The 57,671-nt window shown below is 65.7% G+C and carries 50 protein-coding genes and 1 tRNA gene (1 of these 51 only partly in view); 25 read left to right on the forward strand and 26 right to left on the reverse strand.

Annotated elements, in window-relative coordinates:
- Positions 1-66: the final stretch of a glycosyltransferase gene (locus M9921_12630; GenBank protein ID MCO5297694.1), read on the forward strand. 1,170 nt of this gene lie to the left of the window's left edge; 66 of the gene's 1,236 nt are visible here — the last part of the coding sequence; its start codon lies beyond the left edge, outside the window; its stop codon occupies positions 64-66.
- A 568-nt stretch (positions 67-634) separates the two neighbouring features.
- Positions 635-2,353 (forward strand): protein kinase, encoded by a 1,719-nt coding sequence (locus tag M9921_12635; GenBank protein MCO5297695.1) that lies wholly within the window; start codon positions 635-637, stop codon positions 2,351-2,353.
- 14 nt (positions 2,354-2,367) lie between these two features.
- On the opposite strand, the gene M9921_12640 is transcribed toward M9921_12635, so the two are convergent.
- Positions 2,368-3,147, reverse strand: a complete 780-nt coding sequence (locus M9921_12640) for an SDR family oxidoreductase (GenBank protein ID MCO5297696.1) — start codon at positions 3,145-3,147, stop codon at positions 2,368-2,370.
- Between the two features lie 105 nt (positions 3,148-3,252).
- Between M9921_12640 and M9921_12645 the strand changes: the two genes are divergently transcribed.
- Positions 3,253-4,701 carry an adenylate/guanylate cyclase domain-containing protein gene (locus M9921_12645; protein MCO5297697.1) on the forward strand — a complete coding sequence of 483 codons (1,449 nt, stop codon included), beginning with the start codon at positions 3,253-3,255 and terminating at the stop codon, positions 4,699-4,701.
- Between the two features lie 148 nt (positions 4,702-4,849).
- Here M9921_12645 and M9921_12650 read toward each other — a convergent pair whose 3' ends face one another.
- From M9921_12650 to M9921_12665, 4 genes are read right to left on the reverse strand one after another with little or no spacing between them, the layout of a single operon-like run.
- On the reverse strand, positions 4,850-6,418 hold the full coding sequence (locus tag M9921_12650; protein MCO5297698.1) for an aldehyde dehydrogenase (NADP(+)): 1,569 nt from the start codon (positions 6,416-6,418) through the stop codon (positions 4,850-4,852).
- A gap of 25 nt (positions 6,419-6,443) precedes the next feature.
- Positions 6,444-7,694, reverse strand: a complete 1,251-nt coding sequence (locus M9921_12655; GenBank protein MCO5297699.1) for an FAD-dependent oxidoreductase — start codon at positions 7,692-7,694, stop codon at positions 6,444-6,446.
- Positions 7,695-7,716: 22 nt separating this feature from the next.
- Positions 7,717-8,667 (reverse strand): proline racemase family protein, encoded by a 951-nt coding sequence (locus M9921_12660; GenBank protein MCO5297700.1) that lies wholly within the window; start codon positions 8,665-8,667, stop codon positions 7,717-7,719.
- The gene (locus tag M9921_12665) at positions 8,660-9,562 is read right to left on the reverse strand and encodes a dihydrodipicolinate synthase family protein (GenBank protein MCO5297701.1); all 903 of its coding nucleotides are present in this window, start codon (positions 9,560-9,562) and stop codon (positions 8,660-8,662) included. The genes M9921_12660 and M9921_12665 overlap by 8 nt, the downstream gene beginning before the upstream one ends.
- Positions 9,563-9,619: 57 nt before the next feature.
- On the opposite strand from M9921_12665, the gene M9921_12670 reads away from it, so the two are divergent.
- The 4 genes from M9921_12670 (at position 9,620) to M9921_12685 (ending at position 13,162) form a co-directional block, all read left to right on the forward strand.
- Positions 9,620-9,707: transfer RNA gene (locus tag M9921_12670), tRNA-Ser, on the forward strand.
- Positions 9,708-9,826: 119 nt separating this feature from the next.
- On the forward strand, positions 9,827-10,429 hold the full coding sequence (gene hcp, locus M9921_12675) for a type VI secretion system tube protein Hcp (GenBank protein MCO5297702.1): 603 nt from the start codon (positions 9,827-9,829) through the stop codon (positions 10,427-10,429).
- Complete coding sequence (locus tag M9921_12680) at positions 10,426-11,577, forward strand: alpha/beta fold hydrolase (GenBank protein MCO5297703.1); 1,152 nt, start codon at positions 10,426-10,428, stop codon at positions 11,575-11,577. Before hcp ends, M9921_12680 begins: the two co-directional genes overlap by 4 nt.
- A 358-nt stretch (positions 11,578-11,935) precedes the next feature.
- Positions 11,936-13,162, forward strand: a complete 1,227-nt coding sequence (locus M9921_12685) for a PQQ-dependent sugar dehydrogenase (GenBank protein ID MCO5297704.1) — start codon at positions 11,936-11,938, stop codon at positions 13,160-13,162.
- Here M9921_12685 and M9921_12690 read toward each other — a convergent pair.
- From M9921_12690 to M9921_12720, 7 genes are all read right to left on the reverse strand, one after another.
- Positions 13,159-14,418: a 6-phosphofructokinase gene (locus M9921_12690; protein ID MCO5297705.1), complete on the reverse strand. Its 1,260-nt coding sequence runs from the start codon at positions 14,416-14,418 to the stop codon at positions 13,159-13,161. The genes M9921_12685 and M9921_12690 overlap by 4 nt on opposite strands.
- A 33-nt stretch (positions 14,419-14,451) precedes the next feature.
- On the reverse strand, positions 14,452-16,035 hold the full coding sequence (gene lnt, locus M9921_12695) for an apolipoprotein N-acyltransferase (GenBank protein ID MCO5297706.1): 1,584 nt from the start codon (positions 16,033-16,035) through the stop codon (positions 14,452-14,454).
- Complete coding sequence (locus M9921_12700) at positions 16,019-16,654, reverse strand: histidine phosphatase family protein (protein MCO5297707.1); 636 nt, start codon at positions 16,652-16,654, stop codon at positions 16,019-16,021. Before M9921_12700 ends, lnt begins: the two co-directional genes overlap by 17 nt.
- 7 nt (positions 16,655-16,661) lie before the next feature.
- The gene (locus M9921_12705; GenBank protein ID MCO5297708.1) at positions 16,662-17,576 is read right to left on the reverse strand and encodes a hypothetical protein; all 915 of its coding nucleotides are present in this window, start codon (positions 17,574-17,576) and stop codon (positions 16,662-16,664) included.
- A gap of 159 nt (positions 17,577-17,735) precedes the next feature.
- Positions 17,736-18,608 carry a peptidyl-prolyl cis-trans isomerase gene (locus tag M9921_12710; GenBank protein MCO5297709.1) on the reverse strand — a complete coding sequence of 291 codons (873 nt, stop codon included), beginning with the start codon at positions 18,606-18,608 and terminating at the stop codon, positions 17,736-17,738.
- A complete protein-coding gene (locus tag M9921_12715) occupies positions 18,605-19,615 on the reverse strand; it encodes a glycosyltransferase family 4 protein (GenBank protein ID MCO5297710.1) in 1,011 nt (336 codons plus the stop codon). The genes M9921_12710 and M9921_12715 overlap by 4 nt, the downstream gene beginning before the upstream one ends.
- On the reverse strand, positions 19,612-20,559 hold the full coding sequence (locus M9921_12720; protein MCO5297711.1) for a MoxR family ATPase: 948 nt from the start codon (positions 20,557-20,559) through the stop codon (positions 19,612-19,614). The genes M9921_12715 and M9921_12720 overlap by 4 nt, the downstream gene beginning before the upstream one ends.
- Before the next feature lie 61 nt (positions 20,560-20,620).
- Between M9921_12720 and M9921_12725 the strand changes: the two genes are divergently transcribed.
- The 11 genes from M9921_12725 (at position 20,621) to M9921_12775 (ending at position 34,044) form a co-directional block, all read left to right on the forward strand.
- Positions 20,621-21,373: an ABC transporter ATP-binding protein gene (locus M9921_12725; GenBank protein ID MCO5297712.1), complete on the forward strand. Its 753-nt coding sequence runs from the start codon at positions 20,621-20,623 to the stop codon at positions 21,371-21,373.
- Complete coding sequence (locus M9921_12730) at positions 21,345-23,030, forward strand: putative ABC exporter domain-containing protein (GenBank protein ID MCO5297713.1); 1,686 nt, start codon at positions 21,345-21,347, stop codon at positions 23,028-23,030. The genes M9921_12725 and M9921_12730 overlap by 29 nt, the downstream gene beginning before the upstream one ends.
- Before the next feature lie 34 nt (positions 23,031-23,064).
- The gene (locus M9921_12735) at positions 23,065-24,246 is read left to right on the forward strand and encodes a hypothetical protein (protein MCO5297714.1); all 1,182 of its coding nucleotides are present in this window, start codon (positions 23,065-23,067) and stop codon (positions 24,244-24,246) included.
- Positions 24,243-24,968 (forward strand): hypothetical protein, encoded by a 726-nt coding sequence (locus M9921_12740; protein ID MCO5297715.1) that lies wholly within the window; start codon positions 24,243-24,245, stop codon positions 24,966-24,968. The genes M9921_12735 and M9921_12740 overlap by 4 nt, the downstream gene beginning before the upstream one ends.
- Positions 24,969-24,973: 5 nt before the next feature.
- A complete protein-coding gene (locus M9921_12745; protein MCO5297716.1) occupies positions 24,974-25,720 on the forward strand; it encodes a hypothetical protein in 747 nt (248 codons plus the stop codon).
- Between the two features lie 8 nt (positions 25,721-25,728).
- Positions 25,729-26,337 (forward strand): hypothetical protein, encoded by a 609-nt coding sequence (locus tag M9921_12750; GenBank protein MCO5297717.1) that lies wholly within the window; start codon positions 25,729-25,731, stop codon positions 26,335-26,337.
- Positions 26,334-26,924 (forward strand): hypothetical protein, encoded by a 591-nt coding sequence (locus M9921_12755; protein MCO5297718.1) that lies wholly within the window; start codon positions 26,334-26,336, stop codon positions 26,922-26,924. Before M9921_12750 ends, M9921_12755 begins: the two co-directional genes overlap by 4 nt.
- 7 nt (positions 26,925-26,931) lie before the next feature.
- The gene (locus tag M9921_12760; protein MCO5297719.1) at positions 26,932-28,065 is read left to right on the forward strand and encodes a rod shape-determining protein RodA; all 1,134 of its coding nucleotides are present in this window, start codon (positions 26,932-26,934) and stop codon (positions 28,063-28,065) included.
- A gap of 108 nt (positions 28,066-28,173) precedes the next feature.
- Positions 28,174-30,369 carry a DNA translocase FtsK gene (locus tag M9921_12765; protein MCO5297720.1) on the forward strand — a complete coding sequence of 732 codons (2,196 nt, stop codon included), beginning with the start codon at positions 28,174-28,176 and terminating at the stop codon, positions 30,367-30,369.
- Positions 30,370-30,535: 166 nt separating this feature from the next.
- On the forward strand, positions 30,536-31,705 hold the full coding sequence (locus tag M9921_12770; GenBank protein MCO5297721.1) for a M20/M25/M40 family metallo-hydrolase: 1,170 nt from the start codon (positions 30,536-30,538) through the stop codon (positions 31,703-31,705).
- A gap of 155 nt (positions 31,706-31,860) precedes the next feature.
- The gene (locus M9921_12775) at positions 31,861-34,044 is read left to right on the forward strand and encodes a family 20 glycosylhydrolase (protein ID MCO5297722.1); all 2,184 of its coding nucleotides are present in this window, start codon (positions 31,861-31,863) and stop codon (positions 34,042-34,044) included.
- Here M9921_12775 and M9921_12780 read toward each other — a convergent pair.
- The 3 genes from M9921_12780 to M9921_12790 form a co-directional block, all read right to left on the reverse strand.
- Positions 34,041-34,463, reverse strand: a complete 423-nt coding sequence (locus tag M9921_12780) for a ferritin-like domain-containing protein (GenBank protein ID MCO5297723.1) — start codon at positions 34,461-34,463, stop codon at positions 34,041-34,043. The two genes, M9921_12775 and M9921_12780, sit on opposite strands and share 4 nt — an antisense overlap.
- Before the next feature lie 27 nt (positions 34,464-34,490).
- The gene (locus tag M9921_12785) at positions 34,491-36,332 is read right to left on the reverse strand and encodes a family 10 glycosylhydrolase (GenBank protein ID MCO5297724.1); all 1,842 of its coding nucleotides are present in this window, start codon (positions 36,330-36,332) and stop codon (positions 34,491-34,493) included.
- Positions 36,333-36,529: 197 nt separating this feature from the next.
- Positions 36,530-38,038, reverse strand: a complete 1,509-nt coding sequence (locus M9921_12790; GenBank protein ID MCO5297725.1) for a hypothetical protein — start codon at positions 38,036-38,038, stop codon at positions 36,530-36,532.
- A 51-nt stretch (positions 38,039-38,089) separates the two neighbouring features.
- On the opposite strand from M9921_12790, the gene proS reads away from it, so the two are divergent.
- Positions 38,090-39,562 carry a proline--tRNA ligase gene (gene proS / locus M9921_12795; GenBank protein MCO5297726.1) on the forward strand — a complete coding sequence of 491 codons (1,473 nt, stop codon included), beginning with the start codon at positions 38,090-38,092 and terminating at the stop codon, positions 39,560-39,562.
- A gap of 9 nt (positions 39,563-39,571) precedes the next feature.
- On the opposite strand, the gene M9921_12800 is transcribed toward proS, so the two are convergent.
- Both M9921_12800 and M9921_12805 read right to left on the reverse strand, forming a co-directional pair.
- The gene (locus M9921_12800; protein ID MCO5297727.1) at positions 39,572-40,078 is read right to left on the reverse strand and encodes a hypothetical protein; all 507 of its coding nucleotides are present in this window, start codon (positions 40,076-40,078) and stop codon (positions 39,572-39,574) included.
- An 83-nt stretch (positions 40,079-40,161) separates the two neighbouring features.
- Positions 40,162-40,725 carry an NAD(P)H-dependent oxidoreductase gene (locus tag M9921_12805; protein ID MCO5297728.1) on the reverse strand — a complete coding sequence of 188 codons (564 nt, stop codon included), beginning with the start codon at positions 40,723-40,725 and terminating at the stop codon, positions 40,162-40,164.
- A 120-nt stretch (positions 40,726-40,845) separates the two neighbouring features.
- Here M9921_12805 and nhaD point away from each other — a divergent pair, with 120 nt between their 5' ends.
- Positions 40,846-42,183, forward strand: coding sequence for a sodium:proton antiporter NhaD (gene nhaD / locus M9921_12810; GenBank protein ID MCO5297729.1), 1,338 nt, complete (start codon positions 40,846-40,848; stop codon positions 42,181-42,183).
- Positions 42,184-42,186: 3 nt separating this feature from the next.
- Here nhaD and M9921_12815 read toward each other — a convergent pair whose 3' ends face one another.
- From M9921_12815 to M9921_12835, 5 genes are all read right to left on the reverse strand, one after another.
- Positions 42,187-43,614 carry a hemolysin family protein gene (locus M9921_12815; protein MCO5297730.1) on the reverse strand — a complete coding sequence of 476 codons (1,428 nt, stop codon included), beginning with the start codon at positions 43,612-43,614 and terminating at the stop codon, positions 42,187-42,189.
- Positions 43,615-43,697: 83 nt separating this feature from the next.
- Complete coding sequence (locus M9921_12820; protein MCO5297731.1) at positions 43,698-44,417, reverse strand: diacylglycerol kinase; 720 nt, start codon at positions 44,415-44,417, stop codon at positions 43,698-43,700.
- Positions 44,414-44,812 carry an rRNA maturation RNase YbeY gene (ybeY, locus tag M9921_12825; protein MCO5297732.1) on the reverse strand — a complete coding sequence of 133 codons (399 nt, stop codon included), beginning with the start codon at positions 44,810-44,812 and terminating at the stop codon, positions 44,414-44,416. Before ybeY ends, M9921_12820 begins: the two co-directional genes overlap by 4 nt.
- 206 nt (positions 44,813-45,018) lie before the next feature.
- Entirely contained in the window at positions 45,019-45,189 is a 171-nt protein-coding gene (gene rpsU / locus M9921_12830; protein MCO5297733.1) for a 30S ribosomal protein S21, read from the reverse strand.
- A gap of 24 nt (positions 45,190-45,213) precedes the next feature.
- Positions 45,214-46,119 carry a ChaN family lipoprotein gene (locus M9921_12835; protein MCO5297734.1) on the reverse strand — a complete coding sequence of 302 codons (906 nt, stop codon included), beginning with the start codon at positions 46,117-46,119 and terminating at the stop codon, positions 45,214-45,216.
- Between the two features lie 51 nt (positions 46,120-46,170).
- On the opposite strand from M9921_12835, the gene M9921_12840 reads away from it, so the two are divergent.
- Complete coding sequence (locus M9921_12840; GenBank protein ID MCO5297735.1) at positions 46,171-46,719, forward strand: hypothetical protein; 549 nt, start codon at positions 46,171-46,173, stop codon at positions 46,717-46,719.
- A gap of 5 nt (positions 46,720-46,724) precedes the next feature.
- Entirely contained in the window at positions 46,725-48,698 is a 1,974-nt protein-coding gene (locus tag M9921_12845; GenBank protein MCO5297736.1) for a hypothetical protein, read from the forward strand.
- A gap of 11 nt (positions 48,699-48,709) precedes the next feature.
- On the opposite strand, the gene M9921_12850 is transcribed toward M9921_12845, so the two are convergent.
- Both M9921_12850 and M9921_12855 read right to left on the reverse strand, forming a co-directional pair.
- Positions 48,710-49,582 carry a hypothetical protein gene (locus M9921_12850; GenBank protein ID MCO5297737.1) on the reverse strand — a complete coding sequence of 291 codons (873 nt, stop codon included), beginning with the start codon at positions 49,580-49,582 and terminating at the stop codon, positions 48,710-48,712.
- A 1,081-nt stretch (positions 49,583-50,663) separates the two neighbouring features.
- Positions 50,664-52,232 (reverse strand): hypothetical protein, encoded by a 1,569-nt coding sequence (locus M9921_12855; protein MCO5297738.1) that lies wholly within the window; start codon positions 52,230-52,232, stop codon positions 50,664-50,666.
- 156 nt (positions 52,233-52,388) lie between these two features.
- Here M9921_12855 and M9921_12860 point away from each other — a divergent pair, with 156 nt between their 5' ends.
- Positions 52,389-53,369, forward strand: coding sequence for a HEAT repeat domain-containing protein (locus tag M9921_12860; protein ID MCO5297739.1), 981 nt, complete (start codon positions 52,389-52,391; stop codon positions 53,367-53,369).
- Positions 53,370-53,437: 68 nt separating this feature from the next.
- Positions 53,438-54,676 (forward strand): NlpC/P60 family protein, encoded by a 1,239-nt coding sequence (locus M9921_12865; protein MCO5297740.1) that lies wholly within the window; start codon positions 53,438-53,440, stop codon positions 54,674-54,676.
- 79 nt (positions 54,677-54,755) lie between these two features.
- On the opposite strand, the gene M9921_12870 is transcribed toward M9921_12865, so the two are convergent.
- Positions 54,756-56,228: a DUF4139 domain-containing protein gene (locus tag M9921_12870; protein ID MCO5297741.1), complete on the reverse strand. Its 1,473-nt coding sequence runs from the start codon at positions 56,226-56,228 to the stop codon at positions 54,756-54,758.
- 237 nt (positions 56,229-56,465) lie between these two features.
- On the opposite strand from M9921_12870, the gene M9921_12875 reads away from it, so the two are divergent.
- The gene (locus M9921_12875) at positions 56,466-56,924 is read left to right on the forward strand and encodes a hypothetical protein (GenBank protein ID MCO5297742.1); all 459 of its coding nucleotides are present in this window, start codon (positions 56,466-56,468) and stop codon (positions 56,922-56,924) included.
- 39 nt (positions 56,925-56,963) lie between these two features.
- On the opposite strand, the gene M9921_12880 is transcribed toward M9921_12875, so the two are convergent.
- Positions 56,964-57,533, reverse strand: a complete 570-nt coding sequence (locus M9921_12880; GenBank protein MCO5297743.1) for a hypothetical protein — start codon at positions 57,531-57,533, stop codon at positions 56,964-56,966.
- Positions 57,534-57,671: the final 138 nt, after the last annotated feature.

Consider the following 57,671-nt stretch of genomic DNA (forward strand, 5'->3'; position numbering starts at 1 on the left):
ACCGTGGACGCGCACATCGACGAGCTGCTCGCGGCGTACGCGCAGATCATGGCCCGCGCAAAATGAAACCGCGCCGGAGGAGGGACGAGCCTTCCTCGCGGCGCGAGTTCGTTTTGGTCTCCTGGGGGGCTCGGGGATGTACACCTTCCGAACCCTTTCTCATCGCACGGTCGTCACAGGGCGACAAGAGAGCAGGGGACCGTCCTCTCGATGCTGACCCGAAGATGCACTTGGTCTCCGGCGCTACGCTGACGGCACTCGATTCCAAGAAGGCGCCGCCTGGTTGCGAAAGGCTTTTGCGCGCTTCGGGCGTTCTTGATACGGCCCTCCGAACCCTTGCGGGTCAGCGCGGACGTCCTCCGCGCTCACACGTTTTGTACACTTTCCTCTGAAGGGAGTAACGACTTCAGAGCCCGTCGCCCCGTTTCCGGGGTCCCGGAGTGGCGACTCTCCGTCGCCCCTCGTGTAGAAACACTTTACGACAGGGCGGGGCGCGGGCCAAGGGCGAAGTTCTCCACTTTTCCACCCATCCGGTGGGGGAAACAAAGGTGTCTCGCTCGGGAACGGTCGGGTTTCAACCCACAATGCGATCATTGGCGCGGTTTCGCGCGTCTAAGAAATCAACGCCGGCCCGATGAGCAGCACGCCTCCCCAAACCCTGGGCAAGTACCAGATCATCCGCGAAATCGCGCGTTCGAACGACATCGTTTACGAAGCGTACGATCCGCTGATGAACCGTCGTGTTGCCCTCAAGGAGCTGGCGATGCCGGGCGGCAGCACCAACCCTCAGCGCGAGGAACGGGTGAAGCGTTTTCTTCGAGAGGCGCGCGCGGCCGGTTCGCTCACGCACCCCAACATCATGACGGTGTTCGAGGTGGGCGAGGAGAACGGCCGCTACTTCATCGCGATGGAGTACCTCGACGGGCACACGCTCCGCAACGAACTCGATACCCACGGGTTCCTGCCCGTGGACCGTGCCGTGGAGATCGCGCGCGACGTGCTCGACGGGCTCGTCTACATGCACCAGTCCGGCGTCATTCACCGGGACATCAAGCCCGAGAACATCCAACTGCTGTCCGACGGACGGGTGAAGCTGACCGACTTCGGCATCGCGCGCCTGACGTTCGAGCCGAACCTCACGATGGACGGCCAGGTCTTCGGCACGCCGAGCTACATGTCGCCCGAACAGGTGGTCGGCCGCGAGATCGACGCGCGCAGCGACCTGTTCAGCCTCGGGGTCGTGCTGTACGAGATGATCGCCGGCCAGAAGCCGTTCCCCGGGGACTCCGTCGTCGCCATCACCTACGCGATCACGAACAAGCAGCCGGAGGCGCCCGCGCAGGCGCCTTACGCCTTGTGGCAGGTGATCGAACGCGCCCTCGATAAGAGCCCCGCGATGCGGCCCGGCTCGGCCAAGGCGATGCTGGACTCTCTCGACGAGGCCATGCGCTCGCTGCAGAGCGGACAAATGGGGATGGCCCCCACGGTCATGCCGAACCCGACCTATCCGCCCCAAGGCAACCCCTACCCGATGTTCCAAACGCCGTCCGGCATGCCGGTGCCTCCTCCGTTGCCGCAGGGCTACAACCCTTACGCTCCTCCATCCCAGGGGCAGACCACCGTCCACGGCCAGATCCCGGTGTACTACCCGCCGCCCCCGCGCCGGCCGCTGTTCAAACCCGAAACGAAGGCGTTCTTCGCACGGTTGGTGGCGACCCTCTCGATTCTCGGAACCCTGTTCGCTTTGATCGTCGTGGGCATCAACGCGATCAGCACCGTCCTCGATCGCCAACGGCAGCAGGAGCAGGACCGATCCATCCGCGGTCAGCTCCGCAACGTCGACCCCTCCCTACCCTTGGACCAGCAGATCCGGGCCCGCGAGGATCGTATCCAAAGCCTTCAAAGCCCCGTTGCGGTCCAGGACGAAAACAAGGCTTTGGCGGTCCTCTACGAGCAGCAGGGCAAGAAGGAGTTGGACGCGCGGGACCTCACTGCGGCACTCGCCTCGTTCCAGCGGGCGAGCGAGCTGGACCCCGAGAACCCGCTCTTCTACGACGACATGGGCGCGCTCTACGCCCAGGCCGCGCAGACCCTGCCCACGGCCGACCAGCGGATGGAGAGCTGGCAGAGCGCCGCCCAGGAGTGGATGACCGCCCACCGCCTCGACGCGGGACCGCGCAAGCCTATGTTCGGCGAACGCGCGGCCACCGCCCTTTACAACGCGGCCGCGGCCCTCGCCCCCACGGACTCCATGCAGGCCCGCAACCTGCTCTACGATGCGCGCCGATACGCCCCCACGGGCTCCGAAGTGGCGGCGGCCGTCGAGCAGCTGCTGCAACGCCTGAGCGGCTGACCGATGACCAACCCCTACCCTGGCGCGTGCGTTGCGCCTCCGTCGACGAGCAGGCTGACGCCCGTGATGTAGGAGGCCCGCTCCGAGCAGAGGAAGGCGATCGCGTCGGCGATCTCGCGGGGATCGGCGATGCGGCGCATGGGGATGCTCTCCGCCTGCCGCGCCAGGGCCTCGTCCTCCGTCCCTCCCTCCCGCTCGGCCCGAAGCTGCGCCAGGTGCCGTTGCCGATCGGTCAGCGTATGCCCGGGCAGCACCGCGTTGACCGTCACGCCGCGGGGCGCCAGCTCCGATGCTTGGAGCCGGGTGAGATTCTGCAGGCCCATGCGAAGGGTCGAGGAGATGGGCAGGACGCTCGACGGCTCCCGCGCCACCAGGGAGGAGACGTGCACGATGCGGCCCCACCCGCGTTCGGCCATTCCAGGCCCCACGAGCCGCACGAGGCGGACGACGTTGAGCAAGGTGCTCTCGAACCCCTCTTGCCACCGGCTGTCGTCCATCGCATCCAAGGTTCCCGCTGGCGGCCCCCCGGTGTTGGTCACCAAGATGTCGGGGGCGCCCAGTTCGCTGCTGGTGTGGGCCACCCAGCGCTCCAGGTCCTCGCGGGAACGCACGTCGGCGACATAGCCGCGCACCGTGCCCCCGATCCGTTCGCAGGCTTCCCCCAGGGTGGACTCCGTGCGGCCGCAGATCGACACGCGACACCCCTCGCCCGCCAGCGCGCGCGCCGTCGCCAAACCGATGCCCTTGCTTGCCGCGGCCACCATAGCCACCCGTCCTTCGATTTTCAGATCCACTCTGCAATCTTGGCAGGACCTTCAGGAACCACGGGACCCACGAGCCTCGCATAATGGTTGAATCCTCACGGAAACCTCATGCAAGAGGTTCAGGGTGAAGACGCAGTGAACGAAACACCTTCAGCACCTGATCGGACAGTCCTTGCGGCCATCCTCTTTACGGACGCCGTCGGCTTCAGCGCGTTCGCCCGCGAAGACGAGGCGGGTGCGCTCGAAGCGATCGCGGCCGACCACCGCGCGATGCGCACGCTGTGCGGCCAACACGACGGCAAGGTCGTCAAGTCCACCGGGGACGGGCTGATGATGATGTTCGACTCCGCGGTGTCGGCGTTCCAGTGCGCGTTGGCGATCCTGCGCGACGTTCCCCACTCCCGCATCAAACACCGGCTCGGACTTCACTTGGGCGATGTGACCGTATCCGAAGACGACGTGATGGGCGACGGCGTGAACGTCGCTTCCCGCCTTCAGGAGCTGGCCCAACCCGGCGAGATCTGCGCGTCTCAGACCGTCGTCGACGTCGTCCAGAGCCGCCTGAAGTTCGCGATGCGACCGATGGGCGTCCAGACGCTCAAGAACATTCCGCAACCGTTGCGGGTGTATGCCGTGGACCCCTTTGGTTCGGAAACCAGGAAGCCCCACCCGCCGCGCTTGAACGCCCGAGTGGTGGGCTTCGTGTTCGGCGCCATCGCCCTGCTCGCAATCGGCATCCCGCTTTGGATGCTCGCCCTGCGTCCACCTCCCCAGACCGTGGCGCAAAACGAGAGTGGCCCTGTGACCTTGAGCCCGGAGCTCGCCCGCTACCTCGAGAACGGCAAACCGGTCGACGGGACCACGGAAGCCCCCGCGGCACAAACGCCGGAAGAGAAGGCGCTCGCCAAGAAGGTCTCGGATCTCGAGAGCATGCAGAAGTGGTTCGACGAACAGATGAAGGCCTATCCCAAGGAGAAACCACTCACCTTGCCCGCGACAAACGGATCGAAACCCACGCAGGTCTGGAAGGACGAAACGTCGGGAGTGGTTGCCAAATCGTCCGACGACTCGCGCCCCGACGGCGTCAAGGCCGGCACGTTCGTCGAGGCGACGCGCAAGCTCATCGGTCGGATGCCGGAGGGCCCTCAGAAGGAATCGATGCTTCGCAAGCTCGAATCGCTCGCGGTCCCCCGCAAACCTCCGACCTCGACGCCCGGCGACTCGGCCCCACCGGCGCCGATGAGGCCGGGGTTTGTGCGGAACGTTCCGCTTCCCAAGGAAGTTCAGGCGCGTATCGAGGAGCTGGACAACCTGAACGTGGTGCTCGGCGACGCGCTGAAAGGGTTCAGCCCCACGCGTCCGTTTTCATTGGAGTCTCCGGGGCGGCAACCGCTCTCGCTCTGGATCGACGCCGACGGCGACCTCGTGGGCGACACCGGAGACGGCTCCGCCGCGCCCGTCGAGATGGCGACCTATATCCGGGTCGCGCGCGAGCTCTCCAAATCCCTCCCCGACGGTCCGGAGAAGGAAGCGCTCAAGGCCGCGCTGGAGAAATTCGGGCACCGGGACGGCCCGGGAAACTAGTCTGGGAGTGCGCGAGCTTGCTCGTCGCCTTGTTCCCGAGCGGCTCGCCGCGAGGACGGGGAGCCGAACAAGTTCGGCCGATTCAGGGCGTCGCGCAAGCGCGCGCACTCCCAGGTGAGGGCGTCGCGCAAGCGCGCGCACTCCCACGCTAGATCCTTCGGTTGTCTTCCAGCCTCGAAATCCCCAAGGGGTTTCCGTCTTGCAACTCCGGTGGCAGGAGCGCGTCGGGGACGCCCTGGTACGCGACGGGCCTCACGAACCGCTCGATCGCGGCCGTGCCGACCGAGGTGAAACGGGGGTCCGTCGTCGCGGGATACGGGCCTCCGTGCTGCATCGAGGGGCACACCTCCACCCCTGTGGGGAAGCCGCCCCAGAGCACCCTTCCCACCTTATTCATAAGGATGCCTAATAATTCGGCACCCTGAGGATCGGTCGCGGCGCAGTGGATCGTGGCCGTAAGCTGCCCCTCCAGCGATCGGGCGACGTCCCGCACCTCCTCCGTGTCCCGGCACGCAACGGCCAGCCCTGCGGGACCGAACACCTCGTGCGCGAGGTCGGGGTTGGCGAGGAACGTTTCCCCATCGACTTCGAACAGCGCGCCGGTCGCCCGCGTCGCCTCTTGGACCCCGCCGGAAGCGGTCCGACGCACCACGGCCTCGAACTCGGACATGCGCTCGAGGCCCCGAGCGTAGTTCGTGCAGATGCCCTCGGTCAACATCGTCCCTTCGGGGGCTTGGTCGAGCCGCGCCGCCACGGCCGCCAGCAAGGACTCGAAACGGGGCCCGGCGCAGCCGATCAAAATGCCCGGATTCGTGCAGAACTGTCCGACTCCCAGCGTCAGCGATTGCGCGTATCCGGTCGCCAGCGCCTCGACGCCGTCCTCCATCGCCGACTCGAGGACGAACAACGGATTCACGCTCCCCATCTCGGCGAAGACCGGGATCGGGCGCGGGCGCGCCGCGGCCGCGTCGAAGAGGGCGCGACCCGCCGCCGCCGAGCCGGTGAAGGCGACCGCCTCGAGGAGCGGGTGCTGCACGAGGTGGCGCCCCGTGGCCGCCCCGCCGTGCACCATCGAGAACACGCCGTCGTGCAAGCCGCACGCGTTTGCCGCCCGCAGGATCGCCCTGGCGGCCAGCTCCGACGTGCCGGGATGCGCCGGATGGGCCTTCACGACCACGGGGCAACCCGCGGCCAGCGCCGAGGCCGTGTCCCCACCCGCCACCGAAAAGGCGAGCGGAAAGTTGCTCGCTCCGAACACCGCGACGGGACCCAGCGCCACGCGCATGCGCCTCACATCCGGCTTGGGCACCGGCTGACGATCGGGCTGCGCCCGGTCGATGCGCGCATCGACCCAAGATCCCTCGCGCAACAGCCCGGCGAACATCCGCAACTGGCCGCACGTGCGTCCGCGCTCGCCTGCCAACCGCGCCGCGGGGAGCGCCGTCTCCTTCTGGGCCCGCTCGAGCAACGAGTCGCCAAGCGCCTCCAACTCGTCGGCGATCGCCTCCAAGAAGCGCGCCCGCTCGGCACCCGACGTCCGGCGGAACGAATCGAACGCTTCGGCTGCCAGAGCCACCGCCTGGTCCACCGCCTGCGGCTCGGATGCGCGAAAGATCGGGTCCAACTTCTCCCCGGTCTGAGGATCGATCGCGTAAAACACATCGCCCCCGGGAACGCCTTCGTGGGAACCGACGAAATGAGTGCCTTGAATCTCCATGCTCGGCCCGATTATGCTCGTTCAACTACCCGAACCGATCCGGGCCGAAGAGATCGAGGGGCACCGCGTGAGGCTCCCCCTCCAGAAGCTGGGCGACCAGGCGGCCGCTGACGGCACCCAGGCTGAACCCCATCATCGCGTGCCCGCATGCGATCGCGCAGTTCGAAAAGCGAGGCGCCACTCCGAGACACGGCAAACCGTCGGGGGTCAACGGCCGACGCCCGGCCCACACGGGAACACCGGCAAAAGTCGCCTCGGAAAACGCCGGGAAGTAGTCGCAGAACGAGCGGCGAATGCCCGCCACCCGGCGATGGGACACCGAAAGGTCGCCCGCCCCGATCTCCATCGTGCCCCCGATCCGGAACGCGCCCCGCATCGGGGTGGCCGCCACGCGCGCCTCCGCAAGGATCACGGACGCCTTTGGCAGTTGGGGCGGGTCCTCGACGGTCATCGTGTACCCCTTCCCTCCCACAAGCGGGATCCGCACGCCTAACTCGGCCGCCAACCCCTCGGACTCGACGCCGCCTGCCACCACGAACCGGTCCCCCTCGACGATTCCTGCGGAAGTGCGCACGGCACGCACGTCCGAACCGTCTTGTTCGAAACCCAGCGCGTCCGTGGACCAGTGGAAGCACACCCCGCGCGCCTCGAGGTCCTTCACGAGCGCCTCGGTGAGGAGGCCGGGCTCCAGGTGCGCATCGTTGCGGTAGTGCACGGCGCCCACGACGTCCATGTCCACCCCCGGTTCGCGCTCGCGCAAGGCAGCCCGGTCCAGCACGTCCACCGTCATGCCGAACGCGCGCCCGTGCTCGGCCAGCGCCGCCTCGGCGTCGAGCCTTGCCGCGGTCTTGCAGAGCGTGAGCAACCCGTGCTCGACGAACCCGAAGTCACCGCCCAACTCCTTCAGCAAGTCGCGGGTGAGGTCGAGGCTGGCGAGGTGCATCCGCGCAAGCACCGGGGACGCACGCTCCACATGCGCGGAAGTGGCCGCACGCCAGAAGCGCCAGGCCCAGGCGAGCAGCGCGGGGGAGGGCGGCACGTGGAACCCGAAGGGACTCTCGGGATTTGCGAGCATGCGCAGCCCGTAACCCACCATGCCGGGCGCGGCGAGGGGCTCGAAGTGGCTGGGCACGATCATCCCGAGATTGCCCCAGGAGCAGTTGTGCTGGTCCCGGGCGCCCCGATCGATCACCGCGACCTCGTGGCCTCGACGCACCATCTCGCGCGCCGAACAAAGGCCCACGATGCCGGCACCGATGACGACGACGCGACTCATGGGTTGGGCCTTGGGGGATTGCTCATGGCGCCCCCAAGCCCCAGCAGAGCGGGTCCTCGGGGTTCAACAACAGGGTGGATTCTCCGGTGACCCAGGCGCGGCCGGCGATGGTGGGAAGCCAACCGTTCGGTCCGCGACGCACCTTGGCCTCGAACACGCTTCCGGTCACGCTCTCCTGCCGCCACACCTCCCCTTCGGCCAGCTTCCCATCCTGGGCGAGGCAGGCGACCTTCGCGCTGGTGCCGGTGCCGCAGGGCGAGCGGTCGTAGGCCATCCCCGGGCAGAGAACGAAGTTGCGCGAGTCCACGCCCGGCGTGTCGGACTCGGTGTACAGCTCGACGTGGTCGATCTCCGCTCCACCCTCGCCGGTGATTTCCGCGCGCTCCAGCGCCGCCCGGATGCGCGTGGTGAACGCGGTCAACGAGCCGACGTGCTCTAGCGCGATGGGCCGTTCCCCCGCGGAGGCGAGGAAGAACCAGTTGCCGCCGTACGCCACGTCGCCCACCACATGCTCGCCCCCGTCGAGGTGGACGCCCACGTCCTTCACCGTGCGGTAGCTGGCCACGTTGTCGAACGCCACGGCCCCGTCGGGGCGCAACGTCGCCTCGACCAGCCCCACGGGCGTGTCCAAGCGGACCGTGCCTTCGCGCACGCGCCCCAAGTGCCGCAAGGTCTCGACCACGCCGATGGTCCCGTGCCCGCACATCCCGAGCATCCCCACGTTGTTGAAGAACACGACCCCCGCGTCGGAACCTTCCCGCTCCGGCGGGGTGAGGAGGGCGCCCACCAGCACGTCGGAACCCCGCGGTTCGTTCACGATCGCGGAGCGAAACTGGTCGAAGCGCAAGGCGAAGTCGGTGCGCCGCTCGGCCATCGTCGATCCGGCGAGCGCCGGTCCGCCGTCGAGGACGACCCGGGTCGGCTCCCCGCCAGTGTGCGAATCGATGACGCGAACGCGAGTGGGCTCAGCCATGGACCAGCGACTTCCGCTCTCGGGCCTTGCGGATGATCCCGAGTACGCGCTCGCGCTCCTCGCCGGCCAGCGGCATGCGCGGCAGGCGCACCCATTCGGAGCCAAGCCCCGCCTCCTGGATGGCGAGCTTGATGTTCTGCACGAACTTGGTCCCCACGTCGAGGTGCATCACGGGCGTGTACCACCGGTAGAGCGCGCGGGCCGCCTCGATGTTTCCCGAAACGGCGTACTCCCAGAAGCGCTGGTTCTCCTCGGGAAACGCCAGGCCGATGCCTGCGATCCAGCCCTTCGCGCCTAGCACGACGCACTCGAGCGCGAGGTCGTCCACCCCCGCAAACAGCGTGTAGCGATCGCCCACGGTGTTGGCGAGATCCGTGAAGCGCCTCGTGTCCCCGGAGGACTCTTTGATGGCGACGAGGTTCTCCTGCGAGGCGAGGTCCGCGAACATCTCGGGCGTCAGGTCCACCAGGTAGGCGAGCGGGTTGTTGTAGACGATGATCGGAAGACCCGTCGAGCGCGCGACTTGGAGGAAGTGGTTCTTCGCCTCCTCGCCTTCGGCGCGGTAGGCCATGGCGGGCATCACCATGAGCCCCTGGGCGCCGAGCTCTTCCATCCGGCGGGCCGTGCGGCACGCGGCGGCGGTGGACAGTTCGGAGACGCCGCTGAGCACCGGGACGCGCCCATTGGCCGTGGAAAGGGCGACCCGCATCACCTCGAGCTTCTCTTCGAAGTCGAGCGTGTTGCTCTCCCCGAGCGAGCCGAGCATCACGAGCCCGGAGACCCCTGCCCCGATCATCCGATCGATGTGGCGCGCCGTCGCCTCGAGGTCGAGATCTCCGTTTTCGTGGAACTGGGTCGTCATCGCGGGGAACACCCCGCTCCAATCGCATCGCATGGGGGGATTATCCCACGCCGACGGCGCGAAAACGGTCCCGGTACACTTGCGCCGCGCGGAGAGATGGCAGAGTGGTCGATTGCGGCGGTCTTGAAAACCGCTAAGGTGAAAGCCTTCGGGAGTTCGAATCTCCCTCTCTCCGCCAGCTCGCTGGCGGCGGGAGGGCGATGAGAAGCCTGCCCTGAGCGAGCGAAGCGAGTCGAACGGGAATCTCCCTCTCTCCGCCACCCGTTCTCGGGTAGACATGCGACGGAGGTGGAACACATGTTCACTCGCTTGTCCATCACATGGATCCTCGCGTGTGCGGCCCTTGCCGCGAGCGCCGACACCGTCAGCTTGACCCTGAAGAGCAACGGCGCCATCGTCCCAGGTGAAAGCCAGTTCGCCAGCCTCGGGCGCGCGAACACCATCGACTGCTTCTCGTTCGACCTCAAGGCAGCCCTTGCAACGAGCGCGGCAAGCGGAATCGCCACCGGGCGACGCAACTATGCACCGATCAAATTCGTGAAACGAATCGACAAAGCGTCGGTGATGATCTGGAAGGCGCTCACCCAAAACGAGATGATCGACGCGACCTTCAACTTCTACCGCCCCAACCCCAACGGTGGCGAACAGTTGTATTACACAGTCCGCCTCACCCAAGCGCGCGTCACCGGCTTTCACCAGTTCACCCCTCAAGCCTCAGACCCCAAGAACATCGGGTTTGCGGTTTGGGAGGAAGTCGAAATCACCTTCGGCGCGATTGTCTGCGAATACGTCGGAGGCATCCAACATCAGGACTCGCTTCGCAGCGGCGGCCCACCGCTCGGCCGAGTTCCCCCGCCCGGCGTGACGGTTCACCCCCACCCCAAACCTGATCGCTCATGAAACTCCGCCCCGCTTGCCTCATCCTCGCCGCAGCGTCGTTCGATTCCGCCTGCGCCTCCTCCCAGATCGTCGAAATCCGACTCTTCGACGGGGAAACGCTCACTGGCAAGTTGGACCTTCCCGACACCTCGGGGCCGGTGAAGGAAGTGGTGGTCTTCATCCACGGCACGGGGCCGGGAACCTATCTCGACCGGCGCAAGATCTCGACCAAGGAGTTCAACTACTTCGACCTCTTCGAGACCGAATTCAACAAGCGGGGCATCGGGTTCTTCTCGTACAGCAAACGCGGGGTGACCCTGGGCACCGAGCCGCCCACCTTCGAAACCATCGATCGGGTGAAGTTCGCCAAAGTCGTTCCCAGCGTCGAGGTCAAGGACATCGCCTCCGTCGTCTCGTTCCTCAAAGGGCGCGACCGCCTCGCCCAAGCCAAAATCGTCCTTCTGGGATGGAGCGAAGGAACGATCCTCGCGGCGATGGCCGCCGAGAACCCCAAGTCCGGGATCGACGCGTTGTTGCTCGCGGGCTACGCGAACGAGAATCTCTACGACGTGATCCAGTGGCAGTACTCAGGCGCGTCGAGCATGCTGAACCTCTCGCCGATCTTCGATGCCGACGGCAATGGGGCGATCTCGAACGACGAGTATGCGTCGACCGACGAGAAGATCGCGGGATACCGCAAGGCCGCGCTGGGGGACGCGAAATTCGAGCAGCTCGACGTGGACAAGGATGGCGCCCTCACAACTGCCGACTTCCGACTGATCGTCGCCGGCCGCTACAAAGCCCTCCTCGACGCGGTTCAAAGAGACGACGACGCCTGGGTCTGGGACAACTTCTTCCACGTTTCCGTCGCCTGGCTCAAGGAGCACTTCGCGCTCGAGGCCAACAAGACGCGCCTCCTGAAACTCGACCTGCCGATCTCCATCTTCCATGGCGAGCGGGATGCAAACTGCCCCGCCGCAGGGGTGGCGGACATCAGGCGCCGTTTCGAAGTCGCCGGCAAACACAACCTCGAGACCCATCTGTTTGCCGAGCACAACCACGACCTGAACTACCTCGACACCGTCTTCAAGGAGCGGATCCCGGCTGGAATTGCAGCGATCTTCGACGAAGCCGAGAAGCTCGCGCGGGAAGCACGGCCGGGCGGCTAGGCCCCCTGGGAGAGAACGAGTCCTCCGCTGCTGCAAACAGGGTGTTCAGGCTGCGGGTGCTCATCGTGTGCCACGCCCGCCGGACGGGCGTGAGTTCCATTTCGGGGCTGAGCTTCTGAGCACGCCCGTCAAGCGGGCGTGGCACCCCGTGTACCCCGGACACCTCGGACACCCCGGACACCCCGGACACCCCGGACACCCCGGACACCCCGGACACCCCGGACACCCCGGACACCCCGGACACTCCGGACACCCCGGACATCCCGGACACTCCGGACACCCCGGGCACCCCGGGCACCCCGGCAACCCACGGTTGACACCACTCGGCATCTTCCCAGAGGGCTTGTATACTCGCGTGATGCTACGTTGGGTGCGCGCCTTCGGCTTTCTCGCCCTGTTGGGAACGTGCGTCTCGTGCGGCGGTTCGGGCTCTTCTTCTTCGTCGGGGGGCGTCGTCGCGATCCGGGGGGTCGTCCTCGCGAGGGGACTGGTCCAACCCGTTCTCTACGCAGCGAACCCCGCCGATCCGTCGCTCGCTTATGTGCTCGAGCGCACCGGACGGATCCGCTTGCTCGTGAACGACACCCTCCAGCCCACCCCGGTGCTGGACATCACGGGCCTCGTCGTCACGGCGGGCGAGTGCGGCCTGTTCGGCATCGCGTTCGACCCCGATTTCGCGTCCAACCAGTTCGTCTACCTGCATTACAACGCCGGCTCGCCGACCGAAACGAGGATCGTTCGGTACACGATGAACGCCGGCGGCACGTCGCTCGCAAGCCCCTTCCCCATCTTCTCGTTCGTCCAGCCGGCCGCCACCAACCACAAGGGCGGATCGATCGCCTTCGACACGAGCGGCATGCTGATCCTCATGACCGGAGACGGGGGCCCCGGCAACGACCCGAACAACGAAGCACAAACGCCCACCAGCTACCTCGGCAAGATCCTGAGGCTCGATGTCACAGGCGACGACTTCCCCGCGGATCCCGACCAGAACTACCGCGTGCCTTCGGACAACCCCTGGGTTGGCACACCGGGCGTCAACGCCGAGATCTGGGCCTTCGGTCTGCGCAACCCGTTCCGCTGGACCGTCGATCCCGTGACAGGCGGGTTCCTGATCGCCGACGTCGGGCAGGATGCGTACGAGGAGGTGAACTTCGAGCCCATGGGTCGCGGCGGGAGGAACTACGGGTGGCGCCAACGGGAAGGACGTCATGACACAAACAACGCGGGCCCCGCGTTCTCGACCCCCTCCACCGACCCGTTCTTCGAGTACGGCCACGGGTTCGGTGAATCGATCACCGGGGGATTCGTGTACCGGGGAACCGGCCTGGATGCGTCGCTCCAAGGTCGCTACTTCTTCGCCGACTATGTGACGAAACGGGTCGCGTCCGTTCCCTTTTCCCTGACGGGCGCGGGCGAAGCGAAGGCTACAAGCCTCGCCGCAGTCTTGGACCACACTGCGTCCATCAACGCTCCGTTGGGTGCGGAGGCGATCGACGGCCCCGTGTCCCTGACCCCGGACGCAAACGGCGAGATCGTGATCGTGGACCTTCATAGGGGGACCGTGGTCCGGCTGGTGCCCTAGTACAGGAACATCGGCTTGCCCAACATGCTCGCAACCTTCGGGCGGTAGTTCTCGGCATCGTACAGCTCGGCCACGTCGACGGTCTTCTTTCCGGAAAGACCCTCCGCCATCGGCACCACGGTGTACTTGCCCTCCCGAAGGGCCACCATCCGCCCCGATTGGCCGCTCAGCACCAGCTCCGTGGCGAGGTTCGCGTACGAGATCGCGACCATCCGGTCGAGAGCGTCGGGCTCGCCGCTTCGCATCAGGTATGCGAGCTGCTGGTAGATGATGTTCTGGCCCGTCAACGCCTTGATCCGCTCGCCGGCGACTTCGCCGATGCCCCCGAGCTTCCGGTGGCCGTACGCATCCTGCTCGCCGGTTTCGAGCACCTCGCCACCCACCATCTGGGCGCCTTCGGAGATCGTCATGATCGCGTAGCCGCTGGGGTTCTCCTCCTTGTCCTTAAGGAGCAACTCCGACAGCCGCTCCACGTCGAACGGGACTTCGGAGATGATCGCCCGGTCCACGCCGGCCAGGTAGGCGGAGATGAGCGAGGTCTCGCCGGAGTTGCGTCCAAACAGCTCGACGATGCAGATGCGCTCGTGCGAACCGGTGGGCGTGCGCAGGGCCGTGATGAGGTCCACACTGCGCGTCACGGCCGTCGAGAAACCGATGCAGTAATCCGTGCCCGGCACGTCGTTGTCCATCGTCTTGGGCACCGCCACGATCGGGAACCCTTCGCGATCCAGGCGTGCCGAGTAACTCAGCGTGTCGTCGCCCCCGATCGTGACCAGCGCGTCGATCCCGAGGAACTCGAGGTTGCGCAACACGTGGGGCGTGAAGTCCGCCCGGTCGTCGGCGCTCATCGCCTCGTGGTCGCCCCGCCACAGGAACGACGGTATCCGCTCGCTGCTCACCCGCCCCGGATTTGTCCGGGAGGTGTGGAGGAAGGTGCCTCCGCTGCGATCGATCGTGCGGGTGTTCGCCCGGGTCAACGGCAGGACGTACTGATCCTGGCTCCCCTCGTCCTCAGGGTCGAGATGGAGAAGCCCCGCCCATCCCCGTCGGATGCCGAGCACCTCGTGGCCCGCGGCCGTCGCACGCGAGACCACGGCCTTGATACAAGGGTTCAGGCCGGGGACATCGCCCCCGCCCGTCAAGATGCCAATTCTCTTCTTCATCGATTCGATCTGCTGCTCCCAGGTTTCGGCCAGATCGTCCCGACGGTGGAACCGTCCGGCAACGGCGCCGGACCCCAAGTCTGCCGTGATCATGGCGCCTTTCCCGAAGGGCCGGCACCCAAGTTCCTATTCTGACCGCCCGGACCCTCGTGGTGCCACCGGGATCGCCCCGCCGGGGCGTCGTCGCCCGCCCCACCAGGACGCGAGCGCCACGGCCGGCACGCTCAAACCCGCGATCCAGGGAAACACCGCCAGGAGGGGAAACAGGTCCGGCCGCTTCGGCACGGTGACCCGCAGAGTGGTGGCGACCTGCTTCCCCAAAGGGGCCACCGCAATCAAATCGCCGCGCGCATCGACAGCCAGCGAGTAGCCCAGGGACGCCGCGCGCACCATCGGCACCCCGGCCTCCACCGCTCGGAACGGCGCCGCCATCCGTAACTGGTCGGGCGCGGCCGTGCCCATGTACCAGTCATCGATCGACATCTGCGCAAGCAGCTGCGCGCCATTGGCCGCCTGCTTGAGCCCCACGTCGTAGAACAGCCCTTCGAAGCACAGCATCGGCCCCACCCGCAGCCCGCCCACATCGATTGCGGTGACGCGCTCTCCGGGTTGCAGGTCGCCTCCCGGCACGTGAAACGCGTCCAGGAAGGGCAGGAACTGGCGCCCCGGCACGTACTCGCCGAACACCACCAAACGCGTCTTGTCCGCGTAGTGCCACTTGCCGTCGAACGCGAACGCCGCCTGGTACGCGGGATCGCCTCCCCGCTTGCCACCGAAGACGGTCCCCGGAATCACATCGAAGGACGGGTGGGGCGGGAACGCACCCTCGTTCACGAGCCCTTCGGGCAACACCACGAGGTCCACGTTCTGGGTGGCCGCCGACAAGATGATCTCGTTCACGGCCATCGCTACCTCGCGATCCGTCCGGGCGGGATCGCCGAACGCGAGATCCACGCCGGGCTGGCCGAGCGTGACGGTCTTCACTTCGCCCGGTGCGGGCGCGTTGTAACGCACCAGCGAAAGGGCGAGCAGCGCGACCAGTGCCATGGCGCCGTTGCGGGTTTCCAGGAAGCGGTCGCCGCGAAGGAACCTCGCTCCCAGCACGTTGGCGAGCACCACCCACGCGGACACGGCGTAGATCGTCCCGTAGTGCGCGAGCTGGATCATCGGCGTCAGCAGCCACAACGGGGTCGCAACCAACCCCCAGGGGAAAGCCAGCACCAAAATGTACGAGCGAAGCAGCTCCACCCCAGCCCACACGATCGGGATGAGCCACGGTCGCCTCCAACTCCAGCAGCGCTGCACGAGCCATCCCGCACCCATGAAGTAGAGCGCTCCCGCCGCCGTGGCGAGGAGCCATGGAACGGTGCCCAACACCCAACTGTGCGTCCACCGCGAGACGAAGGGCTGAAGCCAGAACATCTGCCCCCCCATGAACACCAGGCCGAACGCGTAACCCGAACGGGCGGCTTGGCGCGGCGTCGCGTCCGCGAGGGCGCCAAGCCACGGCACGAGAGCCACGAACACGAGCAACGACAAGTCGAAGGGCGGAAACGCCGCCAGGAGCAGGATCGCGGAAACCAGCGCCGCGCCAAAAGGCGAACCGAAGAACGCCACCACGGGCGAGCGCGAGTCCCGTTGCGCCGCCGCGGCCCTTTGCCGCGCCGCTTTGGTCGAGGCGCGCATCAGGTCTTCAGCGGCCCGAGCCATGGAGGCCCCCTGCGAGCGCCTCGAGCCCCTCGAGGTGGGCGGCGTCGTTGTAGCGGAGCATCATGAAGAGCCCCTCGGGACGGCGCTGCAGTTCGGTCACCGACGCGTTGAGAAAACGAAACCCTCGGGATGTGATGAGGTTTCCTTGCATCAACTTCGCCAAAAGCAGGGCGGCGGTGCCTCCGTGGGTGACGACGGCGACCGAGTCGGGCATCGCGACAATGCGCTCGACCACCGGGTCGAGGCGATCCCACACATCGGCGAACGACTCGCCACCGGGCGGCCGCACCGTGAAGGCGGGCGACCCGCCCGCAAGGGCTTCGGCCTGCGCCCACAGCTCCTCGTAGGGCAGCCCCTCCCAATCGCCCATGTGGCGCTCGCGAAGTTCACGCAGCGGCTCGAGCGCCGCTCCGGCCGCCTCGGCCACCGGACGGGCCGTGTCGTAGCTTCGTTTCAGGTCGCTGGTCAGTACCGTTTGCAGACGCGCGCCCTCGAAGGCCGAACCCAGCCGTCTCGCCTGCTCCAGCCCCGTCTCGTCCAGCGAGACGTCGGTGTGGCCCTGGGCGCGCCCCTCCAGGTTCCACGCGGTTTGGGCATGGCGGATCAGGTACAGGCGCATGGGCCGTTTATACCTGCCACGGCCGCAGTTCCGGCCCCTCGTTTCCGTCCTCGTCGAGCCGCACGCCGCCCAGCAGCAGAGTCCGGGCACCCGCCCCCTCCTGCATCGTCGAACGCACGCGGACGACTCCATGCCGAAAGTCGATCGTTTCGACCCGGCCGATCGCCAGAGGCTCGCCTCGATCGCGGCCCAAGGCCGCCAATAGGCCCGCATAGGCCCCGGGCGGCACGCGGTGAAGCGTCTGCGCGTGGCAACGGTCGAGCGCACGCGCGACCGAAGCATCGTCGGGCTCGGTCTCGGCCACGAGCAGCAGCGTCTTCCCGCACAGCTCGGCATGGGACACATGGACCAACCCCAGCGCGTCCAAGTCGGTTCGGGGGATGGGATGGCCCGACCCGAGGCGCGCACCCCGGATCGACAAGGTGGCCAGGGGTACCTCGGCGACCGTGCCCTCTTCGAGCATCCGAAGCCACTGGGCTTTGCGCTGAGCGTGCCTCACCATCTCCGGAAACGCGCTCTCGCGGGCGACGGATTCCGGGCCGATGCTCCATCCCAACGTCTCCACGCCCGCTCCCTCCGGCGTCAGGATCCTCTCGGGGGCCACCAGATCGTCGAGCAGGAGCGCAAGTTGCCGCAACAGCGGGCTCCGGCGCAACGGAAAGAGCTGCACGACCGCATCGGGCCCCGCCTCGGCAAGCAGCTCGGCCGCGCCGGCGACCAGCAGGTGCGGTGCGCGGCGTGCATCGAGGGAGCCGTAGAATCGCCAACCGACGACTTTGCCCGAGCGCACCCGCAGCAATCGGCCGGCGGGGCCAAAGTGCGCGTCCGAGGGGTCCAAGTGGACGAGGTCGGCGTCGCCGTGGTGCTTCAACCACTCGCGCCATGCCGTGTTCGAGTCTCCCGCAAGGAGCGTCCGACCCATCCGCACATTATGAACGGCAGACCATCGGGGGGGAGAGCAAAAGAGAGTGGGAGGGAGCTTCCCTGCTCCGACCTCCGTTTCCACCGAGTCCGTGGTGTCTCCTTGAACTTTTATACCCGATTGGGCCACCCGGTGTTCCCGAGTTTTCCACCCGACCGGCTAGTTTTCCAGCCCGCCACGGTCGAAACGCTCGATCTTGACCCGGTCCCGCAACTGCTTCGCGTACGACTGGCGAGCCCCGGTGAGATACGTGGCCTTGAGCTGGTCCATCTCGACTCCCACCGCCGCGCTCCCCTGGCGCTCCATGCGGAAGATCTGGATGCCGTTGGAGGTCTGGGCGGGTTTCGTGACCTTTCCCGGCTCGAGCTTTTCGAGCTCGCTTCGGACCGTGTCAGGAAACGCCGACAACGGTCTCCAGCCCACGGGACCGCCGCTGGGTCGGCCCGCGGGGTCGGCGAGACTGGCGAGCACGGTCTCCCAAGGTTCGCCGCCCTGGAGCCGGGAGTAGGCGTCTTCGGCCTTCTTCAAAGCGGCCGAAAGGGAGCTTGCCTGCTCGTCGACGGGTTTGATGACGATGGTGGAGACGTTCACGTACTCCTTGGGGTCGAATTGGCGCAGCACGATCCCGTCGATCAGGAGCTGACTCGCCACGCGCAGGTAGAGGCGCGAGCGCGGGAACCCTTCGTCCTTCAACGACTGCTCGGGCGTCTGGCCGGGCTGGAGGCTCGAGCGCACAGCCTCGATCTGCCGATCCACCTCGGCTTCGATCTCCTTTTCGGGAACCTGGACGCCCTTGCTCGCGGCCTCGGCCTTGGCCATCTGGTAGGAGATCAAGTCCATCAGCGCCTCGTCGGCGCGCCAGTCCCAGAGAAAGGGCTCGACGTCAGATGCCTTGATCTCCACCCCGTCGACGCGCGCAAGCACCCGAGACGGGGCGGGGGGCGGGGTCAGGTATTTGGCGGGAAGGTCGGCCTTGAACGGCGCCTGCTGCACGGCGAGCGCGAGTGCGGCGAAAAGTGTGCTGAAAATCATGGGGTCACGCTACGATAGACTTCTGCGACCCGCTCGGCGTTCCGGTCGATTCGAAACCGCTCGGCCGCCGCGACTTTGGCGGCGCCGCCGAGGGTCTCCAGGGTCAATGGCAGGCCCAACATCTCGACGATCGTGCTTCCGAGCTGCTCGTCCGTGTCGAACAGCATTCCCGAAAGGTCGGGATCGATGAGTTCGGCCAGGCCTCCGGTATCGCGCAGGAGGACGGGAAGGCCGCTCGCCATCGCCTCCATCGCGGCCATGCTCGTGCCGCCTCTGCGGCTGGGCACCACGAAGATGTCGGCGGCCGCCATCACGACGGCCGGATCGTCCACGAGCCCGAGCAGCCGGACCCGCTCCGGCTGACGGCTCTCGGCCGCGAGGCGGCTCAACTCGTCCTTCTCGGGCCCGCCGCCCGCAAGGACCAGGGTCGTGTCCGGCTCGGACTCCCACACGCTTTCCATCGATCGGACGAGCGCGTCGAAGCCGCGGTCGGGAACCCAGCGCCCCGCGCCGGCCACCACCGACCCCCCGGTCGGAAGCTCCAACGCCGCGCGCGCCTGGTCGCGGTCGAGCGCCTGGTGGGGTTGGCGGACGCCGATCACCACGGTCTCGAGATTCATCACCAGGATGTCGTCGAGCGCCTTCCGCACCGCGCGCGCCGAGCAGAGCCCTGCGGCGGAGTCGTTGAGGCGCCCCACGAACAGCGGGTGGCGCGTCTTCGGCAGGTCGTAGGCCGTGTAGATCCAGGGTCGCTTGTCCCCAAACGCCGCGCTGCACGCCCAGGCCGTTCGGTAGCCGACCGCGTGCACGACGTCGAAGCCCCGCGCGGTGTCCACCAGCCGCTTGGAGACGTGCTTGTCGAACTTGGGGCCGGTTTCGTTCGGCATCCAGTCCGTGGCATCGACCGCCGCGGCCTCGACATCGCAGGCGCCCAGCGCCTCGGCCAGATCTTCGGCATAGCGGGCGATGCCGCCCCAGTTCTGCCGCGTGAGGAGAAGCGATCTCATCGGGGAACGACCTGTGCGTCGATCAACGAAGAGAGAACCCGGTCCGGCGTGAGTCCCTCGACCTCGGCCTCGGGGCGCAGCACGATGCGGTGGCGAAGCACGGGGAGGGCCATGGATTTCACGTCGTCCGGGATCACGAAGTCGCGGCCGCGGATCGCGGCCAGGGCCTTGCCGCAGTTGAGCAGCGCGATCCCGGCCCGCGGTGAGGCGCCAAAGAGGATGTCGTTGGCCTTGCGGGTGGCTTTCACCAAGTCGTGGATGTAGGCAAACACCTTCTCCTCGACGGCGATCGCAGCGACTTGGGCTTGGGCCTCGATGAGGCCCGCGGCATGCACCACCGGCTCGATGCCGGCGTCCTCGAGGCTTTGCGGCCGAAATCCGGAGTGGTGGCGCTTGAGCACGTCGATCTCCGCCTCGTCCGCGGGATAGTCCACGACGATCTTCAGCAGAAACCGGTCCTGCTGCGCCTCGGGCAGCGGGTAGGTGCCCTCGAACTCGATCGGGTTCTGCGTGGCGAAGACGAGAAACGGGGGCGGAAGCGGGTGCGGTTCGCCGTCGATGGTGACCTTGCGCTCCTCCATCGCCTCGAGGAGCGCCGCCTGCGTTTTGGGAGGCGTGCGGTTGATCTCGTCGGCGAGCAGCACGCTCACGAACACCGGACCCTTCTTCAACCGAAAGTCGTTCTCTTTCGGGTCGAACACGAGGGTTCCGATCACATCGCTGGGCATCAGGTCGGGCGTGAACTGGACGCGGCCGTAGGCGAGGTCGAGCGAACGCGCCAACGCGCGGACCATGAGCGTCTTGGCGACGCCGGGAACGCCCTCGAGCAGCACGTGGCCGTTCGCCAGCACGGCGACCAGGACCTGCTCGATCACCTCTTGCTGCCCAACGATCGCCTTGTCGATCTCGGCCCGAATCGCTTGGGAGAGCTCCTCTACCCTCATCGCGGTGGATTGTACTTGGCCCCCGCATGGGAAGGGCCCGGTCTCATCTAAAATAGGGCCCATGCTCGAAGTGGACCAGCTCGTCAAGCAATACAAGCAGTTCCGTGCGCTCGATGGGCTCAGCTTCACGATTCGACCAGGAGAAATCGTCGGGCTGCTCGGCCCCAACGGGGCGGGCAAGACCACGGCGCTTCGCTGCATCGCGGGCATCCTGCGCCCCACCAGCGGCCAGGCGCGCATCAACGGTCACGACGTCGTGACGCAACAGGCGCTCGCCAAGGCGGGGCTGGCCTTCGTCCCGGAGGTCCCGTCGCTGTACGAACTGCTCACGGTCCACGAACACCTGCGATTCGTGGCGATGTGCTTCCACAAGCTCGACGCGTTCGAACAGCGCGGGCAGGTGCTCCTCGAGCGGTACCACCTCTGGGAGAAGCGCGACGAGCTGGTGGCGACGCTGAGCAAGGGCATGAAGCAGAAGCTGGCCGTCGCGTGCGCGCTCATCCACGATGCCAACGTGATCCTGTTCGACGAGCCGATGATCGGCATCGACCCCGCGGGATCGCACCAGTTGAAGATGGAGATCATGCGCCAGCGCGACGCGGGGTGCGCGATTCTGGTCTCGACCCACCTGCTGGACACGGCCGAGAAGCTCTGCGACCGGGTGATCATCCTGGCGCGGGGCCGAAAGCTGGCCGAGGGCACGCTCGAGGAGCTTCAGAACGCCAACGAGATGCAGGGGCAGAGCCTGGAGGGCGTGTTCCTCCGGCTCACCGAGGAGGGGACCGATGAGACCGCTGGTCTACCTCACGGTTAGGTCCCTGATCAACGGAGTGCGCCGCGCGCTGACTTCGCCGCAGCGCCTGATCGGGCTGCTCGCCTTCGTGGGCTGGTACTTCCTCATCTTCCTCAATCCGGCTCGGTCGGATCGGGAGATTCGCCTGCCGGAACAGGCCGTGGGCTCCATCGAGTTCCCACCGATGGCGGCCGTGGATGCGGTGGTGTTCACGGTCTTTGCGGGACTTTCCCTTTTGTTGGCGCTGGGGATGTTCGGTCCGCGGCAGGGTTTCAAGCCCGCCGATGTGGACGTGCTGTTCCCCACTCCGATCTCGACGCGGCTCGTCCTGGTGTTTCGCATCGTCCGCGAATACCTCGTCACCCTGATCGTGCCCCTCCTGGTGGGGCTCTTCACGCTCCGCCCCGTCGCCTCCGGTTGGGAGGCGCTGTTCCGAAACGTGCACCTGCCGGGCTCCGCGGGCCTAACGGGCCGCATGATGTTCGTCGCGTGGATCGCGATGGCGCTGTGTTGGGTGGCCATTTCGTACGCCGCCAGCCTGTTCGTCAACCGAAGCGACCTGCAGAGCGACCGCAACAAACGGGTGATGGTGAGCGTGGGTGTCGGGCTCGTCGTGGGCGTGGTGGCGTTCGTGGCCTTTCGGCTCCGCGGGGTCTCCGAGATTTCGGACGCGATCGATCTCGCCCACGAGCCCGTCCTGCGCGTCTTCTTCTTCACGTCGACCCTGGCGACGATGTTGGTGATGGCGCCTCTGGAGGGCAATTTGACCGAGGGCCTGATCGGCCTGGGCGGCCTGCTCTTCGTGATCGTCGGGGCGTTGCGCATCGCGCTGACGCAGGCGGACTGGCTGTACGACCAAGCCGCGGCCAAGACCCACGACACGCACGCCGCCCAGTTGCGCATGCGGCAGGGCGATTACTACGGCACGATTGCCGCCGCCGCCCGCGCGGGAAAGGTGAAGGCGGGACGCCGGGGGTGGATGCAGCGTCTGCGCATGCAGGGCCCTCTCGCCCTGCTCTGGAAGGAGATCCTGCTTCAACTGCGCGGCGCACGGACCATGGTGATCACGTTCCTGTTGCTCGGCACCATGATGAGCGCGATGCCTGCGCTCCTGCCCGCCCGAGCCGACCGGGCGGAGCCGATCGGCGTCCTGACCGCGGTGATGCAGGGAATCGCGTTGCTGGCGATGGGCATGGGGTTCGCGCAAATGGGTTCAGTGGAGGTCCTCAAGCGCGTGGACCTTCAGAAGCCTCTGCCGTTTCCAGCGTCCACCACGGTCTTCGTGGAGATCGCGGCCAAGGCGCTGCCCAGCACGCTGGGCCTCTGGTTCGGCGGCCTCGTCGCGCTGCTTCTGCGTCCCTCGCTGTGGACCGTCATCGCCGGAACGTCCGTGATGGCCGCTCCCGGGGCGCTCCTGGTCGCGGCCATGGTCTTCCTGATGACGGTGCTGTTCCCGGATGTCGAGGACCCGACCCAGCGCTCGTTCCGCAACCTGATGACGCTGCTTGGCATCGCGGTGACGGGCATCTGGTCGGTCGGCATCTTCGGCGGGCTCTGGGCGCTGGGCATCTCTCCCGCGCTCGCGGCCATCCCCGCGGCTGCGTTGAACCTCGGGCTGTCCATCGTCGCGGCGATGGTCGCGGGGCGGCTTTACAGCTCGTACAACCCGTCGGAATAGGCTGGGAACGCAAGTCGGTACAATCCCGTTGCAAATGGGACGCGCTGTTTCGTCGGCGCACGAAAGCAGGATCGCCGTCATGCGTTCAGGGACCAAAATCGCCATCGGGTTCGTCGCCATCGCCGCTGGGGCCTACTACGGGTACCAGCGGGTCACCGAAGCGATGATCATGGGCAAGACGTTCCCCAAGATCGTTCCCGGGAGCGTCAACCTGCTGGGCGTCCACGCCGGCAGAGGCTTTCGGATCGTGGTCCAAAACCAGATCGCGACCCTGGTCGAGGGCGCGTCGGGAGAGTTTTCCGCGCCAGACGATTCGGGCAACGAATCGGAGACGGACTCGTTAACCGGACGGCGCCGAATTCCGATCCGCGAGATGCTGCAAAGCATGCAGGGCGACACCAAGGCCTTGGGCGAGTTCATCATGGCGATGAACGACCTCAGGGAGAGCCAACTGCCCCCTGTCCGCGTGATGTGGGAGGCGGACGACGTTCGGAAAGCGCTCGACGGGGATCCGGCTCTCCTCGCGAAACTTCAGACGGAGTTGGGAGTCACCCTCGACGGCTCTCCCCTGCCCCAGATCCGGTTCTCCTCGATCCAGAACGGGATCGTCATCCGCAGTCCGGTGACGGTCCGAATGCCCGAGGACGCGGAGAGCCCCGAGGCGACAGGCTACATCCTCGAGCCGTACAAACCCACCTTCTGCAAGATCGTCGAGGACAAGTACGCAGAGAAGCCCGAGGTCACGAACTCGATGGTCTTGGGCACCATCCGGGACGAGGCGCAACGCCTCGTCGATGACCCGAGCGCGCGCGAAAACGTCCGAAAGGCGTTGGAGGCCAGGCTCGACCCCAAACGTTTGCAAGGGTTCGCGGCCGCTCCGGAACGAGTCTTGCATTCGGCGAAGATCGTGATCAACGAAGACGCGATCGTCGACGCCACCTCCGTGGAGAGGACCAGCACCAACGGGGTGCGGTTCTACGATCTGAAGATCGACCTCACGGAAGAGGGGCGGGAGCGACTTTGGCAGTACAGCAAGCACCGCGTGGGCTCGCAGCTGCTGCTGGTCGTGGACGGCATCGCGATCGGCGCGCCGCGCATCGAGCACGAGCTCTCGGGCGGCGTGGTCACCATTACCCAGCTTCCCGACAAGGTCCTCGTGCAGGACGCAGTGGACCTCATGAAGAAAGCGAACAAGAAGGCAGAGAAACACCCATGATCCAGCATCGCATCACCCTCGGCGCGCTCGCCGCCCTCGTCCTCGCCGGTTGCGGCAGCGGCGGAGGCGGGAGCTACGAAGCCAAAAGCGTCAAGCAGATTCCACCCGCCAAGCTGGCCCCGGGCCAGGAGGCTTCGATCTTCCCTTGGAAGGTCGGCAACCAGTGGACCTACACCCTCGACGGGTTCCGCACGTCGGCAACCCAAGGCCAGCAGTCGGACCCCACCATCGAGATCACCTACCGCGTGGTCTCCGTCGATCCCGTTCCCGGTGGCGAAAAGGCCACGCTCGAGGTCACCCAGGACGGGCAAGTCCAGGACCGACAGGTCTGGATGCGCAACGACAAGGGCCTGTTCCAGGTTTCCGTCGGCACCGAAGGGACGGCGTTCGAACCCATGCAACCGGCCCTGCTCTTTCCCCTCGACACGGGCAGCACGTTCAAGTGGTCTGGCAAGGGCATTGTTCCGGGCGGGAAAGTCGGCACGTCGAAAGCCGAAAGCAAAGTCACCGGCCCTCAAGAGGTCGACACCGAAATGGGACGCATGTCCGGCATCGCGATCGAGACGTCCTCGCAGTGGGAGTCCGGTAACCTGAAGGGGTTGACGAACAGCGTTTCCTGGTGGGCCCCGGGGACTGGTATCGTCCGGTTCAAGCAGACGGCCATCGCCAACCAGGTCGCCATCACCCAACTCTTGAAACTCAAAAGCGCCACCTTGAAATGAAAACCTTGCCCACCCCCTGGATCTCCGCCGCGCTCCTCGCGTGCCTCGTCGTCGCCTCTGGATGTGGAGGTTCGAAGGAGCCGGTGACCAAGGTGGACACTCCCAACGCGACCACCGGGGCCGCGCCGGCGACGGCGGAAACCGGCGCGCAGACCCCGGTCGCGCTTTCGGAACTTCCCGACGCGCTCAAAACGGACGCGTACGAGTACTACGGGTTGGGCAACACGAAACCGATGGACCTGGAACGCACCGTGGCGGGCGATCCCAACGTGGTGACGGGTTCCCAGCGCTTCTGGCTCAAGGAAGTGAAGGATGGCAAGGCCACCTTCGTCGTCGAGCGCACCGGCGGGTTCGCGAGCGTCGGAGACAGCGAACTTTCGCTCGAGCCCGACGGGCTCTACGCCATGAGCTCGACCATCGGCAAAATCACGCCCCACCAGTTGGAGCTTCCCGCCAAACTCGACGTGGGCACGAGTTGGACTTCAGAGACGAAGCTCGAAGAAGCCAACGGCATCTCGCTGGAGCAAAAGGCGACCAACAAGGTCGTGAAGATGGAGAAGGTCTCGACCAAGGCCGGCGACTACGACGCCCTGCTCGTCGAATCGTCCGGTCCCGCGAAGATCAACGGCGAATCGATGGAGATGCGCACGAAGGCCTGGTTCGTCAAAGGACTGGGAGCCGTCAAAATGGAGATCGTCCAGATACCGAAGAGCGGCCCGAAGCAGACGATCACCATCCAGGCCACCAAGTAGTCTCGTCCATGATCACCATCCTCCTCGCAGCATCGATCCTCGCCCCCTCCGCTGCGGACTACTTCCCGCTGGTCCCTGGGACCAAGTGGCACTACGAGGAGCACGTGGGCAAAGGCGTGACCATCCACCTCGACGAGGTCCTCGAGCCGGTCGACGTGGGCGGGCATCCCGCCACGCCGATCGCCTCTTCGCTCAACGGCCACGTTTACGACACGGTGTACTACCGCGTGGTGGACGACACGGTGATGCTCGTCGCCTACGATGCGAAAAAGCCCCTGGAACTGCCCGTGCCCATTCTCAAGGTGGGGGATGGCCGCATTCGCTGGGAGCATGTGGGTGAAACGCAACTGGCGAACGAGCCCGCCGCCCTTTCGATGAAGTGCGAAAGCGCGCCGAAGGGAGAGCGCGAGGTGCTTGGCCGCCGCGTCCCCGTCATCGAGCTGAAGGTGGACGCCTCCGTGGGAGGTTCGGACATGACCGGCATCCGAAATCGGCAAACCGCCATCTACGCCAAGGGCATCGGCCTCGTCGAGCTGAAGGGCGAGGGAACGGTCGGTCCCCGGACGACGAAGTTCGAGCGCAAGCTGGTGAAGTTCGAACCTGGAGGGGCCTCGTGAGGCTGATCCTCCTCGCCGCTCTGACCGCCGCGGCGGTGGGGTGCGGCTGCAAACCCGCAGCGACGTCTCAAGGGCCCTCGCTGCGCGACATCGAGGTGTTCAAGCCCGACTCCCTTCCGGGCGAGAAGGCGAAGCTCGTGCTCGCGGGCACCGAGTTGCCGGTCGAAGTCAAGCGCCGGATGGACGGAAACGAGGTCGTGATCGAACTCTGGGCTCACGGCGAGGTCGTTCAGCAGGAGCGGTACCTTTCGACGAAGGACGCCTTCAACCTCGCGATGGCCGGCGGCGAGCGCTACGATGCCCCCTTGCCTCTCTTGAAGTTTCCGATGAACGTCGGCGACGCGTGGGAGTGGAAAGGCCAGCTCAGCGCAGGCGACATCCACCGGACCGCCACCGCCAAGATCACCACCTCGAGTGCCCAGGTTTACGTTCCGGAGCCTGAAACGGCGGTCAAGGTCTCGGTCGAGATGTCCTTGGACAGCGGCGCGCCAACACCGGCCAAGCGCACCTTGACGTTCTGGCTCGTGGAGGGCCGCGGAGTCGTGAAGCGCGAGTTCGGCGCCGGTTCGACGCGTGAGCCTGGCTAGATCGCCTATGAAATCGCGGCCGATCGCCCCGCAACTGGGTGCCGAGGACCGCACGCGCACCTTGCTGCGATTCGATTGGTGGCTGCTGCTGGCGGCCTTCTTGCTCATCCTCACGGGCCTTCTTTCACAGTACAGCATCCAGTACAGCCGCCCCGAGACCGGCTTCTTCACCAAGCAACTGCTCCGCACGATCGTAGGCTTGGTGCCGTTCTTTCTCTTTCTCCGCATCCCAGCCCGCACGTGGCAACGCGGGGCGTGGACCCTCTACGCGCTGAACATCGTGCTTCTGGGCGCGGTCTTGGTGGCCGGACGCTCCGGGGGAGGCGCGACCCGATGGATCCAGATCGGGCCGCTGGACTTTCAACCGAGCGAGATGGCCAAGTTGTTCGTCACGCTGACGGTCGCGACGTTCTTCGCGGCGAGGACCGAGCACGTGGACAGGTTCTCGACCTTCGCACTCTCGTTCCTCCACGTACTGGTTCCCATGCTGCTCATCTTCAAGCAGCCGCACCTGGGGGGAGCGCTGGTCATCCTGGTCATCTGGCTGTCGATCTGCACCGTGGCCCGCGTGCCGGGCAAGTTCATCGTCGCCACCGTGGCCGCGTCCGTAGCGCTGCTGGCCTCGGCGTTCACGATCCCGGGCATCATGACCGACTACCAGAAGGCCCGAGTGATCGCGATGTTCCGCGGCGACGACTCCGACGGCGGCTATCAGAGCCTTCGGGCCCAGATCGCGTTCGGCGTCGGAGGCGTGGCGGGATCGGGGTATCTGAAAGGCGAGCAGAAGGAGGGCCGCCACATTCCCGAGCAGCAGACCGACTTCATCTTCACGGTCGTGGGCGAGGAGGGGGGCCTGGTCGGCTCCGCGCTGGTCCTCGCGATGTTCGGGTTCTTCCTCTACCGCGTGTGGCTCGTGATGTTGTGCGCCACCGAGCCGTTCGCCAAGATGGTCGCGGGCGGCCTGCTGGGCCTGTTCTCGTTCCACACAATCGTGAACTTGGGGATGAATCTGCAGCTTCTTCCCGTCGTGGGGCTGTGGCTGCCGTTCCTGAGCTACGGAGGCACCGCCATGTGGCTGTGCATGGCGGCCGTGGGCCTGTTGCTGAATCTAAGGCAGTTGGAAAAGCCGGTACTGTTCTGATGGGCCCGATTCCCGATTCCCGATTCCCGAGCCCCGATTCCCGATTCCCGATTCCCATGATATACTGCTCAGGTGCGCCACGGATTGGCGCGCGAGAGGGAATTTAGGATGAAGGTCAGCACCCGGACATCCGGCCGGCGACGTTCCGAGCCCGATGTGTCGCATCGCCGCTTCGACATTCTGGGCGTGCTTCTGTTCGCGCTTGCCCTGATCACGGCGCTGTCCCTGATGTTCTCGGGCACCACAGGGATCGTCGGTGGTTTCCTATCGCAAACGCTCTCGCTCCTGTTTGGACAAGGAGCTTGGGCCATGCCGTTCCTGCTCGCGGGGCTCGGCTTCGCCGTGATCGCCGGTCGGCGTTCGATCGAGGTGACCCACCTCACGTGGGGGCTCTGCCTCCTGTTCCTCGCGATCGTCGGCGCGTTCGCGCAGCCTTACGAGGGCGATTACTTCGTGCCTGGGGCGGTCTCCGCTTCGGGCGGGTATCTGGGGGCCATCATCGCGTGGGGCACGGAACGCCTCCTTGGCGCCGCCAAGCCCGTAGGGTTGGGCGCGCTCGGCATGGTCGGGCTCATTCTGTGCGTCAACCTGCCGCTCCAGGCGTTGATCGCGGGCCTTCGAGAACGGGCCTCCCAAGCGAAGATCCCGCTTCCGAAGCGGACGGCCGAAAAGCCGGCGCCGCGCCAAGCTGTCGTTCGAACCGCGGATCCTTCCGATGCCGACGACGACACCCGCGATGCGCCGCGCAGAACGCGCCAGGCGCCCCTGATCCGCGAGACCGTCGCTGCCGAGGGCCCCTCGCTCGACACAAGCCCCAAAGAGGGGTACCACCTGCCGCCCCTCTCCATCCTCCAACCCACCGAAGCGAAGCCCAAGCGGTCGGCCCAAGAGATGCAGCAGAATATCTCGACCCTCGAGTCCACCCTCGAGGAGTTCGGCATCGACGCCAACGTGGTCGAGGTCGCCGCAGGACCGACCGTCACCCGCTTTGAGATCCAGCTCGGTCCGGGAATTCGCGTGGCCCGCATCACCGCGTTGGCCGACAACATCGCGATGAACCTCGCCGCCTCGCACGTTCGCGTCGAGGCGCCCATCCCGGGCAAGGCCGCCATCGGCGTCGAAGTGCCCAACACCCAGCCGACGCAGGTCCACCTGCGCGAAGTGGCGGAAACGAAGGAGTTCCTCGACCACCCCTCGCGGCTCTGTATCTGCCTCGGGCAGGACGTGAGCGGCATGAACCGGTACGCGGACCTCACCCGGATGCCGCACCTCCTCATTGGCGGCGCGACCAACGCGGGCAAGTCCATCGGGCTTGCAAGCCTCATCATGTCGCTGCTCATGCGCAACACGCCGAAGGACGTGCGGTTCGTGATGATCGATCCCAAGCGTGTCGAGCTCACGCTCTTCGACCGCATTCCGCACCTCATGTGCCCGGTCATCAAGGACGTGAAGGAGGCACCTGGCGTGCTCCGCGCCGTGTGGCGCGAGATGGACCGGCGGTACGACAAGTTCTCCGAACTCGGCGTGCGGAACATCGACGGTTGGAACGAGAAGGCGTCGTTCCAAGACAAGATGCCCTACATCGTCGTCGTCATCGACGAGTTGGCGGACCTGATGATCCAAGCCGCCGCCGAGGTCGAGACCTCGATCTGCCGCCTCGCCCAGTTGGCGCGCGCGACGGGGATCCACCTCGTGATCGCGACGCAGCGCCCCTCGGTGGATGTCATCACGGGCACGATCAAGGCCAACATCGCCTCGCGCATCGCCTTCACCGTCTCGTCGCAAATCGACTCGCGCACCATCCTGGATCAGAAGGGCGCGGAGGACCTGATCGGGCGCGGAGACATGCTGTTCCTCCCGATCGACGCCAGCAAGCCCGTGCGCGTCCAAGGGTGCTACGTGTCGGAGCGGGAGATCGCCGACGTGTGCAAATTCTGGCGGGATCAAGAGAAACCCGCCTACTCCCTGGAGCCGGTGGACGCGCCCGCCGAGGGCGGCAAACGCGGAGCGGCGGGCGGAGGCGGCACCGAAGTCGACGCCCTTTGGGAAGAGGTGGTGCGCTGGATCGTAGACCGGGGCCAGGCCTCCACGTCGATGATCCAGCGCCGCTTCTCGATCGGCTTCCAACGCGCCTCCCGCCTGCTCGACGAGATGGAGGAGCGTGGCATCGTGGGACCGCGGGACGGCCCACGCCCCCGCGACGTCCTCATCGACATCACCGAGGTGGAAGAGATGTTCGGCCCGCCCATGGTCGCCGAACGCACCGGACTCCGGCCCGAGCTTCTCGACGACGACGAGGACTAGGGATTGCGGTTTGGGGTTTGCGGTTTGCGGTTTGCGGTTTGGGGTTTGCGGTTTGCGGTTTGCGGTTGGAGGTTGGAGGTTTGCGGTTGGTGGCACCCCGGGGTGAGGGGCTCCAGCCCCGCGAGCTGCGAAGGAGCCCGGACCCCCGACGTCGAACCCTCTCCCCGTGCTGAGTCTTGTCCTCCTCGCCGTCGCCCAAACCCAAACGCTTGACATCCAAACCATGGTGCGCGACGTGGACCCCGCGCGTTTGCGCGCGACCGTGGAGAAGCTCTCCTCGTTCCACACCCGGAACACGACTTCGCCGACGCTGAAGGAGTCCGTTGATTGGCTCGCGGACGAGTATCGGAAGATTCCGGGCCTCCAGGTCGAGGTCATGCCTTACGCGGCCGAGAAGAGCCGCCGGGTGCCGGAGGAGATCCAGGCTTACCAGGTGGTGGCGGTGCTGCCTGGCAAAACGGACCGGCGGATTCTGGTTGGGGGCCACATGGACTCCCTGAACCTCCAAGAGGACGCGAAGACCGGCCGGGCGCCGGGGGCCAACGACGACGGCAGCGGCACCGCTCTCGCGCTCGAACTGGCGCGGGTAATGGCCGGCCGGCCGTGGAACCAAACCCTGGTGTTCGTCGCGTTCTCAGGCGAGGAGCAAGGGCTGCTCGGGTCCAAGGCCCTTGCCGAGCGTGCCAAAGCCGAGGGCTGGAAGCTCGAGGCCGTGTTTAGCACCGACATCGCCGGCTCGAGCTCCAACCTGAACGGGCAGTCGGACAAGGAGCACGTGCGCGTGTTCAGCGACGATCCCGATCCTGCGGGTGAGAACCCCCAGCAGAGCCGCGAACTCGCCCGGTTCATCGAGTGGGCCACGCGTGGCAAGATTCCGGGTTTCGGCGCCCACCTCGTTTTGCGGCGGGACCGATTCGGACGCGGCGGCGACCACACGTCGTTCTCTTCCCTCGGGTTCAGCGCTGTGCGCTTCACCGAGGTGTTCGAGGAGTTCACCCGGCAGCACGGTCCCGAAGACAAGATCGAGTACATGGACTTCGAGTACCTGGCGAACGTCACGCGCCTGAATCTCGTGGCGATGGCGTCGCTTGCCCAGGCGGCGGAGGCGCCGACACGCGTCCGGTACAACCCCCGCCAGTCGCACGACACCACCCTGACCTGGACCGCCACGCCAGGCACGGAGTACGAGGTGCTCTGGCGCGACAGCGCGAGCACGACCTGGGAGGACTCGCGGCGCGTCGGCGCAGTCTCGACGGCGACGATCGAGAAGGTGAACAAGGACAGCCACTTCTTCGCCGTGGCGGCCATCGGCGGATTGCCCGTGGCGGCGCGGTGAGCCCGGCGCTTGGTTTGTGGTTTGTGGTTTGTGGTTTGGGTGTGCCTGGGCTTCTCCCAGCTCCGCGATCGGTTTCGTTTGGCCCTGGGATCCAGTTGGAGGACACCTACCGGTTCGATTGCCCCCGTGGGTTTGAAGGGGTTGCCCGTGCGTTTGTGTCCGACTGGGGTCTGCATGAGGCGGCGCACGGCACGCTGATTCGCATCAGGAGTGACCTTTCGCTGGCCGAAGAGGAGTACCACCTGCAGGTCGCGGATTCAATCACGCTCACGGCGTCCACCCCGACGGGCGCCGTCTGGGGGCTGAATACCCTCGGCCAACTGCTTGCAGATGGGTGCCGAAACCAAGTGCAGATTCAGGACCAGCCCGACGTCCCGTTCCGATGCCTGTTGGTCGATGTGGCGCGGCGCTACCACTCGCTCTCGACGCTGCGCACGTTGGTCCGCTGGTGCCAGGCGGGGCGGGTCCGGTTCATGCAGCTGCACCTGACGGACGATCAGAACTGGATGTTCCCCACGAAGGTGTTGGCGGGCATCGACAAGAACAACCAACACGGGTTGCCGGCGTACACGGCGAAGGAGATGCGGGACCTGCAGGAGTTCGCCAGTGCCCGCGGGGTCACGATCATCCCCGAGATCGACGTGCCCGGCCACAGCTCGCTGCTCGTCCGCTTGAACCCGGCGCTGTACCGTTTCGAGGGGTCCGAATCGGAAAGCTGCATCGATTTCGCCTCGCCTGGGGTACGCGAGCGCATCAAGTCCCTCCTCCAGGAGGTCGCCAGGGTCTTCCCCGGCGCTCCGTACGTGCATCTGGGCGGGGACGAGGCGTGGTACCCCAACGCGCAGCGGGATCCGGATATGGAGGCGGCCCTGGTCCGTCTCGGTCCGGGTACCCGGCCCGACTCGGTTTTCCTCGACTTTCTCGCCGAGATGGCGCGCGAGGTCGTGCGTCTTGGCAAGACGCCGATCGTGTGGCGCGGATTCCAAGTGGGCGAAGAGGCGCGGAAGCGGCTCCCGCCCGAGACCGTGGTCGTGGCGTGGGACGGACCGTACGACGCCACGTCCCAACTCACCGTCAAGGGATTCGAGGTCATCAACGCGGGTTGGGACCCCTTCTACATCGTCAACCACTTCCCCTACGACATCGACACGCTCGTTCCACTCGAGCGCCTCTACACGGCGACCCGCACGCGTTTCCACCTCGTGGATGGCGGCAGCACCCAGCAAGACGCGATAGAGCTGCCCTTGCCTGAGCAGGTCCGTGGAACCCTGTTGTGCTGGTGGGAGGGGCGCGAATGGAACGCGCACACGACGCTTCCCGCGCGGATTCTTGCGTATGGCTGCCGCATGTGGAACGCCGGCGGCGAATCGGAGTACGACGCCTTCGTGTCTCGGATGGAGCGCGTCGTCTCGCACGTCGAGCGCCAGGCGCATCCCTTTCACATGACGACCCGGGGGGCCCGTTTGGAAGACGAAGCGGAGTTCGAGGACTCGCTCACGATCTCGCTCACTCCGTTCGAACCCGGAGTTCGGTTCGCCTGGCGGACCGACGGGCGGACGCCGACGCCCTCCGATCTGCAGGACGGGTTCTCCTTCCAGGTCGACAAGAGCGCCGTGCTTGCCATCCAGGCCTTCCGGGGCACGGAACCGGTCGGCGAGACGCTGTTCCGTCCGGTGCACAAAGTCACGGTCGTGCCCAACCTCGCCCTGGGCCGTCCCCTCGTCGCGACGGGCGCAAGGGACCTCGAGTTCCCCGCCTGGCGGGTGAACGACGGCGTGGCGGATGACCCAACCGCCTACTGGCTGGCTTATCCCAACCCGCAGTTCGCGACGATCGACCTCGGGCGCGTGGTGCAGCTCACGCGCCTGGAGGTCGTGGCCGCCTGGGCCTCAGGTCAGCCGGCGCGGTACCGGCTGACAACGAGCCTCGACGGCAACGAGTGGGACGTCTGGGCGGACGCCCGAGAGCAGACCGAGCCGGCGCGCCCGGAGGGTTACGTGCACCGCCTTCCCGCGAGGCGCGTCCGTTACGTACGGATCGAGACGGCTCCCAGCCCTCTGTTCCCTCCCACCATGGCGCGTATTTTGGAGATCCGGGCTTTTGGAGACGATGGGTGGTCGCGGCAAGCCGCTCGGGGGCAAGGCGACGCGCGAGCGCGCGCACTCCCATGCGGTCGCGGCAAGCCGCTCCGGGGCAAGGCGACGCGCGAGCGCGCGCACTCCCATGCGGTCGCGGCAAGCCGCTCGGGGGCAAGGCGACGCGCGAGCGCGCGCACTCCCATGCGGGTGGTGCCAGCCGGGCGCACGACGGGCGTGCTCCCATGCTGCTCAACTAGCTAGGCCCAGCCGCGGAGGATCTGCTGCGTCTCTTCGAAGTGGTGCGTCTCGTCCTCCACCATCGTTTCGAGGTGTGCCGACAAGCCGACGTCTCCCATTTCGGAAGCCTGCTCGGCGCGCTTCTTGTAGTCCTTGATCGCCTGCTCCTCGGCGTTCAACACGTTGGTGAGCATCCCCACGGGATCGGTGGCTTTCGGAACTGGGCGCGCCTCCGTGGTCGGCACACCCCCGAGGCTCGCGATCTTGTCCGCGAGAAACTGCGCGTGGGCTGTCTCGTCGGGAATCTCCGCCTGGAAGAATGTGCGCAACGCGGGCCGGTGCGGACCCGTCACCGCCGCCGAATACGTCAGATACATGGCGATGGCCTGCAGCTCCCCCGCGAGGTCGCCGTTCAGGGCCTCGATCATCTCTTTCTTCTTCATCGTCTATTCCTACGCCGATCCCACAGCTTAAAAACCGGCGCCGGCGGCACCGGCGAGGATCGGCACCGCGGGATCCTTAACGCCCGCGGCCTCCAGGGCCGCACGCTTCTTCCGCACGGCCGCCAACAGCCCGTCCACGGCGTGCGGAGCCTTCGCCGGCTGCCGGAACGCCCGCTCGAGGATGGGCCAGAACGTGTCGATGTCGTGCGACAGGTCGAACACCATCACCCCTTGGGTCGAACCGCACGCGGCCTGCAGGGCGTCGCAGAGGCGCTCCGGGTCGTCCTTGAAGTCCATCAACATGATGCCGGCGTAGGTCCATGCCTGGTCCTTGGCCGCGCGGTTGGACAACTGGCCGGCCGCCTCGACGGTCATGCCGAGGGCCGATCCCGCACCCATCGCCTGGGCAATGGTCGCGGTCTTGTAGTAGCAGCCGGTGACCAGCACGTCGAGCAGCGGCGCGAACCCTGTCTTGCGGTACGCATCGCTCAAGAACCAGAAGCCCGCGTCGAACTCGTTCGAACTCCAGTTCGAACCAAACGCGGGATACTCCCCGAACCAAGAGCCCGCGTAGACGCCGAACTTCGCCGCGGGCCGCGCGGCGACCACCTCCGACCGTGCCCGCGCGACGAAATTCCGGATCGTCATCGCCCGGAACGTCAGCCACGCTTCGTAGTAAGGCCCGGGAGCGATGCCGCGCGAGAGGTCGGGATGCAGGACGAAGCGAAACGCCTCGTCCGGCCACTGCAGCGGCCTTCCAACGTAGGCCTCGAACTGGGCACGGGTCTCTTCGCTGAAGTCGGCGTTCATGCCGCCCAGCCGCAACCGATCGTCGTAAAGCACCCCGTCGACGTCGTAGCCCTGCACCACTTCGCGCAGGATCGCAATCGCGCGGTCCTGCACGGCGCTCGCATGCGGGTTCACCATCAACGGGATCTGCTGGGCCGGGCGCTCGGCGATCGGCACGTACTGGGCCGTCGAGTCGAACTCGAGGACGTCCCCCGGCTGCGCATAGGTCCGCAGGTACGCCCCCGCATCTCCCCAGCCCCACAGCACGGACCCTCCGGAGGGCGTCGAGGGCGCAACGGACCGCAGCTCCGCGGCACCTCCCTGGGCGAGGACCCGTCCGCCCGCGTCCACGACGATGGCGACCGCGTCCGGCTCCGGCTTGGCGGGAAGCCGGAGAGCGCTCGTGACGAGCCCCAGGACCGAACCATCGGGCGGAGCCGCATTGGGCTCCGAGACCACGGCAAAAGTGGGACGGGTGAGAAACGAGGCCCGCACGAAGGGCTTGGGTTCGTAGAGAACCGTCTGCCACTCGGGGTGCTCGTAACCGAGCCCCATCTGGAAATCCCGGTGCCCTTCGCTGAACGCGTTGAGGCTGACGAAGAGCTGGAGCCCTTGGCGCTTCGACTCGCGGACCATGGCCGCCAACGGGTCGTACTCTTTCGGCATCACCGCGCCCTTCCACTCGGCGAGCTTCGGCGCGTAGCGACTGGGGTACATCGTGTGGCCGACGATGGGTTTGATGTCGTACACCACGGTGTTGAACCCCACGGCCTTCGCCTTCGCCATCAGGTCCGCGATCTTCTCGTCGGAGTTCGTGCGCGAGATGTTGGCTGTCGCGTCCACCCAGAGAAGGCGGCCCTGAAGGCCTTGGGCCCGAGCGGTCTGCTGCGCCACCCCGATCGCATCGCCGAACGTGTCCAAGACGACGTTGGCAAGGGTCGGCAGAGGCGCCGAGGGTTGAAAGCGCGTCGCGGGCGGGGCGATCTGGATGGGCGGATATGCCGGCGGCCGAGGTTCCTGGCACCAGGCGTTGACCGCCAGGGCGAAGATGGCCAAGGCAGGCAGGGGCGAACGGGTCATGGACCCTTTTACCCGCCCGGCAACGCGCTGCACGCCCGTCCAGCGGGCGTGGCACCCTCATGCACCTCATGCATCTCGGGGCCGCGGGTTGGTTCACGCCCGTCCAGCGGGCGTGGCACCCACGCCACCAGCGCGGTGCTCCGGGTCACCCTTTGGACCCGGGGTCTCGCTGCGCTCGACCCCCGGGCAGCACCCTGCTAGCGCGGTCCTGCCGATGGGCGCTGGCGTTGGCGCCACTCGGCGAAGATCTCCTCCGCCCCAGGTCCGGTCTCCCCCTCTTGGACACGGGCCACGGCGCTGGCCAGATACGCGGTCGCGAGGTCCGAATCGCCGTGAACCCGCTCGAGTTTGTAGAGGCTGAACCAGATGAAGGCGGTCCCGGGAGCACCGAGCGCCCGACTGGTGCGATGGATCTGCAACGCCCGGAGATAAGCCTCCATCGCATCACGACGGTCCTTCGAGTCGTAGCCTTCGGGAAGCGGCCGGCCGCGAAGGTCGCTGATGTCGGCGAGCGTCCCGTCTGAGAAGCGCATCGCGGTCTCGAGATGCTGGCCCCGCGACACCTCCGCGTCGAACTGGACCTGCTGGTCGGCGTCCATGGCGCCCTGCAGGTACCGCGGTGCGAGCGTGCAAGTCGGCGCGTCGACGCACATCGAAAACACGCCGAGGTCGCGTGGAGGGAGCCTGCCGCTCGACACGCCCTGCGTCGGGAAGTGCACCTGGATCGTCCGCGAAGCAAACCCTCCCGCGTCGGCGATCTGGGGCACGAACATGAACGACGCAGCCGGAATCTCCTGGTAGGAGGGCAGCGAACGGCGGAAATAGACCATGCCCCGGTCGTCGGTCACGAACGGCGGAACGACCGGCTGTCGCGTGTGGAAGACGACGAACACCGTCCCCTCCCGGTTGACCTCCGCAGCTGCGATCTTGATCGCGCTCTCAGGCCCGATCGGGACGGAGGCGACCGGCTCCTGGAGCGCTTTGCGCGGGTCGTGGTCCCCCCGGAGATCGACCTTCACGAACGGGCCGGAAGGCTCCTGGGCAAAGAGGTTCGGCGCCATCTTCACACCCACCTTCGCCCGAACGTTGACCGCGCCGACCCAACCGTCGGCTGTCCGCCTCTCCAGAAGCACGCCCGCGGGCTGGTCCGTCTCCTCCTCTACCGAAAGGGTGTACCGCTCGGCCCCATCGACATAGCGGTAGCGGTTGACCGATCGCCCCTCGACGCGCGCCGCCGGGAACCGCTCGAGGTCCTTGCGGATCGAGGCCCTGTAGAAGCAGCTCGCGATCCACGCCCGGACGTCGGGAGCGTACTTGTCGAACACGTGGTAGCGCAGTTCGCCCGCCCCGGGGTCCCACACCGTGTCCTCGGTGTGCCCCTTCACGACGACGATGCCGGTGTCCTCGAACTCGAGACGCGTCTGATCGCGCGTGGACCACTCCGTGCAGTACCGGACCCACCGCTGGTCCTTCGAGGTCCAGACTTCGGCCTGCAGGTCGATCGGGCTGCGCGCCGCCACCGACGCCGCGAGCAGTTGCTCGGCGGACCTCAATCGGGGAATGCGGATGGCCCAAACGCCGAGGACGATCGCCGATGCGGCAAGCACCAGCGCGACCGCACTCCAGCGACGGGTCTTCGTTCGCCGGACGCGCGCATACTCGGCCGCGGAAATGTAGTGCGGCCCCGGGTGGTCTCGGCCGGGCATGGATGATTATAGTTTCCCGCTTCGCGCCGATGTGCCAAAATCACCCCTCCTATGAGCAGCAAACAAGGCATTACGCCGCGCGCCGAGAACTACAGCGATTGGTACAACGAGTTGGTCCTTCGCTCGGAGCTCGCCGACTACGCCCCGGTCAAGGGTTGCATGGTGATCCGGCCGCACGGCTACGCGATCTGGGAACTCATGCAGCGCGCGCTCGACGATATGTTCAAGGCTTCCGGGCACGTCAATGCCTATTTCCCCCTGCTCATTCCGGAGAGCTTTCTCCAGAAGGAGGCCGAGCACGTCGAGGGCTTCGCGCCCCAGTGCGCCGTCGTCACCCACGGGGGCGGAAAGAAGCTGGACGAGCCCCTCTACATTCGCCCGACCTCCGAAACGGTCATCTGGAACATGTACGCCAAGTGGATCCAGAGCTACCGCGATCTTCCGCTGCTCATCAACCAGTGGGCCAACGTCGTGCGTTGGGAGATGCGCACGCGCCTCTTCCTCCGCACCACGGAGTTCCTCTGGCAAGAGGGCCACACCGCCCACGCGACCTACGACGAGGCCGAGGAGGAGGCGCTGACCATCCTCGAGATCTACCGCCGGTTCGCCGTGGAGTGGATGGCCGTGCCCGTGCTGACCGGCATCAAGAGCGACAACGAGAAGTTTGCCGGCGCCGACCACACGTACTGCATCGAAGCCCTCACGCAGGACCGACGCGCGATTCAGGCCGGAACGTCGCACCACCTCGGGCAGAACTTCGCCAAGGCCTTCGACGTGACGTTCCAATCGGCCGAGGGCCAGCTCGAGCACGTCTACGCCACTTCCTGGGGCGTCTCGACGCGCCTCGTGGGCACGCTGCTGATGGTGCACTCGGACGACGAGGGTCTCGTGCTCCCGCCCCGCCTCGCCCCGGTTCAGGTGGCGATCATCCCGATGGGCAGGGACGAGGAGACCCGCTCCAAGACGATCGCCGCCAGCGAAACGCTGGCCGGGGAGCTGCGCACCCTCGGGTGGGACCGGGTCCCGGTGCGCGTGGCCGTGGACAAGCGCGAGAAGGAGTCGCCCGGGTTCAAGTTCAACGAGTGGGAGCTCAAGGGCGCCTGCGTCCGCGTCGAGATCGGTCCGCGCGACCTGGAATCCGGCACCTGCGTGCTCGCCCGGCGCGACGGCGGGGAGAAGTCCACGGTCGGGCTGGGCGAGGCGGCGCAGTCGATCGTGGATGTGCTTGGGCTTGCCCAGAGCGAACTGCTGGCGCGGGCCACCGCTTTCCGCGAGGCCAATACGCGCCGAGTGGACACGTGGGAGGAGTTTGAGGCCGCGTTCGCGGGCGAGGACGCCCCCGGCTTCGTGATCGCGCACTGGGACGGCACGACCGAGACCGAGGTGCAAATCGCCGAGCGCACCAAGGCCACGATCCGATGCATCCCGCTCGCGCCGTTGGACCCTGCGGATGCCGAACCGGGAGCGTGCGTGCTCACCGGAAAGCCCAGCGCCCAGCGCGTGGTGTTCTCCAAGGCGTATTAGGACAAGCCTCTACTTCTCGAACTTCAGCGAGTTGAAGAACTTCGCCGTCGTGGTGGAGGAGAGACCCGCCTTGGTCCCGATGTACATCTGGAACACGATGCGGTCGCCGTTGACCACCGCGATCACGCGCCAGAACTCCTCCTCGCCGCGCTGAAGCACGAGAATCCGGCCCATGCGGCCCTGGACCTCGACTTCGCGGGTGCCGACGACCTGGAGCTTCGCGCTCGAGAGCATCCCCTGCTCGAACTCCTTGAGCGTCTTTTGCGCGCCTCCCTTGTCGGTTTGGAAGGGCATGGCCTCCGAGAATCCCGCCATCAGCACTCCGTCGGCTGTTCGGAGGGCGAACGCGTTGATCGGCCGCTCCTTGGTCTTCTCGATCGGCTTGGGTTGCGCGGGCATGTCGAAGGTCGCGCCCGCCTCCTTGATTCGATACGTCTGCCATTGCGTGTCCGGAGACGCCTGCACCAGACATGCCCCCAGCGCGCTCACGGCCACCAGCATGGTTCCCACTCGCATCGCACACCTCCAGGGCTCGAGGCCCAAGGAGGCATTCCACAATCCAGACCTCCTCCCCCTGCAGGAGCGTACGGGGTTTCCCGTCAGGGCCGAAGTCGCCTCGCCCAAGCCGCCAGCGCGGCCACATGCTTGCCGACATGCGCGCGCGTGGGCTCGTCGACGAGGCGTCCGGATTCGTCGAACTTCTCCTGGGCGCGCGCGACGAACACTTCGGGCCCGATCAGGACGTGCGACTGAAGAAAGAGCAACGTCTGGCGCAGATGGTATTGCGCCCGGGCCGTCCCGAGCATGCCGGTGGACGCTCCCATGATCGACACGGGCTTCTCCTTCATGGGAGCTTCGGGGACTCTGGAGATCCAGTCGATCGCATTCTTCAGGACACCGGACACCGAGTAGTTGTACTCCGGCGTCACGAGCAAGACGGCATCGGCCCGTGCGAGTTGGGCGGCCACCCTCTGCACCGGTTGCGGAAAGCCCTCTGCCTGAACATCGGCGTTGTAGAGCGGGAAATCGCCAATCTCCGCGATTTCGATCTCAACCGCCTCCGGTGCAAGTTCCCTGGCGGCCCTGAGGAGGGCGCGGTTGTAGGAGCCTTCGCGAAGGCTGCCGGCGATGCCAACGATCTTCAACTTTTCAGAGACGGACATAGTCGGTCCTACGACCAGAGCCGGACGGGCATTCGCCTAGCCCCCGGGTAGTCTCCTCTGTGGCCCTTCGGGGCCTCGCTGCCGATGCCGATTCTCCCTGCTGCAGTTTCCATCGCTTCGATGGTCCATTCTCCGGTGGCCATGGCGTGTGTTGCGATCTTCGTGATCGCCTACCTCTTCGTCATGTTCGAGGAGCGCTTGAACCTGCGCAAATCGATTCCCGTGATCCTGGCGGCCGGCGCGATCTGGGTTCTCGTGATCGTGGTGGCGTCGGGAATCTCCCCGGAGGCCTCGCAAGGAGCGGTCGAAGCGTTACGCCACAACATCTTGGAGTTCGCAGAGCTCTTCCTGTTCCTCGTGCCGGCCATCACGTACGTCAACACGATGGAGGAGCGCCAGGTCTTCGATTCGCTGCGGTTCTGGCTGGTCGAGCGGGGGTTCAGCCTGAGGGCCCTGTTCTGGATCACCGGCGGACTCGCTTTTCTCATCTCACCCGTCGCCGACAACCTCACGACCACGCTGGTCATGGGCGCGGTCGCGATCTCGGTGGGAGGCAACAACCCACGGTTCGTGGCGGCCGCCTGCGTGAACATCGTCGTCGCCGCGAACGCCGGTGGGGCGTTCAGCCCGTTCGGCGACATCACGACGCTCATGGTCTGGCAGAAGGGGATCATCCAGTTTTGGGAGTTCTTCGCCCTCGCCCTGCCCTCGCTCGTCACGTGGTTGGTACCCGCCACGATCATGAGCTTCTTCATCGCGTCGCGCCGACCGCGCACGGGACCCACGACGGTCGCCCTGCGCCCGGGCGCGCGCACGGTGATCGCGCTCTTCCTCTGCACCATCGCCGGCACGGTGCTGCTCCACACGCAGTTCGATCTGCCGCCGGCGCTGGGCATGATGACCGGGCTGGGAGTCCTCAACCTCTACGCGCACGTGATCAGCCGAGCGGTCCAACGCAACCAGAACGACGACGTTTCAGGCGGAGTCCTGGCCGGTTTCGCGTACCGGTACGAGCCCAACGACACGTTCGACGTCTTCAAGCAGCTCATGCGGTTCGAGTGGGACACCCTCATGTTTTTCTACGGGGTGATCCTCTGCGTGGGTGGATTGGGCGCCCTGGGGTTCCTCGAGCTGCTTTCCAACTCGTTCTATCGGGACCTCGGGCCGATGTGGGCGAACATCTTCGTGGGAGGGCTGTCCGCCATCGTCGATAACATCCCCATCATGTTCGCCGTGCTTCAGATGCGTCCCGACATGAGCCACGAACAGTGGCTCTTGGTCACGCTCACCACGGGCGTGGGCGGCTCCTTGCTCTCGATCGGGAGCGCCGCCGGGGTGGCGCTGATGGGCCAGGCCAAGGGGATCTACACCTTCGGCACGCACCTGAAGTGGACGTGGGCGGTCGCGCTCGGATATGCGGCGGGCATTCTCACGCACCTGGCGTTGAACGGGCGGTGACGCTCACTCGGCCTCGTCGGAAGCGTGGACCGCCTCCCGCTCGGGAAGCGTCTCGATCCGAAGGCGCCGGATCCGACGGCCGTCGGTCTCTTCGATCGTGATGCGGTACCCGTCGGCCTCGATCTCCTCGCCATCCCGCGGTTGGCGCCCGAACAAGCCGAACACGTAGCCACCGAACGTGTCGAAGACGTCGCTTTCGAACTCGGAGCCCAGGGCGTCGTTCACGTCGTCGATCGGGGCTTTGCCGTGCACGAGGAAGCCGTTGGGGAGTTCGACGATCTCCTCCTCCTCCACGTCGTACTCGTCCACGATGTCGCCCACCAGCTCTTCGACGATGTCCTCGATCGTGACGATGCCCGCGGTGCCGCCAAACTCGTCTTGGACGATCGCCATCTGGCTTCGGCTCGCCCGCATCTCGGCGAGCAGCTCGTGGAGGTTCTTGTTCTCCGGCACGAACAAGGCGGGGCGCATCAAGGTGCGCAGGTCGGGGTTCTTCGACTGCTCGCGCGCCATCAGGAGGTCTTTGGCGTGCACGATGCCGAGGATCTGGTCGTCGGTGTCCTCGTAGATCGGGATGCGCGAGTGGCCGGACTCGCGAATGACGCGCACGACCTCGTCGGGTTCGCTCTGGATCGACACGGCATCGAGGTCCACGCGGGGGGTCATGACCTCTCGCGCGACCGTGTCCGTGAACTCGAACACGGAGTGGAGCATCTCTTTCTCGTCCACCTGGATCGCCCCGCTCTCCTGCGCGGACTCCACCAGGGTCTTGATCTCCTCCTCGGCCTGGTTGGCGATCGCGAAGCTCGCCTGGGCGCCGAACCGGTTTGTCACGAGGTTGGCGACCATCGTGACCAGCGCCGCGGGCAGCGCGAAGACCACGGCGGCCCCGCGCATGAACCGCCGGAGCGCCAGCGCGATGCGGTGCGGGTGCACGAGCGCGAACGAGCGCGGCACCAGTTCGCCGAGGATGAGGTTGAAGAGCCCGATCGGGACCAGGAGAACGAGCGTCGCGCCGATCAGCGCCAGATACGCGCTCCCGGCTTCCGGGCCGCTGCCCGACAAGTTCCACCCGAACCGGGCCGCGAGCCCCGGTGAGAGCACGAACGCGATCATCACCAGGCCCACGCGGCACAGGTGGCTGCCGATGTTCGTGGCGGCCACAAACTTGCGGCGCTCCTCCATCAGCTCCTGGAGGTGCTCGGCGCGCGAGGGGCTCTGCTCCTTGACGTGCTTGAGGTGGACCGGCCGCAGAACCTCCAGCGCCGTCTCAGAAAGGATGAACATGGCGTTGAGCGCCGTGAAGGCCACCACGGACGTGAGCGCCAGATACGCGGTGGCGGCGGGAAGCGGCCCAAAGCTCGCCATGGCGTTCTCGAGGCCGTTGCCGCTCTCGTGCACCAGCGCCGCCAGCACCGCGATCGTCAGCACGACGATTCCGATGTCGGACGGTGGCCCGCCTCGCCGGGGCGTCTCGTCGATCCTAGATGAAGGTCGCGTTCGGTCACCCATGGTCATTTCGGCAGCAGCCCGAACAGGAGCATCGAGACGAGCACCCCGGCCGCGGCTCCCAGGGACAGCTCGAACACCGTGTGGATCTTCGCCTCCCAGCGGCTTTGGGCGATGATGGCGGCAAGGAGCAGCGCCAGCCCCGAGACCACCGGGTTGTCGGTGAGGAACACGATGGCCCCGGCGAAGAAGAACCCGTAGGCGGCGTGCCCGCTGACGAGCCCGCCTTTGAACACCTGGCCCTGCTTGCCCAAACCCTTGCCCACCACCACGACGATGAACAGGACGAACGCGCCGAGCACCATGCGCGGAACGACGCCCACGCCGAGCGATTCGGAAGTGAGGTTGACCTTGATCTGCTCCCAACGGTTTTCGCCGAGGATCATCAGCGAACCCACCACGACGGCGATGATCGTCGTGATGAGCACGGCGCCCGCCGCAATGTCCTTGGCGAACTTGGCAAGCGGATGGTAGTTCGGCTGCACGAGGTCCACGGTCGCCTCGATCGCGCTGTTGAACATCTCGGCGACGAGCACGAGGCTGATCGTGAACAGGAGCACGAGCATCTCGCGAAGGCCGAGGTTGAAGAACACCCCGAGCAGCATCACGATCAGCACGACGTAGAGGTGGAAGCGCATGTGGCGCTGCGTCTTGAACGTGTAGACCAGGCCGCTCGTCGCCACGCGCACCGGCGCCCAGAAATCGGTCTTGCGGCTGACGCTCATGCCGCACCCCCGTGAAGCAGCGATCCCCATTCGGGGTCTTCGGGCAATCCGGCGAGGCGGGCGATCCGATTCATCTCGGACAGCATCTCGGCGCGCTCGGTCTCCCGCTCGTCGTCGAAGCCCAGCAAGTGCAGCGCCCCATGCATCGCAAGATACGCGATCTCGAGATCGAGTGCAACTCCCCGCGCTTCGGCTTGGCGCCGGGCGAACGGGACGGCGATCGCCACATCGCCGAGAGGCGAGCCTTCGCCCCCCGCGGAAGCGAAGGTGAGAACGTCGGTCGGTTCGTCCAGCCCGCGGTAGCGGCGGTTGAGCGCTTGGATTTCCGAGTCGCCGCACAAGCGGACGGCGACTTCGCCCTCGGTCCGGCCGTGGGCGTCGAGGGCAGACGTCACCGCGTGGACGAGTTTGGCCGTCGAAACGCGCCATGCACGAGAGGCAGATACGCTGACGCGCGAACTAGGGTCGGGGTCCATAAGATGGGGGTCGCCGCCAAGCGGGGGCTTGGGGCGCGACCGGAATTGGATCTACGGAAGCAACGGCTCTTGAGGCGGGGTCCATATGGAAAAGGGGGCTCGCGAGAGCCCGTTCCCAGAACGCGTTACTGGCGGGACGCGCGACGGCGCTTGAGCCGGCGACGCTTCTCGCTCGGCTTCTCGTAGTGCGAGTGCTCCTTCAACTCCCGCAACACTCCACTTTGCTGAAGCTTCATGTTGAACCGCTTGAGGGCGGAATCGATGGACTCGTTGGACTGCACGTGAACGTAGATCAAACTTGGTTATTCCTCCGCAACTCTTTATTTTGGCATTTTCGCGGCGTTCTTGACAACCGAACCGTTGTAGACGAAGTCCCCGAGGCCTCTGGAGACCGTTTCCGGGGCCTCGGAGGCGACCATCACGACGGTCACCCCGTGCTCGCCCGTCCGTCGTGCGACCCGGCCGTTGATGCCCAATCCGTACATCACGTGCCCCGAGCCGGCGAGGACGACCATCACCCGGTTGCGGTTGGGCGGCATCGCGTCGAGGTACTTCAGCGCGGAGTCGGCCATGCCGGTGTCCCAAAGGACCATGGCGGCGTACATGTTCTCGCCCTGGGTCCCCGAGACGGGGTGGCCGCCCATCATCGCCTCGAACACCGAGCGGTGAGTTTTGTCGGTGGTATCGATGGCGGGCACTTGGCGCTGCTGGTCCGCGGTCAGCCCCGCGGGCCCTTCCTTGCCGACGGCGCGCACCCAGTCGCGCGGCACGTTGAGGGCGACCATGGGCAGCCGGTTCTTCTTGATGGACTCGAAGATGGGGCGGTAGAGGGCGAAGTCGAAGCCCCACTGGTTCTTCCAGTCGGATCGCTGGACGAACTCCTCTTCGGACCACCAGCCGAGGGTCCACGGATTCAGCTCGTCCTGGACGGGGCGGGTGAACATCTCGAACCCGACGACGACGTCCCGTCCCCGGCGGACGAGCGCGTCGATGATGGCGGCCTGCATGCGGTGGTGGCTGGGATTGTCGTGGTTCTCCCCGACGTAGACGAACCGCTGTCCGTCGGCCGCAGCCGCGATGGCGTCCACATCGACTTCGGCGCCGGTCCGCGTGTTGACGATCTTCTCGGGCGCGACGTCGACGGAGCCTTTCGGTCCGATCGGCAGCAGGTTGGGCGAGGGCGCTTGCATCACGAACGCGAGGGCGAGACCGAGGGGCAACATCATGGCCTCATTGTGGCGCAATCCAGCGGGTGGCAACGGGTACCCTGCGGTTCGATGCGGACGTTCGGGTGGCCCCTTGCGATGCTGGCGCTTGTCGCCGGATGTGCTTCTTCCGCAAAGCCGCCGCCCGCCGCGCCCACGGCCCAGAACCCCACCGAGGCCGCTCACGAGCAGTACCGCGCGGGGGTGTACAGCCTGTCCGTGGCGCAGGAGTCCCTGGCCACCGCGTTGGACGCGGTGAGCACGCTTCGGGACCAGATGCCCGCCGGCACGGAGGCGCGCGAGAGTCTGTCGGGCGTGGCGGACAGCGTGGACGGCGCGGGCGCCAACATCGCCAACGTCAGCACCGAGGCGCCTTCGCTGGAGGCGTTCGAGAGCCGCTTCGCGGAGTACGACGACCGGCGGCTGGCCGCGATCACGGCGATCAACGACGCCCTGCACGAGCTGCGCGATGCGCAGGGAGCGCTCGCCGACCTCGCCCAGTCGGCCAAGGGCATGGCCGCCGAGCTCGACCGCCTCTCCCAGCGCCTCGACGGCGCGGAGTCCGACCTGCTGAGCGCATTGGAAGCGTTCGGAGGCAAGGACGAGGGTGCGGGGGACTAGGTGCCATGCTTGGCCTCCTACCCCTGACCTTTGCCCTCCAATTGGCGACACCCGTCTCGTTCGACGGTTCGGTTGGGGCGTACGCCGCGAAGATCTCCGAGAAGAGCGACCACACCTATTTGGTTGCCGGTGACCTGCGCGACGAACCGATCCTCATCCGCACCAACACCCTCGATCTCGACTCGACCCGAGTTCGGGAGCTCGTCGCCCAAGCCATCGAGGGCGTGTGGATCGACCCAAAACCCGGACAGTCGCACCTCTCGATCCCGCCCAAGCAGCTTGCGGCACTTCGAGATCGAGATCGCGAGGAGCGACAGCGGGCCCTGTCCAATTGGCTGAGGGAACTCGCGCGCGACACCCGCCGTTCTTCGCAGGCGCAGGTTGCGAACGTGCTCGCCGAGCTGTCCACCTTCGAGCAGAGGGAAAAGGAGGGCCGCTTCACGCGCAACGGCACTCGATCGTACCAGGCCCCGACCCCCGACTTCGAGCTCTTGAAGTCTCTGCTGGTCGAGTTGGGGTCTACAGCCCTTGCGGCCATCGAGCCAGGCGATCTTGCGATTTGGAGCAATGTTCCGATGCGGGACCAGCAGCCCCTCCCGTCCACATCCGTGGCCGCGATCGCCAACTATGAACGCGCCTGCGAATCCCTGGCGAGCGCGCTTGCCAAGGAAGACCTCCCCAAGACGTACAGCTACCCCTGGGAACCCCTCTTTTCGAACCTCCAAAAGGATCGGCGGTCCTGCAAGTACGTTTTGACGGCGATGCCTACCCATCGTGCGAGCCTGTACCGGCTGCGCATTTTCGACAAGTCGGGTGAGTTCGTCGAGGTTGCCGCTCTGATGGGTCCCGTTTCTGGGGCGAAGCGACCGCCTGAATTGTCCGAGCGGGGCTTCCCCAACCATCTACCGCTCACAGGCTCCAGCACGGAGTTCCTTCGGCACTACACGAATGGCAACCTCTACCTGCGCCAGACCTTCCGCCGGGAAGCGCCCCTCGACGCCAAGTTCCTCGCCTCAAGCGACTTCGAGGCACTCGGAGTCGGCACGGGGGAGGTGTTGTCGTGGTTGTGCGAGGCCTCGGGCAAGACCGTGATCGCGTACCTGCCCGACACCGCCATCAGCGCCGCTCTCGCTTGTTCGAAGGGCGATTCCGTGGACGCTGCGGCGCTCTGGAAGCAACTTCTTGCCGACGGCGCGATCGACCTTGTCGAGAGTGACGATGCGATCGTGCTCCGCCCGTCGAATCCGGTCCTTGCTCGGCGTGAGCGCGTGGACAGGCCAGCGTTGCGGGCGTACGTCCAGAAGGTGCTGGAGCGACCGGGGACGACGCCTCGGGACGAGTGTCGGTTCATGGCGGCCGGCGGGCCGGGTTCGGTCCTCAGCGCGGTCTCAGTGGCTTACAACAAGTGCCTACTACCCCTGGTGTCGGTGCACTTCAACCAGATCCGGTATTGGCTCGGCGCTTTGCTCGGCAGCGTGACAGATGCGCAATGGCTCGACTTGGAGGCCGGGCGGCCAGTGCGGATTCGTTCACTGTCGGACGGGCAGAGAGCGTCGTTCCGAAAGTGGTTGGAGGTCGGCGGACCGGGACACTACAACTACGAGCCCTCCGTGTGCGCGTCAAACGTGATCTACGACTACGAGCTCTTCCTCAACTTGGCCGAGGACCCACTCCTTCAGTGCGTGACGCGTGGGGATGGGGACTGGGGAGGCCAGCCCGTGGTTCCCATGCGGCTCAGCCAGTTTGCGATGGTCCTCAGGACCGTCGGAATTCAACCCGATCGGCTCTCAGCCACCCTCACGGGGCGGTACGAGGTGACCGTTTCCACGTCCTACACGGCGGTCGGGAGACTAGGAAGGGTGGATTGGGTCACCGACGATGTCGGGGACTTGCTGGGAACGACGAAGCTGACGGACTTGACGTTCGGCGAGTGGCCGGACACGTTGCGGTCGCGCTTGGCACAGATGATGGGAGGGTGATCGCGGGCAGTTCATTGGGGGCGCACCGGCCAGTTCTTGAGCGTGAATTCGGCCTGCTTGCGAACCCAAGGGTTGGGAGACTCCTTCAGGGATTCGACGCGCGCGCGGATGGCCGGATCGGCCCGCATCACCTCGTACGTCTTGGAATCCTCGGCGGGTTCTTCCGAGATGTTCTCATGTCTCGCTGCCGCAGCGGAGAGGTGCCCTCCTGCGAGCCAGACCATGCACGCCAGTTGCCGAACGGGATCCGCCGCCCGAAGATCTGCGGTCCAATCGGCGACGGTTCGCCCCACGGATGAGGGTCCGATCATGGGAACGCTCCACCTGTAGCTGTTGGCGATCGTCTCTCCTCCACCCGTCTCCACCCGGATGAGGTAAGCCCGCCGCTCATCGAAGGCGTAGAATTGCCGAATTCCCGATTCGGGATGAAACAGCGGTCGCTGGGGCTTGCCGCTCTCGGTGATGAAGGGTCCCACCGAGCTGACAAGAATCGACAAGACCGGCTGGGCGATCCACTTGTCGTCCAGCAGCTTCTCTTCCTCAAAGCGCAGTCGGTAGCCCGTGGGAAACTCATACCGGACGAGGTGGTTCCACTTGGAGTCGAACCCGTCGGCTTCGACATAGCTGACGTCCGGGACGTTGTATCCGGGGTAGATGCGAAGATAGAGCCACCCCATGGCTCCGGTGGGATACGCACGAATCCAGCGGGGTTCGGGCCAAGACCACCGTTCCTCCTGGACCGGGTGAAGCGACTTGGTAATGTTGGCGAGGTCCGTCTTATCGTGGGCGGCCAGTGTCGTGAGGTCTCGATTGACGAATCGTTCGAGTTGCGGAAACGGCTTCTGGGCGATGATCCCAGCGCATAGGAGCAAGGCGAGGGTCATGCCTTCATTATAGGGGAGCTCCACTTCTCCTCCCTCTCGTATAATGAAGGTACCAGCAAGAAAGACATGCGGATCAAGACTTGGGCAACCGCGTCACTAGAGCCATCGCCGCTATCCTTTGGATCGGATTTATCCACCTTCGCAAGACCGAGCGCGCAAAAACGAGTGAAGCCCGTGCCACGCTAGGTCGGGCGATCCGATGCGACTTTCGGCAGTACGAGCAAGTCGAGAAGTTCTTGTCTTGCGTGCAAGAGTTGCAGCGACTCCCATTTTCGGTACTCGGTGATCAAATGGCCTCCCTTGAAGGAACGTTGACTCTCGGGTGGGCTCCGGGCAGCTCCTATGGCGGCGACGGGTTCTCAGATCTAGACAAGCTCTACTTCGTGAACAGGGTGTTCTATGAGGTTCCTGAAGCCCAGCAAGGCCGTTGGCGACTAGAAGTGCTACCCGGCTACGTTTCATTGGGTGGCGGCGGCGCCCGATTCGGGCCCTTCGCGTCACCGAGCGAAGAGTTTGCCGCTTGGCAGAGCATATACCAATTGAGGAACGTACAGGATCTCATCGATCGCGGCAAAGTGAGTGAAGACCCCGGACCAAATTGAATCGCGGCAAGGACCGATGACGCCGAAATGGAACGCGATGCCATGGAAAGCACGCCCAGCGCATCAGACCCACTTCCAGCAAATTGGGCGACCACCTGGCCAACGCCTCGGGAGGTGCAACAAAACGGCTGTACACGTCACCATCCGTGATCTCGATACGACTTGGGCTGGACGTTGGCCAAATCCCCGTCTCCAAGTCGACCCGACCAAGCAGTTTCCCGTTCTGGAACTGCCGCAAGGCCGTGCGGACACGCTCCGGCGGGATTCGCCCCTCAAAGTACTTGCCCTTTATCCACACTGAGCTGTCGCTTGCGCTCCGGCCGGCCTTCCCAATCCGCCAGATGACCCGTCCACTCCTCCAAACCGCCAGTTCGAGGCTCTGGTACGGGTCGGTGACTTCGTGGCAATAGGAAACGAGGAAGACCGGCTTCTCGGGTGACCCAGAGTCGGACATCGTGCGGCCTTGGGGCGCTTCGGTACTACTCCCACCACGCGGCGATGGCCTCGACATAGGTGCCCACGCCATGGAGAAGAAGCACCGGCTTTGCGCGCTCATCGGTCTGGTAGAGAAAGGCGTGCTCGTGATATATCACGGTGCCGTGGGCATTGTCGTACGCAAAATAGCTGTAGCTTCTCGGCTGGTGGCTGACCTGCTCGGCCTTGCCGGTCGCGACGTCGAGCTTGAACACCTGCTCCGTATCGGCTCGGTAGTTCTTTGGCTCTGAGCTCAGCTTCTCGAAGAACACATACTTGCCGTCCCGAGTCCAGGCAAGGTCGGAACAGTAGACGTCCTTGGCGACGGCCTTCGAAGCGCCGGTCTCCAGATCGACGAGGTAGAGCGTCGGGTTCGAGGTGTCCGCCGTCGCCGCCAGAGTCCGTCCATTCGGAGAGACCGCGGTCCAGTAGCCCTCGACGTCCCACGGCAGCTCGAGCGCTCGACGCTTGCCCGTGGACAGATCGAGAACAAAGAAGTGCGTCGGAGCCCCCGCGCCGTCCGAGGGCTCGGTGCCGAGCTGCCGCAACAGCACCCTGTTCTCGTCAAGGAACTCGGGGGGACCATACCACCCGTCGCTTGTGACCCGCCGCACGAACTTGAGGTTGCGGTCCAGCATCACCACGTCGGTAGGAACCGCACCGTCTGCTCGCTCGCCCTCGTAGCGGCCATCCCGATCCCGATGGTGGTTGCCGTAGATGTGAAGCGACAACGCCCGTTCGCCGTCCGCGCTCCAACAGAGCGGAGGCCCGTAGTCCAGACGGCGCGTCCCCCCGGTCTTCAGCTCGTAGGCCATCGCCTCGGAGTCGGTGCCGGGCCCGCGCGGCTGAGCCGAATAGAACAGAAACCGGCCGTCTGGGCTCCAGTCAATCGCTGACCAGTCCGGTACCGCAACCAACCGCCTAGGGCGATCGAGGGTTTCATCGAAGAGCCAGAGGTCCCCGCTCGCCTGATACGCCAGGAATTTCCCATCGGGCGACCACTTGGGAGGCGTCGAGCCCGAAGCGAACGTCACGGGTTGATGCGAGGGACGATGGATCGTCAGCATCCACCTACGGTCTCCAGTCTGCTCGAGGATCGCCAGCTTGGCCGGAGTGTGCGGAGTTACGCCAAAGGCCTGGTCTGCGCCGCCGGCGACCGCCTCCCTCCGCTTGAGAGGACTCGTCAAGACGGAGGCTTTTCCGCCAGGCGATTTGATGATCTTGTCGTTACTCGTAAGGAAGACCTGGACCGCTCCGAGTGTCACCTGGTCACCCTTTTCAGACACCTCATAGTGCGCCTGCTCGCAGACCATGCCCGTGTCGGTGGACGGACGCGCGATCCCGAGGACCCCGTTTGCGGTTCCCCACTGCGTGACCTTGAACGTCGAATCGCCTTCCTCCCCCTCAGCGAGGAGTTGGCCCGCTCCGTCGGCGTTGAACTCGAGGATCATCTCAAGCCCGCCAACCTGCTTCCACTGGCCGACCAGCCGGGCATCTCGTCCAGCGGGAATTGGATTTGGCTCTCCGCCGCCGCAGCCAAACGCGAGGAAGGCCAAGCAAACCAGAGCACCCATCCTTCTTGGCGAAGGCATATCAGATTATCCGCCAGAACAGCGCCATCACCACGATCACACGGGTTCGGGCCCTCATGCGAACACATCGGGGATGTGACGTAGAATGAAGTTGTTTCGATAGTGACCCTTGAGGCAAAGGTGGCCATTCTGAGTCGAATGAGAACGCTTTCGATTTGCGCCATGTGTGTGGGCGCGCTCGCGACTTCGAACCTGGCTCGATCCCAAGACTTCAGTCAGAGTGAGGTCGAGTCCCTGATGCGCAGCCAGAACTGGGCGCAGGCTCGGCTGAAACTTCAGCGGTCGGGAAGCAAGTCTGTTGTGCACATCGTGCGCGTCATGGACGGCGATCGCAAACTGCAGGAAAGGGGTATGGAAGTGATCGAGCTTCTGGGTCCCCAGGCCGTGCCCGCGCTCCTTCAGTGCCTTGAGGATGAGGGGGATCCCTACGGAGCCGCCTACTATGGTCTCAGGGTGCTTGATGGTCGCTCCCTGCTCCCCATGCTTTCCGGTTCCAAAGGCAAAGCCTGGCCTGTCAGAATGGCAGCCTTGGTCGGTGCCGCCTACTGCGCACTGCACGGCGGGCTACCACCAAGCGATGCACCGAGGGTGCTGTCCCACCTGAGGGAGCTGGCATCGCACCCGGATCCCAATTCCGCCCACACGATGGGCCGGCGAATCCTGGGTTGGCTTGGGCCTGTTGCGATGCCGACCATCACCGCAATGGCGAGTTCCTCAATTGTAGAAGAACGCCGGGCAGCCTCGGTGGCGTGCGTGCGCGCTATCGAGTTGCACAATCCGTTCTTTACGCTCACCAATGAAGAGATTGAGCAGCAGCGAGTCTACACGGGCATGCTTCGGAGGGCGCTTAAGGACGCGGATGCAAGTGTGCGTGCCACGTCGTGTTACGGGTTGAGCAACAGCGTGGATGGCAAGGAGGCTTCGCCGCTGTTCGCACAACGGCTTGACGATCCTAGCGCGATCGTGCGAGCCAATGCCCTAGCCGCGATGGCACGGGTGAAGGGAAAGGGGTATGTCCAAGCCGCAACGAGACTAAAGGGTGACCCGGACCAAGAGGTGAGACGGGTGGCCTACGTGATCCTTCACCAACATCGTAGGGGCAGTGGACCGAGTCCGTAACAAGCAACGATGAACGACCTTGGAATGACCTCATCCGATGGGATCGCACCGATCCTCCAGACGATCCAATGACTCACGCAGAAGCATTCGAGACTCTCGGCCTGCAAGCCGGCGCAAACGAGTCGGAGATTCGTCAGGCGTACCGGGACCTTGCTCAGGTCTGGCATCCAGACCGCTTCCAACACAGCGAGCGCCTCCAAGCGAAGGCTTCGGAACGGTTCAAGGCGATTTCGCTCGCCTATGAGTTGATTCGGGAGAGCGGATGGTGTTCGCCCCCAGCCAAGGGCGAGACCTTCTTCTCCGACCGCACCGATCCCGGCCCACAGGCGCCAGAAGCGGAAGTCGGGGAAACCGAGAATCGGGACGAGGAAAGCACAGATGCTGCGCCGGAGGGTTCCGATTCTCCACAAGCTGAGGCCGATCACAAGCAGTCCAGCAGGCCTGAAAAGCGACAAGTTCAAGTTGCCCAGATCATCCTTGCAGCCGTAGCTTGTTGCGCCTTGGTGGTCGCGCTGAGCAGCTTGCGCGGTACCCCGGACAGCACATCGAGACGGCCAAATACATCCCAAGGTGCGACGCCCAATGCGCCAGCGACGAGCCCCGACGATGCCATCGAAAGTGCTCAAGACGCCACCCTGGCTCCAGTGACGCCCGGTGAGGAGGGGCCTGCTGGGAGTGTTCGTGTATTAGGAAGACTCGGCCAGGCTCTCGAGCCAGTCTCCATATTTGCAAACGCCGACAAGAACTCGCCTGTGTATTACCAAGCCAAGAAGTTCGAGTACCTGGTCATCCAAGACTTCAAATTCCCTCAATGGCGCAAGGTGCTCCTACAGAACGGCAAGTTCGGCTACGTCCCCAGCGAGCTGGTAGCGGCGCTTCCCTACGAGGTCACCATGGACCGCACCTCGCCTCGTATGGGACTCTCGTCGCGATCGGCGGCGGCTTCGGCTGTCGCCAACCAGTCGCTCCGCTACACGGGCACGCCATACAAGGCCGGCGGAAACGACCTGGACCGCGGCGTGGACAGTTCCGGGTTTGTGAAGCTGCTGTTCAGGCAGGTCGGCGTTGATCTCCCGCGGACTGCCGCCGAGCAGGTCAAAGTCGGCGAACCTGTCACCAAGCTCGAGGACCTGGAGCCCGGCGATCGACTTTACTTCTGGGATGCCAAGAGTGGCAACGTTGGCCACACCGGCATCTACGTCGGCAATGGCTACTTCTCCCACGCGAGCGAGACAAAACGTGAAGTGTGCCAAGACTACTTAGGCGACAAGAAGTGGCTCGAGACCCTCGTCGCGGCAAGGCGATGATTGGGAGTCTACTTGGCCAGAAGTTCTGACGGCATCACTCGCCAAGGCAGGCGAGTGCCGTCCAACCGCGTCCCCCACCTTATCCCAGATTGACCACCGTTTCGTAAGAATAGTCGAGCGCCGTCTTCGTACCGGGCGCGACCGTGATCTTCCACTCGAGGGTGTTGCTCGCATTGGGGCTCGTGCGCTGGACGACGGTGTTCTTCACCGATCCTCCGCTTCCCACCGACAACACTTTCCCCTCGACCGTTCTGGTCACGCGCACCTCCGCCGGCTCCTTCCTCAGATTCTCGAGACTCAGCGTGCCGCCGAGGGTGATTGCGAGGAAGTTTTGATCTCCTATCTTGTACGGATCGCCGCGCTTGACTTCCTTCTCGACCCGCTCGACCTTGAGGCCGATCCCCTGGGCCAGCCGGAGCTCCGCTTTGCCACCCTTGGCGGTGTACTCGATGCGCTCTTGTCCAACCGGCCTGGCGTCTTCGACGACGAACACGGGCCCTGCCGTGAGCGGCTGTGTCGAGTTGTTCTCAAGCGTCAGCAGGTAGGTCACCCGATCGCCGTCGGCGTCCCACTCGAAGAGCGGACTTACGGGTATGTCGATCTCGAAGATCGTGGCCATCGCGCGCTCTCCAGGCCGAAGCGAGAAGTCGGGTTTGGAGTAGTACTGCAACTCGCCCGACTCCGACGACGAGAGCGGCTGCAAGCCGCCGCCGAGACCTCCTCCGCCCCGCGGGCCCCGGGACAACGCACCGGACTTCTCCGCGTCGGCGGCCTTCGACTCGCCCGAGCGCGCAAGGGCCCCGGGCCGGTTGCCGGCGAACACCGTGCCGCTGATGTACCCGGCGAGCAGATCATCCAGCGAGCCACGGTTGACCATGACCGGGGCTCCCACGACGAACACCACGTCCGTTCCCTTCAGCTCCTCGTCCAGTCCCAGCAGTGTCCCCCGCAGAGTCAACCGCCCGCGCTTGCCCGGGAGCATCTCGAGGACGTACGAGGGTTCCCAATGCACTCCCTCTTGCACGTAGGCGAGGCGGACGCCCGCCTTGCCGTCCGGCTGCTGCGTTCGCACTTTGATCCGAACAGGGAAGTTCGCCAACGCCACGGAGTCGACCCGTGCGTACTCCAAGGCCGTGTACGAGCCGTCGTCACCCTTGAGGAGCATCATCTGGTCGAGTACCGCCGTCAACTGGCCCTCGGTCTTACGCGCTTCGGACAGGACTCGAAGTCTTAGGCCGACCTTGTCCGACAACGCGCGCTTGAGGTCCGTAGGCCCGTCGAATTCGACGAGGTTGTCATTCGTCGTGACGACCGTGTCGATTCGGTCGGCGGGGTTTGTGGGATAGACCCACAGCGTGCCACTCAGCGCCCGGGGGACCAGATTGGTGGTCGCCCACCCGGCCTGCAGTTTGGCGGTGCCTTCGCGGAGGTAGAAGCCGAACCCGTCCCGAAACACCACCAACGTTTGGAGACGGGTCGTAAATGCGTACCCCTCAAGTTGGGGCGCTTGGGGGACTGTGCCCACGACGAAAGCCGCAATCAAACTCAGCATCACCACTCCTCCCGAGGCGTTGGCCTCATAGGATCGGACGAAGGAGAGGACGCAAAGGCACGGCCAGGTCGAGCCTTGCGCGATCGGAACCAACCGATCGTGCTCGGGCTCGTGAACGGCAGCGAGTCGTTCTCTCCGCTCCGACCCGGTCCTGCATCGAGCAAACGAGGCGGCTCTCAAGATCACGCCGGCCTCCGGACAATTGCATGATTCCAAAAGTCATGCTAGAGTGCAACGGTGAGACTTCTGATCGTGCTGCTGCCCCTTTTGTTGGGCCGATCGCAGGGTGTTGCGCCTGCCAACTCCAAGGAGCTGGATCCGAAGACGCGCCCCTTCCTCGAACTGACCCCGTTCAAGAAGCTCCCGTGCGTCACGGTCAGCGAGTATCGAATCCCGCCGCCCGACGGCGACAATCACGCGGTGCGGGTGTACCGCTTCACTTACCCGGCGAAGTTCGAAGCAGAGGTGAAGCGATGGAGGCAGCTGTTTCCCTCAAAGGAAGGCTGGACGGTGGATGAGTCGACGCCGACGTCCGTGATCATGTCGCGCAAGGTGAAGCACCCCAAGATCAAGGAGCAGGCGTTGCTCATGTACAGCGGCCGCTTCGTGTTCGACGCCAGCGTGCGCGCCCGGACACGGGTCGTGCCCTCGACGAACTATGTGCGCGTGTCCTTCAATGAAGTGATGAAGGAGTAAGGGTCGGCGACGGCTCGCACTGGGTGGATCGGGTGAAGGTCACCGAACCCTGTTCCACTTCACGCCGAGCACCGGCTGATGGTCGCGAGGTTCCAACCCGATTACGACGCTACCCCATTCCCGTTTCCAGACATAGGCGCCCGGCGTCTCGCCAGGTCGAGCCTTGCGCGATCGGAACCAACCGACCCTGAGTCCCTCGCCCGGTTCGCCGAACTCGCGCTCGCCGTAGTCCAGCATTGCCCGCATTCGACTGTGCGCCGTCGGGCCGTCACTGCCATCGAGACCCAGGTATCCCAAGTGACCGCCATAGAAATGGGGGGTCGGCCATGGAGACCATCCAAACGGCGTCCAAGCGTAGGCGTGCCACCGCCACCAGGATTCGTTCCCCAGCGAGCTGTTCGGCTCGAAGGGCGATACCATCGCGATCTCGTCCGGCGTCATGCCTGGACGCAGGCGCAACACGATGGGATCGGCGTTTGGCAGGAGTGGGAACGGCAATCCTGCAGGGCCACCGGTGCCCTCGAGATCGCCAACCAAGGGGCCATGGAGACGCTTGAGGTGGAAGGGAACGAGCACGAGCTCCACCTCCCCTGTTTCAGCGTCGATCATGTGAGCGGGGCGTTCCACGTGTGACGATGGCGTCCGGACATAGGGACCACCTCCTTCTGGGCCGGCGACGCGACCAACACGATGTGCAACGCGAGGCGCACCCTTGTCCGAGCGCTTGCCTCATCGTACCGCGCAGGT

This window comes from Fimbriimonadaceae bacterium, from assembly GCA_023957775.1.
Classification (GTDB): domain Bacteria; phylum Armatimonadota; class Fimbriimonadia; order Fimbriimonadales; family Fimbriimonadaceae; genus JAMLGR01.

What these genes read in the sequence shown, in the direction of transcription:
- M9921_12635 (MCO5297695.1), top strand. Translation starts at nt 635, where the DNA reads ATGAGCAGCACGCCTCCCCAAACCCTGGGCAAGTACCAGATCATCCGC.
- M9921_12650 (MCO5297698.1), bottom strand. Translation starts at nt 6,418, where the DNA reads ATGGAGATTCAAGGCACTCATTTCGTCGGTTCCCACGAAGGCGTTCCC.
- M9921_12655 (MCO5297699.1), bottom strand. Translation starts at nt 7,694, where the DNA reads ATGAGTCGCGTCGTCGTCATCGGTGCCGGCATCGTGGGCCTTTGTTCG.
- M9921_12660 (MCO5297700.1), bottom strand. Translation starts at nt 8,667, where the DNA reads ATGGCTGAGCCCACTCGCGTTCGCGTCATCGATTCGCACACTGGCGGG.
- M9921_12665 (MCO5297701.1), bottom strand. Translation starts at nt 9,562, where the DNA reads ATGCGATGCGATTGGAGCGGGGTGTTCCCCGCGATGACGACCCAGTTC.
- hcp (MCO5297702.1), top strand. Translation starts at nt 9,827, where the DNA reads ATGTTCACTCGCTTGTCCATCACATGGATCCTCGCGTGTGCGGCCCTT.
- M9921_12680 (MCO5297703.1), top strand. Translation starts at nt 10,426, where the DNA reads ATGAAACTCCGCCCCGCTTGCCTCATCCTCGCCGCAGCGTCGTTCGAT.
- M9921_12685 (MCO5297704.1), top strand. Translation starts at nt 11,936, where the DNA reads ATGCTACGTTGGGTGCGCGCCTTCGGCTTTCTCGCCCTGTTGGGAACG.
- M9921_12690 (MCO5297705.1), bottom strand. Translation starts at nt 14,418, where the DNA reads ATGATCACGGCAGACTTGGGGTCCGGCGCCGTTGCCGGACGGTTCCAC.
- lnt (MCO5297706.1), bottom strand. Translation starts at nt 16,035, where the DNA reads ATGGCTCGGGCCGCTGAAGACCTGATGCGCGCCTCGACCAAAGCGGCG.
- M9921_12700 (MCO5297707.1), bottom strand. Translation starts at nt 16,654, where the DNA reads ATGCGCCTGTACCTGATCCGCCATGCCCAAACCGCGTGGAACCTGGAG.
- M9921_12705 (MCO5297708.1), bottom strand. Translation starts at nt 17,576, where the DNA reads ATGGGTCGGACGCTCCTTGCGGGAGACTCGAACACGGCATGGCGCGAG.
- M9921_12710 (MCO5297709.1), bottom strand. Translation starts at nt 18,608, where the DNA reads ATGATTTTCAGCACACTTTTCGCCGCACTCGCGCTCGCCGTGCAGCAG.
- M9921_12715 (MCO5297710.1), bottom strand. Translation starts at nt 19,615, where the DNA reads ATGAGATCGCTTCTCCTCACGCGGCAGAACTGGGGCGGCATCGCCCGC.
- M9921_12720 (MCO5297711.1), bottom strand. Translation starts at nt 20,559, where the DNA reads ATGAGGGTAGAGGAGCTCTCCCAAGCGATTCGGGCCGAGATCGACAAG.
- M9921_12725 (MCO5297712.1), top strand. Translation starts at nt 20,621, where the DNA reads ATGCTCGAAGTGGACCAGCTCGTCAAGCAATACAAGCAGTTCCGTGCG.
- M9921_12730 (MCO5297713.1), top strand. Translation starts at nt 21,345, where the DNA reads ATGAGACCGCTGGTCTACCTCACGGTTAGGTCCCTGATCAACGGAGTG.
- M9921_12735 (MCO5297714.1), top strand. Translation starts at nt 23,065, where the DNA reads ATGGGACGCGCTGTTTCGTCGGCGCACGAAAGCAGGATCGCCGTCATG.
- M9921_12740 (MCO5297715.1), top strand. Translation starts at nt 24,243, where the DNA reads ATGATCCAGCATCGCATCACCCTCGGCGCGCTCGCCGCCCTCGTCCTC.
- M9921_12750 (MCO5297717.1), top strand. Translation starts at nt 25,729, where the DNA reads ATGATCACCATCCTCCTCGCAGCATCGATCCTCGCCCCCTCCGCTGCG.
- M9921_12760 (MCO5297719.1), top strand. Translation starts at nt 26,932, where the DNA reads ATGAAATCGCGGCCGATCGCCCCGCAACTGGGTGCCGAGGACCGCACG.
- M9921_12765 (MCO5297720.1), top strand. Translation starts at nt 28,174, where the DNA reads ATGAAGGTCAGCACCCGGACATCCGGCCGGCGACGTTCCGAGCCCGAT.
- M9921_12780 (MCO5297723.1), bottom strand. Translation starts at nt 34,463, where the DNA reads ATGAAGAAGAAAGAGATGATCGAGGCCCTGAACGGCGACCTCGCGGGG.
- M9921_12785 (MCO5297724.1), bottom strand. Translation starts at nt 36,332, where the DNA reads ATGACCCGTTCGCCCCTGCCTGCCTTGGCCATCTTCGCCCTGGCGGTC.
- M9921_12790 (MCO5297725.1), bottom strand. Translation starts at nt 38,038, where the DNA reads ATGCCCGGCCGAGACCACCCGGGGCCGCACTACATTTCCGCGGCCGAG.
- proS (MCO5297726.1), top strand. Translation starts at nt 38,090, where the DNA reads ATGAGCAGCAAACAAGGCATTACGCCGCGCGCCGAGAACTACAGCGAT.
- M9921_12800 (MCO5297727.1), bottom strand. Translation starts at nt 40,078, where the DNA reads ATGCGAGTGGGAACCATGCTGGTGGCCGTGAGCGCGCTGGGGGCATGT.
- M9921_12805 (MCO5297728.1), bottom strand. Translation starts at nt 40,725, where the DNA reads ATGTCCGTCTCTGAAAAGTTGAAGATCGTTGGCATCGCCGGCAGCCTT.
- nhaD (MCO5297729.1), top strand. Translation starts at nt 40,846, where the DNA reads ATGGTCCATTCTCCGGTGGCCATGGCGTGTGTTGCGATCTTCGTGATC.
- M9921_12820 (MCO5297731.1), bottom strand. Translation starts at nt 44,417, where the DNA reads ATGAGCGTCAGCCGCAAGACCGATTTCTGGGCGCCGGTGCGCGTGGCG.
- M9921_12835 (MCO5297734.1), bottom strand. Translation starts at nt 46,119, where the DNA reads ATGATGTTGCCCCTCGGTCTCGCCCTCGCGTTCGTGATGCAAGCGCCC.
- M9921_12840 (MCO5297735.1), top strand. Translation starts at nt 46,171, where the DNA reads ATGCGGACGTTCGGGTGGCCCCTTGCGATGCTGGCGCTTGTCGCCGGA.
- M9921_12845 (MCO5297736.1), top strand. Translation starts at nt 46,725, where the DNA reads ATGCTTGGCCTCCTACCCCTGACCTTTGCCCTCCAATTGGCGACACCC.
- M9921_12850 (MCO5297737.1), bottom strand. Translation starts at nt 49,582, where the DNA reads ATGACCCTCGCCTTGCTCCTATGCGCTGGGATCATCGCCCAGAAGCCG.
- M9921_12855 (MCO5297738.1), bottom strand. Translation starts at nt 52,232, where the DNA reads ATGGGTGCTCTGGTTTGCTTGGCCTTCCTCGCGTTTGGCTGCGGCGGC.
- M9921_12860 (MCO5297739.1), top strand. Translation starts at nt 52,389, where the DNA reads ATGAGAACGCTTTCGATTTGCGCCATGTGTGTGGGCGCGCTCGCGACT.
- M9921_12865 (MCO5297740.1), top strand. Translation starts at nt 53,438, where the DNA reads ATGACTCACGCAGAAGCATTCGAGACTCTCGGCCTGCAAGCCGGCGCA.
- M9921_12870 (MCO5297741.1), bottom strand. Translation starts at nt 56,228, where the DNA reads ATGCTGAGTTTGATTGCGGCTTTCGTCGTGGGCACAGTCCCCCAAGCG.
- M9921_12880 (MCO5297743.1), bottom strand. Translation starts at nt 57,533, where the DNA reads ATGATCGACGCTGAAACAGGGGAGGTGGAGCTCGTGCTCGTTCCCTTC.